Here is a 55915-nt window from a genome sequence, read left to right as displayed (position 1 = left end):
CCGAGGGCATCGGCGTCGTAGCGGCGGTACCAGACCCAGTTGTAGCGGCGCCGGCCCGCCTCGATGGAGCCGTCCGGCCCCGGAACGAGATAGCCGAGGATGTGCGACCCCGGCATTTCGTAGAAGGCGAAGCGCTCGAACAGCTGGCGCGCCGCCGCCTCGGGCACCGCTGTTTCGGGCACCAGCCCGCGCCAGGTGGCATAGCCCACATAGGCGGGCCGCGAGCCGGGGCCCGACACCGCCGCCCGGACCACCGAGCCGATGCCGTCGGCGCCCACCAGCAGGTCGGCCCGCGTCTCGTTGCCGTCGGCATGGCGCACGCGGGCGCCGTCCGCCGCGCCGATCGCCTCCACCACCCGTTGGCCCTTGTGGTAGCGCGCATCGGGCAGCATCTCGCGGAAGGTGCGGAACAGCACGTCCCAGGAGAGCTGCGTCTGCGGCGTGTGCTGGCGGTGGACGATGTCGCCGGCGCGGTCGAGATGGATCCGCTCGCGCGCCACCACGCCGAAGCGGGCGAGGTGCTCCACCCCCACCTCGCGCAGGATGGCGAACACTTCGCGCTGGGCGACGAGGCCCGCGCCCCGGCCCTCCAGCCCGTGGACCGAACGTTCGGTGACGGTGACATCGTAACCGGCGCGGTGCAGCAGCACGGCGGCGAACAGGCCGCCGATGGATCCGCCGACGATGAGGATGCGCGGGCTCATGGCTGTGGTTCTCCGTTCCCAGGGCGTCATCGGGGGAGAGGCCGGCCGGCGGGCCGGGAGCGGCCACGCGAACGGCGCCGGTCTCAGCAGCGGGGCAAGGCCGCTCGGCGCCCGTGAATGCGCTCATGAATAGGTGGTTGTTCCGCGTGCTTCTTCCGAAAAGGCACAGAATAGCGGCCGCAGCACCCGGCCTGTCCGATCACGGCGGGGCCGGCTGCGGATTCCGCCATGGGGTGCGCTTTGTGCGCGGGCGGATCATCGTCGTGCGCCGTGCCCGCGTGCGGCTTCCGAGACAGGGGGCGAAAGGCGTGCGGTGTCTCCGCCGCTGCCGTGGGCGGCCGGTGGGGACAGTCCCTGCCTGCCTGTTCAGAGGCCAGAGCCGTATCGGCATGGACGCTGCCCCCGCGCGGGGGCCTTTTCCCGGCGCTGCCATGGGCAGGTTCATACTTTGGTTTCTGCCGTGCGCAGGGATGTATATCTTCGGCAGATGGTTGGATGATGGAGGACGAAGGCACCCGCTTCTACATTGGAAACATCAGAAACGGAGTGACTGACATGTCCATCAAGACTTATCTTCTCGCCACCGGCGTCGTCCTCACCTTCGCCACCGCCGCCGGCACCGCTTACGCCGATCCCTATGTGGGCGAGCTGAACCGCGAGCAGGTGGCGGTCTCCGCCCAGGAAACCCTGGTGCCGAGCTCCCGCGCGGCGGCCCTGCGCGAAGAGCAGAAGATCGAGCGCCCGAGCGCGTTCGGCACCCCTGGCCCCTATTATGTGCCGTCCGCGCCCTTCCAGTCCGGCGATGCCCACTGGGGCCCCGCCCACGATGCCGACGACGAGTGAGACGCTCAACACGATGCTGCAAGAGGGGCCGCTCCGGCGGCCCCTTTTTCTTTGTCCGCCGGCGCGCGGGGGCCCCTCCCGCCGGGGCCGGCGGCCTCACCCCTCGCCCAGCTCCAGGGGCAGCGCCGCGTCCGCGGTCCATTCGGCGAGGGAGCCGTCATATTCCCGCGTCGGCTCGTATCCGATGACGGCGAGCGCCAGCGCGCCCACGGCCGAGGCGACGCCGCCGCCGCAATAGGTGACCACCAGCTCGCCCGCCAGCGGCGTGCGCGCCCGGAACAGGGCCAGCAAGGCCTCGGCCGGCTTCAGCGTGTTGTCCTCCTCGCGGACCAGCTCGGCGAAGGGCAGGTTCGCGCTGCCGGGAATGTGGCCAGGCCGGGCGCGGCCGGAGACGCGGCCCGAGAAATCGTCCTTCTGCAGGAAGCAGATGAGCCGCCCCTCGCGCCTGTGGCTGGTGATGTCGAGCACTTCGGCCGTGGTCGCCACCGTGTCGCGCGGGGGCGGCAGGGGATAGCTGGTCTTCGCATAGGGCGTGAGGCCGCGCTCCACCGGCCGGCCCTCGGCGCGATGCTTGCGCAGGCCGCCATCCAGCACGCTCACCCGCTCGTGCCCGTAGGAGCGCAGCACCCACCACAGGCGCGCGGCCCATTGGTTGGCGAGGTTGTCGTAGACCACCACGTGGGAGCTGCGGGCGATGCCGAGCCGGCCCGCCGCCGCGGCGAGCTGGAGGGCGCTCGGGCGGGTGAAGGGGAATGGGGCGAGCGGATCGGAGAACTGGGTGAACAGGTCGGCGAAGCGCGCGGAGGGGATGTGCCCCTCATGCTCATAGGCATCCAGCCCGCTGCGGAATTCCGCCCGCGTGCGGTCGGGCGCGGCTTCGAGATAGACGCTGGCGTCGAGGACGATCAGGTCGTCGTCGTGGAGATGATCGGCCAGCCATGCCGTGGAGACGAGGGGCGGGGTCTTATGCATCCTGGGAATCCGGTCCGGAATGGAGCGGCGGCTTGCGTTGCCGGACGAGGCGGGCTAAATTCTAAATTAGATTTATCTTTAAACTGAAGATAACACGGGAATGCGCGGCGCACCAGTCAGGACGGACGCAGCGAACGATCGCAGCGATCCGGCGCTCGAGGAGGGCGCGCGCGCCTCCGCCCGCTACGCCCCCTCCGTGAAGGAGCTGGCGGTGGACGAGGTGGAGCGTCGGCGGATGCGGAACCCGCGCGACCGGACCATCTATCGCGAGGTTGCCCGCCAGTTCGGCGTCGGCGAGCAGTCCCTGCGCCTGTGGGTGAAGAAGAAGGATGCCGCGCGGCTGGAGGCGCCGGACCCGGCCGCCGGCGCCGGCGCGGCCATGTCGCCCGAGCAGATGCAGAGCGAGCTGCACGCTCTGCGCCGCCAGATCCAGAAGCTGCGCACCGAGAACGAGGTGCTGAAGCGTGCCTTCGTGGTCTTCTCGTCCGAATGGGGCGAGGGCGAGCCGCGCTCCGCGGTCCCGGCCGCCGGCGGCGCGGAGCCGGGCGCCGAAGCGGCAGGGCCCGCCGACGATCAGGCTTCGAGCGGTCTCGCGGGGTCCTTCGACCACTCGGAGAGCGAGCCGTCGTAGACGCGCACCCGCCCGTGGCCGAGGGCACGCAGCACGAAGCCGTCGACGGTGGCGGCGATGCCGCTGCCGCAATAGGCGATGATGTCCGTCTCGCCGCCGATGCCCGTTTCTCCACCAATGCCTTGGGTGGCGAGCGCGGCCTTGATCTCATCGAGGGGCTTCAGGCTGTTGTCGGCGGCCACCAGCGATCCCGCCGGCAGGCTGAGGCTGCCGGGGATGCGCCCGCGCCGGCCGTAGGGGCCAGGGGTGGCGCCGCTGAAATGCTGCGGGCTCAGGGCGTTCACCAGGGTCGTTCCGCCCTTCTCCACCGCCGCCGTCACCTCGGGAAGATCCGCGAACAGGCCCTGCGGCCGGGGCGAGAGGGCCTCCGCCGCAGGATAGGGCGCGGCGGGGCCGGCGGCGGTGGGGCGCCCTTCCGCCACCCATTTGGCGAGCCCCCCGTCCAGCACCGCCACGCGGGTGAAGCCGATGTCGTTGAGCAGCCACCAGGCGCGGGTCGCCCATCCGTAGGTGGAGGTGGAATAGAGCACCACCGCGCTGTCGGGCCCGATGCCGGCGCGCGCGAAGGCGGCGGCGGCGGCTTCCGGGGCGAGCCGGGTGAAATCGAGGCCGGAGGTCGTGTCCGAAAGGTCGTTCTTCAGGTCGAGGTAGCGGGCGCCGGGAATGTGCGCCGTCTCGAACACCGCCCGCGCGGGCGCGCTCTCCCCGGCCCCCGGCGCGGTGGCGGCGCCGGCGGTGGCATCGAACAGCCGCAGGCCGGGGTCGGAAAGCTGCCCGGCGAGCCACGGGGTGGACACGAGGAAGGGCGAGGGAAGGCTGGTCATCGGGGGATCTTTCCTTGGAAATGGCGCTGTCGGTCAGGCCGGGCCGGCCGGTGAGCGGGAGGGGGCGCGATGGCCGCTCAGCTCCTGCCCGGCACCGGGCTTGAGGCCCAGCGACACCGGCACCGCGGCGAGCACGGCGGCGGCGAGCACGAGGAATGCCACGGCATAGTCGCCGCCGTCCGGATGGGGGCGCTGCGCCGCCCAGGCCGAGAGATTCACCACCGTGACCGAGAAGGAGATGCCGATCATCACCGCGAGCTGCTGGAAGGTGGTGTTGAGCGAGGTGGCCGGCGCCACCGCGCGGCGCGGCAGGTCGGCATAGGCGATGGCCGCCAGGGCGTTGAGCTGGATGGCCCGGAAGAAGCCCCCGGCGGAGGCGACCAGGGCGATGAGGGCGAGGCTCCAGCCGGCCGCGAAGGCGGCGCAGGCGGCGAGCGCGAGCCCGCACAGCAGGCCGTTCCAGATGATCACGCTGCGAAAGCCGAAGCGGGCGAGGATGCGGGCGGTGAAGGTCTTGGTGACGAACGCCACGAGGCCGCTGGCGAGCAGCACTAGGCCGCTCTCGATGGCGGTGAAGCCGAGGCCGAGCTGGAGCTGCAGCGGCAGCAGGAACGGCAGCGCCCCATAGCCGACCCGCACCAGGCACCCGCCCCAGAACGACACGCGGAAGGTCGGCACCTTCAGCAGCGCGGTGTCCAGCAGCGGCGGGTGGGTGCCGGCGCCCAGGCGCCGCCCATAGGCGAGGCCCGCGAGCGCCAGCGCTGCGGCCAGGGCCCCGTACACCTCCAGGCCGATGCCGGGATGGCGCACCAGGGAGAGCATGGCCGCCCCGGCCGCCAGCATCACCGCGAGCCACCCCCATTGACGCAGGTCGATGGCCGGCGGCGCCTCGTCGGTCACCTGCGGCATCAGCCGGCCGGCGGCGATGTAGCCGGCGATGCCCAGCGGCAAGTTGATGAGGAAGATCCAGCGCCAGGAGGAATAGGTGGCGATGACGCCGCCCAGCAGCGGGCCCACCAGCGGCCCCAGCATGGCCGGCGTGATCATCCAGGCCAGCGCCATCACCAGGTCGGCCTTGCTGGTGGCGTGGATGATGGCCATGCGCCCCACCGGCATCATCAGCGCGGCGCTGGCGCCCTGGAGCACGCGGGCGGCGATCAGCATCGGCAGGTTCTCTGCGAGGCCGCACAGGGCCGAGCTGAGCGCGAACAGCACCAGCGAGCCCTTGAAGACCACGCGCGTGCCGAGGCGCGCCGCCAGCAGCCCGCTCAGCGGAATGACCGCCACGTTGGCCAGCAAATAGACGGTCATCGTCAGGTCGAGGCTCAGCGGGCTGACGCCGAAGGCGGCGGCGATCTGCGGCAGCGCGGGCGCGATGATGGTCGAGTCGAGCTGGTCCATGAAATAGGCCAGCCCCACCAGGACGGAGAGGGGCCGGTAGCCGGCGGTCTGGGCGGTCATGGGGTGTTCGAGGTTGGGAGAGGTTATATCCATATAGTCCATCAATTTTATAAAATAAATGTTGAAATTAGAATTTTAGCCCGCTAGCGTCGGGATGTTCCGGCCACGCCTCTCAGGGCATCGCCGGCACCGCTCCGGCGCGACAGGAGCCCGAAGGCCCTGCTTCCCGCCCGCCGCGAGGGCGCGCCGCGCCCCCAGCCCCGCCGGAGCGCGAACAAGATTTCGAACGCCGTTGGAGCGAAACATGAGTGCCCTGCCGCAAGCTTCCGAAGGAGCCGCCCCGCAGGCCGCGCGGGTCCTGCACATCCCCGTCGAGCGGCTCGACGCCGTCCAGGCCAAGGTCCTGTCCATCGCCGATTATCGCGGCGAGCGCGAAGCCTTCCGCGATGTGGTGGTGGAGCCCTACTCGCATGTGGTGGGCGCGCGGGTGCACGGGCTCGATCTCTCGGCCGCCGGCGCGCAGGACGCGGCGCTGGCCCAGTTCCTCCACGACCGGCTGGTGCGCTACGGCTTCTTGTTCTTCGAGCCCGGCGTGGTGCGGGTGGAGGAGTTCGGGCGCCTCGTCGGCCTGTTCGGCAGCGCCCGTTTCGCCGGCACGCCCTACACGCCGGCGGCGCGGGAGAACGCGGACATCAACACCATCGATTCCTCGGTCAAGAAGACGCGGATGAACCTGATCTGGCACGTGGACCAGGCGTTCGTGCCCGATCCGCCGCGCTTCACCGCTCTGTTCGGCAAGAATGCCCCGCCCGCCGGCGGCGACACCCTGTTCGCCAATGCCACCGCCGCCTACGACCTGCTCGATCCGCAGTTCGCGCGCTATCTGGAGACGCTGACTGCGGTCCACGACGTGGAGACCCAGGGCTTCCTGAGCCTCGCCTACCAGGACCCTCAGGCCCTCGCCGCGCAGCGCGCCAAGTATCCGCCGGTGGAGGCGCCGGTGATCCGCGTGCATCCCGACACCGGGCGCAAGCAGATCTTCGTCAGCGAGCTCTATACCCAGCGTATTCTCGGCGTGCCGCGCACCGTCAGCGACCACCTGCTGCAGATCCTCTTCGATTACGTCAAGTCGCCGGACGTGCAGACGCGGGTCGCCTGGCAGCAGGGCGCCGCGGTGATCTGGGACAACCGCGTGGTGCAGCATCGCGGCGTCGGCGACTACGGCGACGGCCTGCGCGTGCTCTATCGCGCCATCGTCCAGTAATCCCCCGTCCCCCTTCGCGTGCCCTCGACGGGCGGAGTTCGAAAGATGAACAGAAGAGACAGCCTCAAGCTCCTCGCGGGGGCGGCCGCCGCTGCGCTGCTGCCAGCGCGGGGCGCCCTCGCCGCCCCGGCGGCGCCGGTGCGCGTCACCCTGCCGTCGCCCGGTAGCGCGGGCTCCGTGTGGCGGCCCCTGGTGGCGCGGCTCGGCCTCGCCGAGGCGCTCGGGCTCGACATCGAATGGGTGGTCGCCGATCCCGGCAAGATGCAGACCCAGCTCACCGCCGGCGCCATCGACGTGGGCGTGTTCGGCCCGCTGGGCCTGAGCCAGATCGCCAGCAAGGGCGGCGACATCGTGCTGTTCGGCCCGGCGCTGGACAACAACACCCGCTGGGTGGTGCGCGGTGACAGCCCCTACAAGACGCCGAAGGACCTCGCCGGCAAGACCGTCGCCTCCACCGCCGAGACCAGCGAGACCTACCAGCAGGCGCGGATCGCCGCCTCCCTCGCCGGCCTCGATTTCTCCGACCTCAAGATCGTGTTCGGCTCGCCGCTCGCCAACCTCGCCATGTTCGAGCGCGGCGACGTGGAGGCGATCCTGACCCTGGAGCCCACTGCGACCCGCCTTGTCGCCCGCGGCGCGCGCGACCTCGCCCTGGTGGCGGAGGAATGGGAGAAGGGCACCGGCCTCAAGGGCGCGCCGCTGCTGGTCGGCCTCGCCGCCAACCGGGCCTGGCTCGATGCCAACAAGGATTCCGCCGCCAAGGTGGTGGAGCTGTTCAAGCGCGTCAATTCCGCCATCCGCGTCAATCCGCGGCTGCTGGTGGATGTCGCCGGGGAGATCGGCATCAAGCCCGACGAGACAAACGCCCTCGCGCTGCTGCCGGAACGCGCCCGCGCCTCCTATGCCACCGCATGGAACGAGGAGGTGTTCAAGGGCATCGACAAGCAGATCGAGGTGGCCGTGAGGCTCGGCCTGCTGAAGCAGGCGCCGGCGGGCAGGATCTACGTTCAGATCTGAAGCCGTTTCAAGCGAAGCGGATGCCGGTTCGCCTGGGGAAAATGCGCCGTGCGGGACTTCAGGCCCCGGCGATGCGAAAGGGGAAAGATGTCGCTCCTCGATAAGGTCGACGCGGTGAAGGCGGATGCGCCCGCGGGGCGCCTGCGGGCGGCGTGGGTGCCGGCGGTGGCGCGCGTGGCGGGCGCGGCGCTGCCGTTTCTCGCCTCGTTCGTGTTCATGGCCACGGCGTGGGAGCTGATGGCCCTGTGGCTGCGCTCGCCGCTGGTGCCGGATGTCTCGGCCATCGCCCGGGAGTTCGTCGTGATCTCCTTGAGCGGCAAGGCGTTCCACGAGATCTGGGTCACCTTCTACCGCATGGGCCTCGGCTTCCTGCTGGCGGTGGTGGTGTCGTTTCCCATCGGCATCGCCGCCGCCGTGTCCCGCACCGCCGAGCGTTTCCTGGAGCCCGGCGTCATCCTGGGCCTCACGGTGCCCGGCCTCGTGTGGGCGCTCCTGTGCGTGATCTGGTTCGGGGTGAGCCTCGCCTCGCCGGTGATCGCGGTGGCGCTGGGGGTGCTGCCGTCCATGGTCATCACGGTGCAGCAGGGCGTGCGCTCGCTGTCGTCGGACATCGTCGAGATGACGCGGGTGTTCCGGCTGAAGCGCACCACGGTGCTGCGGCGCATCTGGTGCCCGCTGCTCTATGCCACCACGGTTTCCGGCGCACGGGTCGGCTTTTCCATCGCCTGGAAGGTGATCGTGCTGGTGGAGATCTTCGGCATGTCCAACGGGGTGGGCTACCAGCTCAATTCCCAGTTCAGCCTGCAGAGCGTGGAAGGCGTCATCGCGTGGACGCTGGCCTTCTGGCTGGCGATGATGGCGGTGGAATACCTGGTGTTCCGGCCCATCGAGAACAGCACCAGCCACTGGAAGAAGCGGGCCTATGAGTAGCGATATCCTCGTCACGGGGCTGGGCAAGGCCTATGCCGCGCGCGGCGGGCGGCGCCCCTCCATCATCTTCGAGGGGCTCGACATGCGCATCGCGGCCGGCGAGCTGGTGGCGCTGGTGGGGCCCTCCGGCTGCGGCAAGTCCACCCTGCTCAACCTCATCGCCGGGCTCGATGCGCCGGACGCGGGCGCCATCCGCTTCGAGGGGCGCGGTGGGCCAGGCAACCTCGCCATGGTGTTCCAGCAGCCGCGCCTCGTGGACTGGCTGACGGTGGAGGAGAACATCGCCCTCGTCTTTGAGCGCGAGGGCGACCGCCCGCCGGGCGACCCGCGCGAGGTGACGCGGGCGCTGCTGCGCAAGGTGGGCCTCGCCGAACATGCCGGCGCCTATCCGCAGTTCCTCTCGGGCGGGCAGCGCCAGCGGGTCGCCATCGCGCGGGCGTTCGCGGCGGCGCCCGACATCCTGCTCCTCGACGAGCCCTTCAGCGCGCTCGATGAGCTGACCGCCCGCCGCCTGCGCCTCCTGCTCCAGAGCCTGTGGGCCGAGGCGGAGGGCCGCCGCCCCACCGGCGTGCTGGTGACGCACAACATGCTGGAGGCGGCGCTGCTGGCCGACCGCATCTTCGTGCTCAATGGCCATCCGGGCCGGTTCGCGCAGGTGATGGACATCGACATCCCCCACCCGCGCGACCCCGAGGACCCCGCCCTGTTCGCCATCCACCGCCAGGTGCTGCACGCCCTCGGCGAGGCCTGAGGGCGAAGCCCGCGCGCCTTGCTCGCGGCCGGTTCGCATGAGCTTCCGCCGCCCGCTTTCCGCGCCGTGGCCGAGCGCGTGACCCTGCCGGATCGTCCGCGCCGGCTGGCACCCCGCCGCGTGGTGGCGACGGGTGCGCGTGCTCAGTCGTCGCGCCGGACGGCACCGGCCGCGCCGAGCACAGCCTTGAGGGAGGCCGCGGCCACGTCCGCGTCGATGCCGACCCCGAACACGCGGCGGCCCTCGGCGCTCACGCATTCTGCATAGGCCACCGCCTGCGCATCCGCGCCCCGGCGCAGGGCGTGCTGCTGGAAGTCCGCCACCTCCAGCGCGATGCCGAAGTGCGCGGCCATGGCGGCCACCGCCGCCGAGACGAGGCCGTTGCCGCGCCCGGCCACCGGCACCTCGCGGCCGCCGTGGCGGATGCGCCCGGCGAACAGGCGCTCGCCACCCGCCGGCCCGCGCGCGCCGTCCTCATAGGCAAGGAGGGTGAAGGCAGGGTCCTCCAGCCCGTAGGCGCGGCGGAATTCGGCCCAGATGTCGGCGCCCGAGAGCTCGCGGGAGGTCTCGTCCGCCAGCGCCTGCACGCGGCGGCTGAAGTCCACCTGCAGGGCGCGCGGCAGCTTCAGCCCGTGCTCCTGCTCCAGCACGAAGGCGACCCCGCCCTTGCCCGACTGGCTGTTGACCCGGATCATTGCCTCATAGGTCTCGCCGATGTCGGCGGGATCGATGGGCAGGTAGGGCATTTCCCACAAGCCGTCGTTGCGCGCGGCATGGGCGGCGAAGCCCTTGCGGATGGCATCCTGGTGGGAGCCGGAGAAGGCGGTGTGCACCAGCTCGCCCGCATAGGGGTGGCGCGGGTGCACGGGCAGGCCGGTGAGGCGCGTGACGTCCTGCGCCACCTGCCGCAGGGCGGGGAAGGAGAGGCCGGGGTCGATGCCCTGGGTGTAGAGGTTGAGCGCCAGGGTCACGAGGTCCACGTTGCCGGTGCGCTCGCCATTGCCGAACAGGCAGCCCTCGACGCGGTCGGCCCCCGCCATCACCGCCAGCTCGGCGGCGGCCACGGCGGTGCCCCGGTCGTTGTGGGGGTGCACCGAGACAACCACGCTGTCGCGGCGGGAGAGATGGCGGCAGAACCACTCGATCTGGTCCGCATAGACGTTGGGGGTGGTCACCTCCACGGTGGCGGGCAGGTTCAGGATGGCCTTGCGCTCCGGGGTGGGCCGCCACACGTCCAGCACCCGCTCGCAGATCTCCAGCGCGAATTCCGGCTCGGTGAAGCAGAAGGTCTCGGGCGAGTATTGGAAGGTGAAATCGGTGCCCGGCCGCTTCAGGCTCTCCTCCAGCATGGCGGTGACGCCGGAGACCGCCAGCGCGACGATTTCGTGCCGCTCCATGGAGAACACCACCCGGCGGAACAGGGGCGCGGTGGCGTTGTAGAGGTGGACGATGGCGCGCGGCGCCCCCTCCAGCGCCGCGAAGGTGCGGGCGATGAGGTCGGCGCGGGACTGGGTGAGCACCTGGATGGTCACCTCGTCCGGAATGCGCCCCTCCTCGATCAGGGTGCGCACGAAGTCGAACTCGGTCTGGGAGGCCGAGGGGAAGGCCACCTCGATCTCCCTGAAGCCGGCGCCGACCAGCATCTCCCAGAAGGCGAGCTTGCGGGTCACGTCCATGGGGTCGGCCAGCGCCTGGTTGCCGTCGCGCAGGTCGGTGGAAAGCCAGCGGGGCGCCGCCGTGATGCGCCGGGCGGGCCAGGCGCGGTCGGGCAGGTCAACGGGCGGGGCGAAGGGGCGGTACTTGGTTCCCGGCTGCTTCAGCATGGGGAAGTCCGTCGCGAACGAGGGGGGATCGATGAGGTCGCGACGCGGTACGGCCGCCGGCGTGTCGCTGCTTCCGGCGGCCGCCGGTAAGTCGCAGGCCCGCATGGCGCACGGGGAGCGCGCGGGCGGTCTGCGAGGCGGCGGCGATGGGGAGCGACACGGGGCTTTCCTTCCTAATACCCCTTGCATAGGCCTGCCGCGTGCGAAATTCTTGCGCGGAAGTGCCATTCATCATCGTGATCGGATCAGAGATGAAAACCCAGCGGGCCACGCCCGGCATCGCGGTCATCCGCCGCGACGAGCCGCGCTTCGAGAGCCCGTGGCACGCCCACGAGGCGGCGCAGCTCATCTTCGCGGTGGCGGGGGTGGTCTCGGTGACCACCGGCCGCGGCACCTGGGTGGTGCCGCCGAGCCGGGCGGTGTGGGTGCCGGCGGGCATCGTGCACCGCACCGCGAGCCGGGGGCTGGTGCAGTTTCGCGCCCTGCTGGTGGAGGCGGGGCCCGCGCGCGGCCTGCCGGCGGGCTGCGCGGTGGTGGCGGTGACTCCGCTGCTGCGGGAGCTGATCCTGAGGATGGCCGATGAGGGGTGCCCGGCGGACGTGGCGGCGCTGGCGGCGCGCCTTGCGCTGAAGGAGCTGGCGGTGCTGCCGGTGGAGCCGCTCAGCCTGCCCATGCCCGCCCACGCGGGGCTCGCCGCTTTGTGCGCGCGCCTCGTGTCGGCGCCGGCGGGGGAGGTGGCGCTCGATGCGGCGGCGGCGGAAACCGGCCTCAGCCGCTCGGGCTTCATCCGCCTGTTCCGGCGGGAGACGGGGCAGAGCTTCGGCCGCTGGCGCCAGCAGGCGCGCCTGCTCCACGCCCTTTCCCTGCTGGCGCAGGGGCAATCGGTGCTGACGGTGGCGCTCGACTGCGGTTATGAGAGCCCGAGCGCCTTCACCGCCATGTTCCGCCGTACGCTGGGCCGCGCGCCGAGCGACTATTTCGCCGCCGCGCGGGGGTGAGGCGCGCCCGGCCGGGCCGGACGCGCGGACGATTCACGCGCGGTCCTTGCTCACGGGCGCCGGCTCTCGTTACGCGGGTTCTCCAGCGCCTCGCGCAGCAAGGTGCGCAGGGCGAACTTCTGGATCTTGCCCGAGGCGGTGGAGGGGAGCTGGTCGCGCACCTCCAGCCGCTCGGGATAGTATTGCTTGGCCAGATGCTGGGTATCGAGGAAGCGCACCATCTCCTCGAAGGAGAAGCTCTTGCCCTCCTTGGGCACCACGAAGGCGCAGGCGCGCTCGCCCAGGCGCGCGTCGGGATAGGCGACGATGGCCACCTGCTGCACCGCCGGGTGGCGGTAGAGCACCGCCTCGATCTCCACCACCGGCAGGTTCTCGGCGCCGCGGATGATGACATCCTTGGTGCGCCCGCAGATGCGGATGTAGCCGGCCTCGTCCATGCGGGCGATGTCGCCGGTGTCGAACCAGCCCTCGGCGTCGGTGGCGTTCCACTGGGGCCGCTTCAGGTAGCCCACGAAATTGGAGCAGCCGCGCACGTAGAGCGCGCCCTCGCGGCCGGCGGGCAGCACGGTGTCGTCGGCGGCGCGGATCTGCAGCTCCATGCCGGGCAGCGCCAGGCCGTCCGTCTCGACCGAGCGCACGTCGGGGTCGGACGGCGGCACGACGGTGACGGCGCCGTTCTCGGTCATGCCCCAGGCCGAGACGATCTTCGTGCCGAGCACCCGATGCGCCCGCTCCACCAGGGCGCCGGGAATGGCGGTGCCCGCGCACAGGAAGATGCGCAGGGTGGGAGTGCCTGCGCCCTGCGCCTCCACCGTGTCGGCGAGGTCCATCAGGAACGGGGTGGAAGCCATGGTGAAGGTGACGCCCTCCTGCGCGATCAGGCGCGCGGCCAGGGCCTTGTCCCAGCTGTCCATCAGCACCATGGGCGCCTTCAGCATCACCGGCAGCAGGAAGCCGTACATGAAGCCGGTCTGGTGGGCCATGGGCGAGGCCATCAGCACCACGTCGGCGGCGCCGAGCCCGAGCCGCGCCGCATAGGCGACGAGGTTGGAGTACATGGTGTTGGCGGTGTGCATCACGCCCTTGGGCTCGCCGGTGGTGCCCGAGGTGTAGATGAGCTGGCACACGTCGTTGGCGTCGCCCCGGTCGCGGACGCTGGCGGCGCGCGCGGCCTCGATCTCGGCGTCGAGGGCGCCGTCGAGCAGCAGCGTCTCGAAGCCGGAGGGGCCGCTGTCGCCGGCGACGATGACGTGGCGCAGGTCCGGCAGCTCGGCCTTGAGCGCCCCGGCCATGGCGGCATGGTCGAAGCCGCGGAACACCTTCGGCACCACGAAGACGCGCGCCTCCCCATGGCGCAGCATGAAGCGCAGCTCGTGCTCGCGGAAGATGGGCATCACCGGGTTGAACACCACCCCCAGCCGGCGGCAGGCGATGTAGAGGACGATGAACTCCCACCCGTTGGGTAACTGGCTCGACAGCACGTCGTTCCGGCCGAGGCCGAGGCGGCGCAGCCCCGCGGCGGCGCGCCAGGCGAGGCGGTCGATCTCGGCATAGGTGAGCGCGCGGCGCGCGCCGGTGGCGGCCACCACGCTCACCAGCGCGAGGGCGTCCGGCTTTTCGGCGAGACAGGCTTCGAAATAGTCGAGGAGCGTCCTGCCCGGCCAGAAGCCCTCGGCCTCCATGCGGGCGCGGCGCGGCTCCAGGAGCACGGCGTCGAATTCCATGGGTGTCCTCCTGTTGTTCCGGCTCAGCCGACGGCCGCCCGGCCCGCCCGTTCGCGGGCGATGATGTTCTTCATGATGTGCGCGGTGCCGTCGCCGATCTGCAGGCCCAGCACGTCGCGCAGGCGCTGCTCGAAGGGCAGCTCGCTGGAATAGGCGGCGTGACCGTGCACCAGCAGGCAGGCGTGGATCGCCTCGTAGGCGAGGAGCGGCGGCCACCACTTGGCCATGGCCGCCTCCGCCACGTGGGGGCGCCCGTTATCCTTGAGCCAGAGCGCGTTGTAGGCCAGCAGCCGCGCGCCCTCGACGCGGGTGTCGAAATCCGCGAGCTGGTGGGTGATGCCCTGGAAGGCCGCCAGCGGCTTGCCGAAGGCGCGGCGCTCGCCGATGTAGGCCCAGGTCTCGGTGAGGGACTGGCGCGCCGTGCCGAGGCATTGCAGGCCGATGAGGGAGCGCGAGAAGTCGAACCCCTGCATCACCTGCACGAAGCCCTTGTTCTCCTCGCCCAGGATGTGATCGACCGGCACCCGCACGTTGTCGAAGAAGATGGAGCCGCGGCCGATGGCGTGCTGGCCGAGATCGGTGAAGCGGGTGGTGGAGATGCCGGGGGTATCCATGGGCACGAACACGGCGGAGATGCCGCGCGCCTTGTCCTCCGGCCTGCCGGTGCGGGCGAACACCACCGCCGCCGCGGCCTGGTCCGCCGCCGAGATGGAGGTCTTCTCGCCGTTGATGACGTAGTGGCCGCCGTCCCGCTCCATCCTCAGGCCGAGGTTGGCCGCGTCGGAGCCGCCGCGCGGCTCGGTGAGGGCGATGGCGAGCATGATCTCGCCGGCGGTGAGCTTCGGCAGCCAGTGGGCCTTGATCTCGCGATTGGCGAAGCTGGCGAGGATCTGGCCGTTGAGCGAGGCCAGGATGTTGACGTAGCCGAAGTTGAAGTCGCCGCGCGCGATCTCCTCGATGATGACGCCGGAATAGATGCTGCCGGCGCCGAGGCCGCCGAATTCCTCCGGCAGCTCGGGGGCGATGAGGCCGAGGCTGCCCATCTCCCGCACCAGCCCGGTGCCGAAGCTGCCGGTGCGCTCGCGCTCGCGGTAGCCGGGGGCGAGGCGCTCGGCGGCGAACTTGCGGGCGAGGTCGCGCAGGGCGTTCAGGTCGTCGGTGTCGAAAACCGTGGGATACATGTGTGGGATCCTGCCTTGGGGTTTCCTGCCGGGTCAGTCCACGCGCCGCCTCGGGGCGGTCTTGCGGGGTGGTCTCGTCGGGGGCGCCGGAGTGGCACAGCTTCCGCCCGCCGCGGCGGCGCGGCGGGGGAGCGCCCGCGCGGCGCGGGCCTGAGGGCGGCGGGCGCCGCGCGCTGGGCCGGGACGGCCGCCTATTTCCCGAACCGGCGGAAATCCGGCTTGCGCTTCTCGCGGAAGGCGACGCCGCCCTCCTTGCTCTCGTCGGTGTCGTAATAGAGGCTCAGCGCCCGCATCCCGAGGGCGGAGATGCCCCGGATGTTCTCGCTGTCGGCGTTGAAGGAGACCTTGGCGAGGGCGAGGGCGGTGGGCGAGCGCTCCATCAGCTCGGCCACCCAGCGCTCCACCTCGGCGTCGAGCTCGGCATGGGGCACGACGGCATTGGCGAGGCCCATGGCGAGCGCCTCGGCGGCGGTGTAGCGCTTGTTGAGATACCAGATCTCGCGGGCCTTCTTCTCGCCCACCACGCGGGCGAGATAGGCGGTGCCGAAGCCGGGGTCCACCGAGCCCACCTTGGGCCCCACCTGGCCGAACTGCGCCTTGTCGGAGGCGATGGTGAGGTCGCAGATGGTGGCGAGCACGTTGCCGCCGCCGATGGCGAAGCCGTTGACGCGGGCGATGACCGGCTTCGGCACATCGCGGATAAGGCTCTGCAGCTCGTCGATGGGCAGGCCGATGACGCCGCGCCCGTCATACTGCCCGTCGTGGGCCGACTGGTCGCCGCCGGTGCAGAAGGCCTTGTCGCCGGCGCCGGTGAGCACGATCACGCCCACCTTGCGGTCCCAGCCCGCCGTCTGGAAGGCGTGGATCAGCTCGTCCACGGTGTGGCCGCGGAAGGCGTTGTACTTGTCGGGCCGGTTGATGGTGATCCAGGCGGCGCCGTTGCGGATGTCGTAGAGGATGTCGGTGTAGCTCATGGTTTCCTCCCTCAGCCGTGCATGGTCAGGCCGCCCGACACCGAGATCACCTGGCCGGTGATGAAGGCGGCGTCGTCGCTGGCGAGGAACACGATGGCGCCGGGCAGGTCCTCCGGCTTGCCGAGGCGGCCGAGCGGCACGGCGCGGATGAAGGCGGTGCGCAGCTTCTCCTTGTCGCCGGCGGCTTCCATGAAGCTCTCCAGCATCGCGGTCTCGGTCACGCCGGGGCAGACGGCGTTGAAGGTGATGCCGTGGCGGGCGTGCTCGCGCGCCAGGGTCTTCATGAAGGCGATGACGCCGGCCTTGCACGCGGCATAGACCGCCTCGCCCGAGGAGCCGACGCGCCCGGCGTCCGAGCCGATGGACACCACGCGCCCGGCCACCTTGCGCGCCACCATGGAGGCGAGCACCGGCTTGGTGACGTTGAGCACCGCGCGCAGGTTGATGTCGATGATCTTGGTCCAGAAGTCGGGCTCCGACTTCAGGAAGGGGACGAACAGGTCCCAGCCGGCGTTGTTCACGAGGATGTCGACGGGGCCGAAGCCGGCCTCCACCTGCGCGACGGCCGCGGCGGTGGCGGCGTGGTCGGTCAGGTCCACCACCATGGCGGTCGCGTCGCCGCCGGCGGCGGTGATCTCCGCCACCACCTTCTCCGCCTGGGTCGCGCCGATGTCCGCGACCACGACCCGCGCGCCTTCCTCGGCGAACCGCCGGCAGGTGGCGGAACCGATGCCGCCGCCGCCACCAGTTACAACAACTACTTTACCTTTAAGTCCACGCACGATGGGGTTCCTCCCGCGTCTCAGGATGGTGGCGAATGGGCCGCTATGGCGCATTTTATGCCATTCTGTGGGCCGCTGCGGCGCATGGCCTGCCCGGCCTTCGTGAGGAAGAGCTATAATGGCCGCGCGAAAATAGGTCAATATATTTCCTTAAAATGCGGCGCGAGCCGCCCTTGACCTTGCCGCGCGGCGCGGCCAGAGTGCCGGGCATGACGAAGGATGGCGACGGATCGCGGGGCATATCGCCGGGGCTGAGCAACAGGCTCTTCTTCCGGCTCTACCAATGCGCCAACATGCTGCATAAGACCGGCACGCGGGCGCTGGACGACTATGAGATCACCACCCAGCAATGGGCGGTGCTCGGCGCGCTCACGCGCCCCGCCTTCGCGGAGGGGGTGGCGGTGGGCGACCTCGCCGCCTTCCTGCTGGTGAGCCGCCAGAATCTCGCCGGCGTGCTCCAGCGCCTGGAGGCCGTGGACTATGTGGAGCGCGCGGTCGACGCCAACGACAACCGCTCGCGCCTCATCCGCCTGACGCCGAAGGGGCGCAGCCTGTGGGACGCCAACATGCGTCCCGTCATCGCCGATTATTACGACGCGGCGCTCGCCGGTTTCTCCACCGAGGACAAGATCCACCTGATCCATTACCTCGACAAGATGCTGAGCAACTTCAAGGCGATAGACCCGGAGGCCAGTGCCGCGCGCAAGGCGGGGGAAGGTGCGCCCGCCGCGCCGAAGGGCTCCGCGCCCCGCAGGTGAGGGGGGCCGCCGTGGCGGCTCGCCCCTCCGGGGAGCGCCGCGCGGGTTCGAAAACTGCAATGCTATTTCATGTTTGTCCCGATGCGGTGCGCATTCAAGAACATGAATTACGTGGAGCAGGGCGCTTCCGGTCGGCTTTGGCCTAAAAATATATGACAATATATTGAATTATTGAGCGCGTCGCCGCATGGTTCCGCGACCGGCGGCGGCGATGCCGTTCTCCGCTGTCCAGACCCGCCGCCGGGCCATCGCGCGGCGAAATCCTCACCCGCGCCGGGCGCCTTGGGCCGCGCCCAGACAAGAACAAAGCCATGAGCCACGCCATGACCTACGAGACCATCCTCGTCACCGCCGACGGACCGGTCGGCATCATCACGCTCAACCGGCCGCAGGCGCTGAACGCGCTCGACAGCCGGATCACGGCCGAGGTGTCCGCCGCCGCGGCGGCTCTCGATGCGGACGACACGGTCGGCGCCATCGTCGTCACCGGCTCGGAAAAAGCCTTCGCGGCGGGCGCGGATATCAAGGAGATCAAGGACAAGACCTTCGCGGAGGTCTACGAGGAGCAGTTCGTCACCGCCACCTGGGAGGGGCTCTCGCGGGTGCGCAAGCCGACCCTCGCGGCGGTGTCCGGCCACGCCATCGGCGGCGGCTGCGAGCTGGCGCTGATGTGCGACATCATCATCGCCTCCGAGACCGCGCGCTTCGCTTTGCCGGAAACCACCATCGGCATCATCCCCGGCGCCGGCGGCACCCAGCGCCTCACCCGCATCGTCGGCAAGGCGGTGGCCATGGACATGATCCTCACCGGCCGGGCCTTGCCGGCGGCGGAGGCGCTGGCCATGGGGCTGGTGAGCCGGGTGGTGCCGGCGGGCACCCACCTTCAGGAGGCCGTGGCCCTGGCGCAGCGCATCTGCGCCTCCTCCCGGCCGGTGGTGCGCCTCGCCAAGGAGGCGGTGAACAAGGCCTATGAAACCCACCTGCAGGAGGGCCTCTATGTGGAGCGGCGCCTGCTCTACGCCACCTTCGCCCTGGACGACCGGCGCGAGGGGATGAACGCCTTCGCGGAGAAGCGCAAGCCTGTCTTCCGCAACCGCTGAGCGCGCGCCCGCGCCTCGGGCCGATCGCCATTCGGGCGGCGATGGACGGACACTCCATGTCCCCTCCCCCCCCCGGGGGGAGGGCTGGGGCTGGCGCCGATGGGCGCGATCATGGACGGCTTGAGGCAATGGCGGCACGTCTGCCGTGGGGGCGCAACCCCGCATGGCTCGGATCCAGGCGCGCTCTTCCCCTCCCCCGCAAGCCGGAGAAGGGCAGTACGCCCGGATGCGACGAGGACTCTCGAACGTCGAGCCAGCGTGGAGCATCGAGCCCAGGCGCTGTCTTCACGCGAACCGGCGTCCGCCTTGCCTGAAAGGTTCTACACGGCGGCGAGGATGCGCTCCTGCAGTGCGCTTGCACCGGCAGCCCCCCGGCGCGGGCGCGGCAGGTCCACGGGCACGTCGAGCGCCACTTCGCCGTGCTTCAGCACGATCACGCGGTCGGCGAGGGCGACCGCCTCGGCCACGTCGTGGGTGATGAGGATCACGGTGAAGCCCCGCTCCCGCCAGATGCGCTCGGTAAGGGCGTGCATCTCGGTGCGGGTCAGCGCGTCGAGGGCGCCGAAGGGCTCGTCCAGCAGCAGCACCGCCGGGTGGCTCACCAGCGCGCGGGCGAGGGCGACACGCTGCTTCTGTCCGCCGGAGAGCACGAATGGCCACTCCCGGCCGCGATCGGCGAGCCCCACGTCGCGCAGCGCGCCGGCTGCCGTCTCGCGCCAGCCGGGGCCGCGGGCGATGCCCACATTCTGCAGGATGCGCTGCCAGGGCACGAGCCGCGCATCCTGGAACAGCAGGCGCACCTGGGGCGCGAGGCCGGTGACCGGCTGCCCGCCCACGCGCACGGTGCCGGAAGTGGCGCCGTCGAGCCCGGCGATGAGCCGCATCAGCGTGCTCTTGCCGCCGCCGGAGCGGCCCACCACCGCCAGGAACTGGCCGGCGGGAATGTCGAGGTCGAGCCGGCGCAGCACGGTGCGGGCGCCGAACGCCTTCACCACGCCTTCGAGGCGCACCGCCTCGCCGTGCCAGGGGCGTGCGCCGGCGGCGGGCGCCTCCGCCTGCGCGGGGAAGGCGGCGGCTTCTGGTGCGAACACTTCCATCATGCCGGCTCCGTCCCGGCGCGATAGGCCGGGTGCCAGGCGAGGGCCCGCTGCTCGATGGCGCGGGTGAGGCTGTCCGCGAGCTTCCCGAGCAGCGCGTATGCGATGACGCCCAGCACCACCACGTCGGTCTGGAGGAACTCGCGGGCGTTCATGGTCATGTAGCCGATGCCGGAGGTGGAGGAGATGGTCTCGGCCACGATCAGCGTCAGCCACATGATGCCGAGCGCGTAGCGCAGGCCCACCAGGATGGAGGGCAGCGCCCCCGGCAGGATGATGCGGAAGAACAGCGCCGCCGGCGACAGGCCGTAGACGCGCGCCATCTCGATCAGCCCGCGGTCCACCGTGCGGATGCCGTGGAAGGTGTTGAGATAGATGGGGAAGGCGACGCCGATGGCGACCAGGAAGATCTTCGCTTCCTCGTCGATGCCGAACCACAGGATCACCAGCGGGATGATGGCGAGGTGCGGCACGTTGCGCAGCATCTGCAGGGTGGAGTCGAACGCGGTTTCCGCCGGCCGCCACATGGCGTTGGCAACCCCGAGGACGAAGCCGATGCCGCCGCCGATGGCGAGCCCGATAAGCGCCCGCTGCGTGCTGACGACGATGTTGGAGACAAGGCTGCCGTCGTTGAAGGTGCGCCAGAAGGCGAGCGCCACGTCGCTCGGCGCCGGCAGCACCCGCGAGGAGAGAAAGCCGAGGCTCGCCGCCGCCTGCCAGAGCACGATGACGCCGAGCGGCAGCGCCCAGGGCGCCAGCGCCGGGCCGAGCCGGCGCAGCGCCCGCCGGAGGCTCGGCAAGGGCGAGGCGCGCTCGCGCAGGGGCAGGGCGGCTTCGGAAGGCACGAAGGATTCGGCCATGGCTTCTCTCCTCGGGGACAGCCGCGTCAGGACTTCGGCGCGCGCAGCGCGTCGGAGATCTTGATGGGAGCGGGGATCAGGCCGAGCTTGTGGAAGGTGTCGGCCACCTGCTGCTGCTGGGCGGCGACCTCGGGCGTCAGCGGCTTCACGTCATACTGCTGGCGGGCGAGGGCCACCTCCAGGATGGGCGCGGGAATGCCGATCAGCGGCGAGAACTGCGCGGCGGCGGCCTGCGGGTTGGCCTTCGTCCAGGCGCCGATCTCGGAGACGGCGGCAAGCAGCGTGTCCACCACCTGCGGCGCCTTCTCCGCGAAGCTCTTGGTGGTGAAGTAGAACTGGTAGTTCGAGACGATGCCGGTGCCGTTGGCCAGGGGCCGGGCCTCGATGGTCTTCTCAGCGGCGGCCTGGTAGGGGTCCCAGATGGCCCAGGCGTCCACCGAGCCGCGCTCGAAGGCGGCCCGCGCGTCGGCGGGGGTGAGGTAGGCGGTCTTCACCTCGGAATAGGGCACGCCCGCCTTCTCCAGCGCCTTCACCAGCAGGTAGTGCACGTTGGAGCCCTTGTTGAGGGCGATGGTCTTGCCCTTCAGGTCGGCCACGCTCTTGAGCGGGCTGTCCTTGGGCACCAGGATCGCCTCGCCGGTGGGGGCGGCGGGCTCGTAGCCCACGTAGACCAGCGGCGCGCCGGCGGCCTGGGCGAAGATGGGCGGCGCCTCGCCGGTGTTGCCGAAGTCCACCGCGCCGGCGTTGAGCGCCTCCAGGAGCTGCGGGCCGGCGGGGAATTCCGCCCATTTCACCGTGTAGCCGAGCGGCTTCAGCTTCTCTTCCAGAAGCCCCTTGTTCTTCAGGAGGATGAGGGTGCCGTATTTCTGGTAGCCGATGCGGACCACCTTGTCCTCGGCGGCCGCCGGGGTCTGGAGCGCGGCGCCGAGGCCGAGCGCCAGAAGGCCGGCGCCGGCTGCACGCGCGAGGGCGCGGCGGGAAAGGGAGAAGGGCATGACGATCCTCCGGGGGATGCGGGCGCGCGGGTCAGGCGCCGAGGTTGCGGTAGGCGCCGGCCCAGTAGAGCAGGGGCTCGGCGGTCTCGGTGATGCGGCTCGCGACCACGCGGCCGATGATGATGAAGTGGGAGTGCCGCTCGATGGCCTCCTCCAGCTCGCAGTCGAAGGCGGCGAGCGCGTCTGCGAGCACCGGCGCGCCGGTGCCGAGGCGGGTCCATTCGGCGCCCTTGTAGCGCTCGGGTCCCTTCAGGCCACCCTTTCCGGCGAACTGGTCGGCGAGCGGCTGGTGCTCGGCGCGCAGCACGTTGATGGCGAAGCTGCGGTGGGCTCGGAGCGCGTCGAGGGAGGAGGACGCGCGATTGACACAGATGAGCAGCGTCGGAGGATCGATGGAGAGGGACGAAACGGAGGTGGCGGTGAGGCCGGTGCGGCTCTCGCCGGCGCCCACGGTCAGCACGCTCACCGCCCCGGCCAGCTTGCGCATGGCGGCGCGATAAGCGAGCACCTCCGGGGAAAGCTCGGGCACGGGGGCGGCCGGCAGGGCGGTGGCCTGCGCGGCGGTGGAATGGGCATTCATGCGGCAACCTCCGGGGGGCAGGGGCCGGGAAGACCGGCGCACGGGATGGTCCCATCACAAAAATAGTTTGTAGATAAAAATAATAGACATTAGATTTATGGCAGTCAACAAAGTTCATGCGTTTACTTTAGTATCGTATGAGGATGCGCGACGGCGCACGCCGGGCGCGCCGTGTCTGGCGGTGGCATCGACAGCCGCGCGCGGCATGGCGATCGTGTCCGGCAAGGCCCCGCGCCGTGCGGCCGCAGAAAGGGAGACGAGGCATGCTGAACGCCTGGCGCGACGGCCGGACCATCCTGGTGGTGGGCGGCGGCTTCACCGGAACGCTGCTGGCCCTGGCGGTGGCGGCCCGGCCCGGCCTCAGCGCCGTGCTGATCGAGCGGGAGCCCCGCGCCGGGCGCGGCCTCGCCTATGGCGCGTGCGCGGATCTGCATGTGCTCAATGTCCCCGTCTCGCGCATGGAGGTGGGGCTGGAGCCCGGCTTCGGCCAATGGCTGGCGCAGCGGCCGCAGGTGCTGGCCGAGGCGCTCGACGAGGCGGGGGGCGATCTCTCCCGCGCGTTCGTCGCGCGCCGGCTGTTCGGGGATTACCTCGCCGCGCGGCTGGAGGCGGCGCTGGCCCTGCCGCAATCGCCGCTCACGCGCGTGCGCGGCGAGGCGGTGCGGGTGGAGGACCGGCCGCGGCCCGCCGTCATCCTCGCCGACGGCCGGCGCCTGGAAGGCGAGGCGGTGGTGCTCGCCACCGGCAACCTGCCGCCCAGGCCCCCGCGCTGTCGCGACGCCGCCTTCTACGACACGCCGGCCTTCATTCCCGACCCCTGGGCGCGCGAGGAACTCGCCGCCGTGCGGGAGGATGCCCCGGTTCTCCTCATCGGCACCGGCCTCACCATGGTGGACGTGGCGCTGAAGCTCGCCGCCGGCGGGCACCGGGGGCCGCTGGTGGCGGTCTCGCGCCACGGGCTGCTGCCGCACGCCCATCTGCGCCCCGCCGCGCCGGAGGCGGCCGGCGCCGCCCCGGCCCTGGCCGATCTCGCCGGGGCGGGGCCCGTGGACGTGCTGCGCCGGCTGCGGGCGGCCGTGCGCACAGCCGGCGTGCCCTGGCAGCGGGTGATGGACGCCGCGCGCCCGCAGCTGCCGGGCATCTGGAGCCGCTGGACCCTGGTGGAGAAGGCCCGCTTCCTGCGCCACGGCCGCACCCTGTGGGACGTGCACCGCCACCGCATGGCGCCGCGCATCGCCGCCGGCCTGGACGGCCTGCTGGCGCAGGGGCGGCTGCGGGTGGTGGCGGGGCGCATCGCCGGCTTTCGCCCGGCCCAGGGTGCGGAAGGGGCGGACGGGGCCGTCAGCGCCCAGGTGCGCCCGCGCGGGGGCGGGGCAAGCATCGCGTTCGAGGCTGCCCATGTGGTGAACTGCACCGGCCCGCGTTCCGATCTCGCGGAGATCGGCGTGCCGCTGTTCGCGGACCTGCGCCGGGCCGGGCGCATCGCGCCCGATGCCCTGGGCCTCGGCCTCGAAACGCGGGACTGCGCGGTGGTGGACCGGTTCGGCGCCGCCAGTTCCTGGCTGTTCGCGCTCGGCCCCCTCACGCGCCCGGCGTGGTGGGAGATCACGGCGGTGCCCGAGGTGGCGGTGCAGGTCCACCGGCTGGCGGCGCATCTGGCGCGGCCGCGGGAGGCGGAGCAGGCGGGCACCCTGCTCGAAGACTTCATCCACCTGGGTGAAGGCATCTGACGCCAAGGGCCCCATTTTCGGGCGGTGCCCGCGTCCTGGCGAAACGGAATCCAGCTCGCCTGAAGCCCGTGCATCCCCAGGCAGGCGCTCATGAGCGCCTGCCTGGGGCCTGTGAGAATGCCGCCGGAAAGGGCCGCGGCGGGTTCGCCTGAGCGTGGCGTTGCGCGCAGCCCGTTCGGCGCTGGTCGGAGACAGGAGAGCCGACGCCCGGCGCGGCGGTCCCGCCGCCCCGTCAGCGCAGGCCGAAGCCGAGCGCCTGGAGCGCCGCGCGCATGCGGTCGCGCCCGCTCAGGGCCTCCGGCCCGCGCACGCGGTTGAGTGCCGTGCCGGCCCAGCCGACCTCAGGCATATGCTGGTCCTGCTGGAACGAGGTCAGAGCCGCCTCATAGGCGTCGAGGGCATCCTGGGGCAGGCTCGGGTCGTAGCGCTCGCGGTGCACCACGAGGCGCTGGGAGAGGCGCGGCTTCACCTGGGCCGGCCGCTCGGGATCAGGCCAGCCCACGCACAGGCCGAACACGGCGAGCACGTTCGGCGGCAGGCCCAGGAGCTGCGCCACCTCCTCAGGCCGGTTGCGCAGGGCGCCGATGTAGACCCCGCCGAGGCCGAGGGATTCCAGCGCCACCAGCGCGTTCTGCGCTGCCAGCGCGGCATCGATGATGCCCACGAACAGGGTTTCGAGGAAGCCGAGGGCATCGGTGGGCGCGCCCGCCCGCCGGCCGATCTCCTCCAGCCGCGCGAGGTCCGCGAGCCACACCAGCACCAGCGGCGCTTCCGTCACGTGCTTCTGGCCGCCGGCGATCTCCGCGAGGCGGGCCTTGGTCTCGGGCTTCTCCACCGCCACCAGGGAGAAGGTCTGGAGATTGGAGGAGGAGGGCGCCGACTGGGCCGCCGCCGCCAGGGTCTCCACCAGCCCCGCTGGCAGCGGGCGGGCGGAGAAGGCGCGCACGGTGCGGTGGCCGAGCAGGGCGGCAATGGTGTCGTTGACGTGCACCCCGGCCGGGCTCTCGGCGGCGCCGTAGCGGGCGTCGAGCAGGTCGCGCAGGTCGTTCGCGGGCGTGGGGCGGGGCTGGGTCTGGCTGGCGGACATAAGCATCCTCGCGGAACAGGGGGGCGGGGTTGTGCCGCCCCGCTTCCGGCGCGGACGATAGCATCTTCGGAAACCGTATCATCGGCCCCGGCCTACGACCGGCGGGTCTTGCTCAAGCGCGGCGCCGGCCTGACCGGAGGCCCGTGAGTCGAGCTCACGGGCCTTTCGCCTCAGCTTGCTGCGGTTTGGCGGACGGCTCGGATGTCGAAGGCGCCGCCGGTCTGTGTGCCCTGCTTGGTGACGGCGGCCTTGCCGAGGCGGGGGAACACCAGCTCGGCGAAGCGGATGGATTCCTCGAGGTGCGGGTAGCCCGACAGCACGAAGGTGTCGACGCCCAGCGCCTGGTACTCGCGCAGCCGCGCGGCGATCTGCTCGGGGTCGCCCACCAGCGCGGTGCCGGCCCCGCCGCGCACGAGGCCCACGCCCGCCCACAGGTTCGGCGCCACCACCAGCCGGTCGCGGCGGCCGCCGTGCAGGGCCGCCATGCGCTTCTGGCCCTCGGAATCCATCTTGGAGAAATTGGCCTGGGCGGCGGCGATGTCGGCGTCGCTGAGGCGGGAGATCAGCCGGTCGGCCTCGGCCCAGGCCTCGGCCTCGGTCTCGCGGGCGATGACGTGGAGGCGCACGCCGAAGCGCACGGTGCGGCCGTGGCGGGCGGCGCGGGCGCGCACCTCGGCGATCTTTTCGGCCACGGCGGCGGGCGGCTCGCCCCAGGTCAGGTAGGCGTCCACATGCTTGGCGGCCAGCTCGTGGGCGGCGGGGGAGGAGCCGCCGAAATAGAGCGGCGGATAGGGCCGCTGGACGGGGGGATAATAATTGCGGGCGTTCTCCACCTTGAGGTGGCGGCCGCTGAAGCTGAAGGCCTCGCCGGTGGCGAGGATCTGCCGCCACACGGTGAGGAACTCGTCGGCGGCCTCGTAGCGGGCATCGTGGTCGAGGAAGATGCCGTCGGCGGCGAGCTCGGCGGCGTCGCCGCCCGGCACCACGTTGAGCAGCAGGCGCCCGTCCAGGGCCTGGTCGAGGGTGGCGGCCTGGCGGGCGCAGGCGGTGGGCCCCATGATGGAGGTGCGCAGCGCCACCAGCAGCTTGATGCGGCTGGTGAGGGGGATGAGGCTGGAGGCGGTCACCCAGGGGTCCTGGCAGCTCGATCCGGTGGGGATGAGGAGGCCGTCGTAGCCGAGGCGCTCGGCGGTGACGGCGATCTCGCGCAGATAGGCGTTGGTGGGCTCGCGCCCGAAATCGGATGTGCCGAGATAGCGGGTATCGCCGGATGTGGGGAGGAACCAGAAGACTTCCGGGGAGGGAAGGTTCGCCATCGCATCGATCCTGTCAGAGCGGCCGGGCCTGCGGCGCCCGTTTCCGGACGCGCATCGTCACCTCCTGTGATAGGCGGCCCCCGCACCCGCGGCCATTCCAAAGACAGGCCGGCATGGAGAATGATCTTCTTCAGAACCGTCTAGAGTAGAAAAATATTCCATATCGCGCGAGAGCGCCCATTTCGGAAGACTTGAAGATACGGCATCCAGCTGGCGGTGGCTGCAGTTCCCCGTTCTTATGCACGCCTGAAGCAGAAAAAATCTTCTCTTTTTGCTCTCATGTTTAGAATGGAGCGCCGTCGGCGTGTCCCTTTACATTCCCAGGCCTGATGACACTGGCGCCGCAGCGCCGGGCGTCGCGCGCGGGGCGTGTTCCCGGCGGGGCGCGGGCCCGGCCGAGGCCAAGGGGAAGGCACATGAGCACACCGAAGAAGCGTATCATTCTCAATGCCTTCGACATGACCTGCGTGGGCCACCAGGCGGCGGGCACCTGGCGCCATCCTTCGAGCCAGGCCTCGCGCTACAACGACATTGAATACTGGACGAATCTTGCCATCGAGCTGGAGCGGGGCGCGTTCGACGCTCTCTTCATTGCCGACGTGGTGGGTGTCTACGACGTCTATCGCGGCTCCGCCGAGGCGGCCCTCCAGGATGCGGCCCAGGTGCCGGTGAACGACCCCTTCGGCGCCATCTCCGCCATGGCGGCGGTGACGAAGAACGTGGGCTTCGGCGTGACCGCGGCGGTGACCTTCGAGCACCCCTATCTGCTCGCGCGCCGCCTCTCGACCCTCGACCACCTCACCAAGGGCCGGGTGGCCTGGAACGTGGTGTCCTCCTATCTCGACTCCGCCGCCCGCAACATCGGCATGGATCGCCAGATCGAACATGACGCGCGTTATGATCTCGCGGAAGAATACATGGAGGTCGTCTACAAGCTGTGGGAAGGCTCCTGGGAGGAGGGGGCCGTTCTGCGCGACAAGGAGAAAGGCATCTTCACCGATGCCTCCAAGGTCCATCCCATCCAGCACGACGGCGAATACTTCAAGGTGCCGGGCTTCCACCTATGCGAGCCCTCGCCGCAGCGCACGCCGCTGATCTTCCAGGCCGGCGCCTCCTCGCGTGGCCGGCGCTTCGCCGCCCGCCACGCGGAGGCGATGTTCGTGCTCGCCACCTCGCCCGAGACCGCCCGCAAGCTGACCGACCAGATCCGCGCCGAGGTGGCCGCCGCCGGCCGCGAGCCCGACGCGCTGAAGATCTTCACGCTGCTGACCGTCATCACCGGCCCCACCGACGAGGCGGCTCAGCGCAAATATGAGGAATATCTCTCCTATGCCAGCGCGGAGGGCGCGCTCGCCCTCTACGGCGGCTGGACCGGGCTCGATTTCTCCTCGCTCGACCCGGACCTGCCGCTCACTGCCGTTGAGAACGACGCTTTGCGCACTACGCTGGAATCCCTCGCCGCCGACGGCGAGGCCTGGACCGTGCGCGAGGTGATCCGCCGCCGGTCCATCGGCGGGCTCGGGCCGGTGCTGGTCGGCGGGCCGCAGAAGGTGGCCGACGAGCTGGAGCGCTGGGTGGACGAGGGCGGCGTGGATGGCTTCAACCTCGCCTATGCGATCACGCCGGCGTCCACCACGGACTTCATCGATTTCGTGGTGCCGGAGCTGCGCAGGCGCGGGCGGGTGCAGAGCGATTATGCCTCCGGCACGCTGCGCGAGAAGCTGCTGGGCGATGCCGGCGGGCTGGCGCGCGCCAGCCATCCGGCGGCGCAGTGGCGCAGCCATTACCACGGCCGGGAGAGCGTGGCCGATGCGAGCCGCGGGCGCCCCTTCGACGCGCCGTCGGAAGGGCGCCTCGACGCGGCGGAATGAGCCGGGCGGGCGAGGGGCGTGGGCAAGGGGCGGCCGCCCCTTCGCTCCGGCCTTGCTCCGGCAGTTCAAGACAGCGGGCCCATCCGTGCCGAGGCGCGGGCGGGCCCGTTTTCGTGTCCGTACATGCCCGGCCGCTGTCCGCCGTCCGGCGTGCGTGCCCTCCCTTGGGGGGCGCGCCTCGCCGCGGCTAGCGCCGTGCGGCGGTGCGGGTCTCGATGGGATAGGCGGTCGTGAACTTCATCCGCTCCATGGCGAAGTGGGATGTCACGTTGCGCAGCGGCACCGCGTCCGTCAGGCGCCGGTAGAAGTGGTCGAAGGCCGCCATGTCCGGCATCGCCACCCGCAGCAGGTAGTCCATTTCCCCGGCCATGCGGTAGACTTCCAGCACCTCGGGCATGCCGTCCACCAAGTGGATGAAGCTCTCACGCCATTCCTTCGTATGGTCGGGCGCCTCGATGCCGATGAACACCGCGAGGCCGAGGCCGAGCTTCGCCGGATCGGCGATGGCGACGCGATGCATCAGCACGCCCGATGCCTCCAGCTTCTGGATGCGCTTCCAGCACGGGGTCTGCGACAGGCCGACCTTGTCCGCGACCTGGGCCACGGTCTGGGTCGCGTCGCGCATCAGCTCGGCGACGATCTTGCGGTCGATCTGGTCGAGGCCGCTCATCCATGTTGCTCCCGTGGCTTGGCCCGCATGCGGAAAATGTATCTAATCGATCGTATTTATAGAGAATAAAATGCGGCACAAGTCAATCGCGCGCAAGGGCGCGATGGCTCAGCCGAAGGTAGCAGTGTCGGGACCTCCGGGGCGGGGATATCGGGCCGCGCGGGGGGCGCTGGCATCCCATAGGCTCGCCCCGTCGCGGCGTCCGGGCCCGCGGCGGGCCGCTCAGGAGGGCTTGCCGGCGCGGGTGTCTGCCGCGAGGTGGCGGTGCAGGGTGGAGCGGTGGATGCCGAGCCGCCGCGCCGCCATGGAAATATTGCCGCCGCAGGCGGCGAGCGTGGCCTGGATGGTGGCGCGGGTGACGGCCTCCAGCTCTTCACCGGTCGGCGGCTGCGGCGCCGTGGCGGAGGGGGCGGCCTGTTCCCGCACATCGGCGGGCAGCGCGTCCGTGTCCACCAGCCCGTCGGGCTCGGCCAGAGCATGCAGCACCTTCAGCGTGCCCACGAACTCGCGGAAATTGCCGGGCCAGGCGTGGCGCGCCAGGGCCGCCACGCAGTCCGCCGAAAGGGCGGGGCCGCCGGGCCCGTCCACAAGCTCGCTCCAGAAGCGGTGCACCAGCGCTTCACGGTCCTGGAGCTGGCGCAGGGGCGGCAGGGCCACCCGGTATTGCGCTATGCGGAAGTAGAGGTCGGCGCGGAAGCTGCCGCTTTCCACCTGCTGCTTCAGGTCGCGGTGGGTGGCGCAGACGAGGCGAAAGTCCACCGGCACCGGGCGGCCGCCGCCCAGGGGCGTCACTTGCCGCTCCTGCAGCACGCGCAGCAGGCGGGTCTGCAGCGAGAGCGGCATGTCGCCGATCTCGTCCAGGAACAGCACGCCTCCGTCCGCCTCGCGCAGCAGGCCCTTGAAGCCGGCGCGGCGGGCGCCTGTGAAGGCGCCTTCCTCGTAGCCGAACAGCTCGGATTCGATCAGCCCTTCCGGCAGTGCCGCACAATTCACCGCCGCGAACGGCCGTCCGGCGCGGCTGGAGGAAAGGTGCAGCTGCCGGCTGAACACCTCCTTGCCGGTGCCGGTCTCGCCCTGCACCAGTACGGGCACGCCCGCTTCCAGCAGGCGCACCGCACGCGCGAGCGCCTGGGCGGTGGCCGGATCGAAGGCGGGGGCTGGTCCGCTCTCTGCCGCCGGCGGAGCGGGAGCGGCGGGCGCGCCCTCACGGGCGGTGGCGGCGGTGGCCTGCCGCTCCAGGCGCAGGTGGAGCGTGTCGCCGGCGGTGCTGCGCACGCGGCGCTCCTCTCCGGCGCGCCCCAGCGGGCCTTCGAACAGGTCGCCATAGCGGCGGTTGCGCAGCGCGTCCCAGCCGAGCCCGAGCTGGGCGAGGCCGCTGCGGTTGGCGGCCACCAGCCGGTAGTCCTCGAAGACCAGGATGCCCTCGCGGCTGGTGCCGAGAAAGCTCGGGTCGGAATGGAAGCGCACCACGGCGTGGTCGGGGAAGGCGCCCTCGAACAGGCGATGCTCTACCTGCGTCACGGCGAGCTCCAGCAGCCCCATGGCGTGGAGCTGCGCCACCGTCGCGGGGCCGGAGAGGTCGATGAGGCCCACCACCTCGCCATAGGGATCGAGGACGGGCGCTGCTGTGCAGCTCAGGATGCCGTGGGCCTCGGCATAATGCTCGGCGCCGCGCACCTCCAGCGCCCGGCGCTCCACCAGGGCGGTGCCGATGGCGTTGGTGCCGAGCGCGGTCTCGCTCCAGCTCACGCCCGGCAGCAGCGCGACCTTGGCGGCGCGGTCGGCGAAATCGGCCGAGCCCACGGTGTCCAGCACGAGGCCGGAGGGATCGGTGAGGATGACGATGGAGCCGGTGGCGGCGGCGTCGGCGCGCAGGGCCTCCAGCTCGGGCCGGCAGCGGCGGCGCAGGGCCTCGGCGCGCTCGCGGTGCTGGCGCAGCTCCCCGGCGGTGAGGGGCTCGGCCCTGGGGCGCCCGCCGGCGGTGAGGCCCTGGGCGGCACAGCGGGTCCATGAGCGCAGGATGGGCGCCGCGACCCCGCGCGGCTCCGTCTCCCCCGCGAAGAAGCGCTGGCGGGCTTCCGCGAGGGCCTCATGCGAGAACAGGCGGGCGTCGCAGGACGGAATGGTCTGCAGCATCGGCACCTCGGGGCGGTTTCGTTCCCGTGCGCGGAGGTGTCGCAAGATGCGACACCTGTCGCGACTGCTTGTTCTTATGGGCGACAGTTTCGCACGAGGATTTGCATCGCGTCCAGCGCCACCGAAATGGAGCGTTTCAAGTCTATGCCAGGAGCGCGCTCGCACAATAACTTACCGCAGTGCAAGAACAAAAGTTCGGAAAGGTGCCGCCAACTGGCACGGCGGGTGCGATAGGATGCGCCGGCCCAGAAACGGGAGGAAACCATGAACAAGCCAGAATTCCTGAACAAGGACAAAACATCGCCCTTCAAGGCCCGCTACGGCAACTTTATCGGCGGCGCCTTCGTGGAGCCGGTGAACGGGCGGTATTTCGAGAACATCTCGCCCATCAACGGCAAGGTGATCTGCGAGGTGGCGCGCTCCGACGAGCACGATATCGAGAAGGCGCTGGACGCCGCCCACGCCGCCCGCGAGGCCTGGGGCCGCACGCCCGCCGCCGAGCGCGCGCTGGTCCTCACCCGCATCGCCGACCGCATGGAGGCCAACCTCGACCTGCTGGCGCTGGCCGAGACCTGGGACAACGGCAAGCCCATCCGCGAGACCACGGCTGCCGACATCCCGCTCGCCATCGACCACTTCCGCTACTTCGCGGCCTGCGTGCGCTCGCAGGAAGGCGCGCTCTCCGAGATCGACCACGACACCATCGCCTACCATTTCCACGAGCCGCTCGGCGTGGTCGGCCAGATCATTCCCTGGAACTTCCCCATCCTCATGGGCGCCTGGAAGCTGGCGCCCGCCATCGCCGCCGGCAACTGCGTGGTGCTGAAGCCGGCCGAGCAGACCCCGGCCTCCATGCTGCTGCTGGCGGAGCTGATCGCCGATCTCCTGCCGCCCGGCGTGCTCAACGTGGTGAACGGGTTCGGCCTGGAGGCCGGCAAGCCGCTCGCCTCCTCCAAGCGCATCGCCAAGATCGCCTTCACCGGCGAGACCGGCACCGGCCGCCTCATCATGGGCTATGCCAGCCAGAACCTCATTCCGGTGACGCTGGAATTGGGCGGCAAGTCGCCCAACATCTTCTTCTCGGACGTGGCGGCCGAGGATGACGACTTCTTCGACAAGGCCATCGAGGGCTTCGTGATGTTCGCCCTCAACCAGGGCGAGGTGTGCACCTGCCCCAGCCGCGCCCTGGTGCAGGAGAGCATCTACGACCGCTTCATGGAGAAGGCGCTGAAGCGGGTGGCCGACATCAAGCAGGGCTCGCCGCTCGATCCCTCCACCATGATCGGGGCCCAGGCCTCCAGCGAACAGCTCCACAAGATCCTCAGCTACATCGAGATCGGCAAGGCGGAGGGCGCCAAGGTGCTCGCCGGCGGCGAGCGCAACACGCTCGACGGAGATCTCGCGGAAGGCTTCTACGTGAAGCCCACTGTGTTCCTCGGCAACAATTCCATGCGCATCTTCCAGGAGGAGATCTTCGGCCCGGTGGTGTCGGTCACCACCTTCAAGGACGAGGCGGAAGCGCTCCATATCGCCAACGACACGCTGTTCGGCCTCGGCGCCGGCGTGTGGACGCGGGACGGCTCGCGGGCCTACCGCTTCGGCCGCGCCATCGAGGCGGGCCGCGTGTGGACCAATTGCTACCACGCCTACCCGGCCCACGCGGCTTTCGGCGGCTACAAGCAGTCCGGCATCGGGCGCGAGACCCACAAGATGATGCTCGACCACTACCAGCAGACCAAGAACCTCCTGGTCAGCTACAGCCCGAAGAAGCTCGGCTTCTTCTGATCGCGCCGCCCCCTCCCGCGGGAGGGGGCGGGCCCGGAATGTTGCCGGCGGCGGGGCGGGGATGCCCGGCATCCTCAACACTTCCGTCCCGCCGCCGGGGAACCTGAGGTGTGCGGCGGCGTTCCTGCGGCAGCGGACTCCATCCTGCCGCCGGCGGCGTCCCGCAAGACGTACGCTCAAACGCGCTCAAGGGAGGACTTGACGGCCATGACCGAGGCCGGAAGCCAGTTTCCCCCTGGTTTCCGGCGGCCGTCGCGCCCGGTGCGTGAAGCTGAAACGGCGCGCCTTCCTGCCCCGGGCGCGCCCTGCCGCGAGTGCCGGCCCCGCCTTCCCTCCCGCTTTTCCGCTTGGCGCCATCATCGCGGGTGCGCGCGGATGGTGCCCGGAGAGCGCGCGGCCGGCCGGCAGATGCGACCTTCCGTCGGCGCCCGATGCGGCGCACCGGAGGACCGGCGGCGCGGGCGTTCCGCCACGCACGCCGCCGTACACAGGGACCGAAAGGGAAAAGCATGACGAAGACCATGAAGGCCGCTGTCGTCCACGCGTTCGGAAAGCCCCTGTCCATCGAGGAGGTTCCCGTGCCGACGCCGGGGCCGGGGCAGATCCTGGTCAAGATCGCGGCCAGCGGGGTGTGCCACACCGACCTTCACGCCGCCGAGGGCGACTGGCCGGTGAAGCCAAAGCCGCCCTTCATTCCCGGCCACGAGGGCGTGGGCACGGTGGTGGGCGTCGGCGCGGGCGTGAGGCACGTGAAGGAGGGCGACCGGGTGGGCGTGCCGTGGCTCTACACCGCCTGCGGCCACTGCAAGCACTGCCTCGGCGGCTGGGAAACCCTGTGCGAGGAGCAGCAGAACACCGGCTATTCCGTCAACGGCGGCTTCGCCGAATATGTGGTGGCGGACCCGAACTTCGTCGGCCACCTGCCGAAGAACGTCTCCTTCACCGAGATCGCGCCCATCCTGTGCGCCGGCGTCACCGTCTACAAGGGCCTGAAGGTGACGGACACCAAGCCCGACGACTGGGTGGTGATCTCCGGCATCGGCGGCCTCGGCCATCTCGCCGTGCAATATGCCAAGGCCATGGGCCTCAACGTGATCGCGGTGGACATCGACGACACCAAGCTGGAGCTCGCCCGCTCGCTCGGCGCCGCGCTCACGGTCAATGCCCGCACCGCCGATCCGGTGGCGTTCGTGAAGAAGGAAGTGGGCGGGGCCCAGGGCGTGCTGGTCACGGCGGTCTCGCCCAAGGCGTTCGAGCAGGCGCTGGGCATGGTCGGGCGCGGCGGTACCGTCTCGCTCAACGGCCTGCCGCCGGGAGACTTCCCGCTCTCCATCTTCGACACGGTGCTGAACGGCATCACCGTGCGCGGCTCCATCGTCGGCACCCGGCTGGACCTGCAGGAGGCGCTGAACTTCGCCGACGAGGGCAAGGTGAAGGCCACCATCCACACCGACAGCCTGGACAACATCAACGACATCTTCGCGCGCATGCATAAGGGCGACATCCAGGGCCGCATCGTGCTCGACTTCGCACGCTGAGGCACCGGGGCGTCCCGCGCGGGGGCGCGCATCGCCGCGAGATGCCGGAGCGGTCCGCCCGCGGGCGGCCGCTCCGGCCCTTGCCCGGCGCTCGGGTGTTGCTCAATTCTTCAGCACCAGTGCGCAAGGGGCGAGATCCGCCCGAAAAGTGGCCTTTTCCTTGCTCGTCTCCATCCAGGCTTTGGTCCATGGAGAGTTTCGAATGTCAGACGAGGTTCTGCACCCGGTCGTCGTGGCCAGGAAGACCGTCGAGGCCGACAACATGGTCTCGCTGGAGCTGGTGGATCCCGCCGGCTCCGAATTGCCGGCCTTCTCGCCGGGATCGCACATCGACGTCACCCTGCCCGGCGGGATGGTGCGCCAGTATTCGCTGTTCAACAGCGCCGCCGAACGCAACCATTACCTCATCGGGGTGTGGAAGGACGCGAACAGCCGCGGCGGCTCGCTCGCGCTCTATAATGACGTGAAGGTGGGCGACACGCTCACCGTGAGCGCCCCGCGCAACCGCTTCCAGGTGCCGAAGGGCACCGCCCGCGCCGTGCTCATGGCGCGCGGCATCGGCGTCACGCCCATCCTGAGCATCGCCGACCACCTGAAATCCAAGGGCACGCCGTTCGAGCTGCATTATCTGTTCGCGGGCGGCTCGCCGGGCTCCTTCAAGGGCACCATCGAGGCCTCCAGCTTCGCTGGAGACACCACCTTCTACCTCGAAGGCGCGCAGCCGCCCTTCAACCCCGCCGCCATCCTGGCGGACCGCCCCGATGACACCGAGCTGTTCATCTGCGGCGTGGACTGGTGGATGGACCCCATCGCCAAGACCGCCCAGCAGAAGGGTTTCGGCGTCAACCGCATCCACATGGAGCGGTTCGGCGGCAAGGCGCCCGCGCCCCTGCTCGATAAGGTGTTCTCGGTGAAGATCGCCTCCACCGGCCAGACCTACGAGATCCCCGGCGACAAGTCGGTCTCGGCGGCGCTGGAGGAGAAGGGGGTGAAGGTGGACACCGCCTGCGAGCAGGGCGCCTGCGGCACCTGCAAGGTGAAGGTGCTGGAGGGCGAGGTGGACCATCGCGACAAGCGCCTCACCGCCGCCCAGCGCGAGGAAGGCTGGATGCTCACCTGCGTCTCGCGTGGCAAAGGCGACCTGCTGGTGTTGGACTTGTGACACCCACGACTGGAGGGGCGCCCGCCCGCACGGCGCGGGCGCTTCCTTCGATACCGTCCGGCGCGGCGAGGCCCTGGTGAATTTGCGCGCGCCGGCCGGAGAAATTTTGAGCACCGGCGCCAGGGCGTGCCGATGCCCCCGCCCATCTCGACCGGACGTCTCCACCCTGGCCCTGGGAGGGCGCGGACATGGTGAACGAGCAGGACCTGTGGCGCACCGCCTGGATCATCGCCGAACAGTACGGCGCCGAGGGCGCGGATTTCGCCGCCACCATGGCGCAGAGCTTCGAGATCGGCGGCAAGCAGGAGGAGCAGGAGGTGTGGCTCGCCATCAAGCACCGCGTGGAGGAGATCACCCGCGCCGCGCCCGGCCGGCAATAGCCGGCGGGCCGGGCTCCTCATGCCGGCTGCCGTTCGGCCGGCGCCGGCCCGCATGCCACGTTTCGTTCAAGCACCGCGCACACCGCGCGCACTGGGCCAAGGGCCCGCAAGCAGGCGCATGCGCCCCGTGGCGTCAGCGCCCGGAAGGGGCGTCGGCGCGCTCCATGAGGGCGAGGAGGCCCTTTAGCAGGGCGGCTGGGGTGGGCGGGCAGCCGGGAATGCGCAGGTCCACCGGCACCACCGCCTCCACCGCGCCCACCACCGCGTAGCTGCCGGCGAACACGCCACCGTTGATGGCGCAGTCCCCCGCCGCCACCACCCATCTGGGCGCCGGAGTGGCATCGAAGGTGCGGCGCAGCGCCTCCGCCATGTTCCGCGTCACCGGCCCGGTCACGAGCAGCACGTCCGCATGGCGCGGCGAGGCCACCAGCTTCAGGCCGAAGCGTTCCAGGTCGTAGAAGGGGTTGGAGAGGGCGTGGATCTCCAGCTCGCAGGCGTTGCAGGAGCCGGCGTCCACCTGGCGGATGGCGAGGGAGCGCCCGAGCCGGCGGGTCGCGGCGTCGCCCAGCGTGCGCGCGAGGGCGGCGATCTCGTCCGGGGCGGGGGCGGCCTCGGTCAGCGGGCCGGCGAGGAGGTTCTTCAGGAGCAGGTGGCGCATGGGGGTCCCCCTACAGGTCGCAGCCGGCGTAGGAGCAGTTGAAGGACTTGTTGCACAAGGGGAAGTCCGCCACGATGTTGCCCTCGATGGCGGCTTCCAGCAATGGCCACTGGAACCAGGAGGGGTCGCGCAGGTGGGCGCGCGCCACCCGCCCGTCGCCTTGGAGCCGGACGAAGGCGAAGATGTCGCCGCGGAAGCCCTCCACCAGCGCCACCCCCTCGCCGGGGCCGGCTTCCGCCGGCGCGCGGATCTCGCCCTGGGGCAGGGTGTCGAGAAGGCGCGTGACGAGGGAGAGGCTCTCCTCGATCTCCGCAATGCGCACCTTGATGCGGGCGTCCACGTCCCCCGCATCGCGGACGGGCACGGCGAAGGGCAGGCGATTGTAGGGCGGGTAGGGCAGGGCGCGGCGGGCGTCGAAGGCGCGCCCGCTGGCGCGGCCGACGAAGCCGCCGGCGCCGAACCGGCGGGCCAGCGCCGGCTTCACGATGCCGGTGCCCACCGTGCGGTCCTGGATGGAGGTGGTGTCCTCATAGAGCCGCGCCAGCTCCGGGAAGGCGGCGCGCGCGGTCTTCACCAGCGCCCGCACGGCGGCGGCGCCGTCCTCCGCCAGGTCGCAGGCGAAGCCGCCGGGCACCACCTTGTCCATCATCAGGCGGTGGCCGAAGGCGGCCTCGGCGGCGCGTAGCACCCGCTCGCGCAGCACGCTGCAATGGGCCAGCATGAGGGCGAAGGCGGCATCGTTGCAGATGGCGCCGACATCGCCGAAGTGGTTGGCGAGCCGCTCCAGCTCGGCGGCCAGCGCCCTGAGCCAGATGGCGCGGGCGGGCACCGCGATGCCGCGCGCCGCTTCCACCGCGCGGGCGAACGCCAGGGCGAAGGCCACCGTGCTGTCGCCCGAGGCGCGGCCGGCGAGGCGCGAGGCCTCCGTCACCGAGGCCCCCGCCATCAGCCCCTCGATGCCCCGGTGCACGTAGCCGAGCCGTTCCTCAAGGCGCACCACGGTTTCGCCGTGGCAGGTGAAGCGGAAGTGGCCGGGCTCGATGACGCCCGCGTGCACGGGGCCCACCGGGATCTGGTGCAGCGCCGCGCCCTCCGCGGGCAGGAAGGGATAGAGCGCGGGCGCGGCGGCGGGGCCGGGCGTGCCGAGGGGGGTGGTAAGCGCCCAGCGGCCGTGATCGAGCCAGGGCCGCGCATCGCTCGCGCCCTCGGGCACGAGGCCGTAGAGGTCGTGCGCCGCCCGCTCCAGGCGCTGGGCCGGCGGATGCAGGCGGCCGACGGAGGGAAAGCGCCCCTCTGGGCAGGGGCAGGTGGCGATGCCCGCCTCGCCGCTGGCCTCGTCCATCAGCGCCATGTGGACCGCGTCGCGCTCGCCCCAGAGCGAGACCAGGGTGAAGTGGCCGGGGCCGTTTTCCCGGGCGAGGTGCGCGGCGAGGGCCGACCACGCGCCGGCATCGAGGACGAAGCGGCTCCAGGGGCGGCACGCATGGGTCGGCGTGCCGGCGGAAAGGAGGGCGGAAAGGCTCTGCATGCCCGGGCTCCTATCCCAAAAGCTGCGCCACGTGGCGCAGCCATGCCACCAGCGGCCCCGGCAGATAGAGGCCGGCGGCGAGCACCAGCGCGAGATGGACCAGCATGGGCGCGCAGGAGGCCCGGACCGGCGCGCTGCCCGGCGAGGGCGCGCCGAAGGCGACACCGGAAAGCTTCAGCATCAACGCCCCGAAGGCGACCAGGAGTCCCGCCACCAGCGGCACCGCCAGCAGCATCGCCGGGAACGGGCGGGCGAAGGTGGAGGTGACGAGCAGGAACTCGCTCATGAACACCCCGCCCGGCGGCAGCCCGGCGATGGCGAGGACCCCCACCACCAGCGACCAGCCCAGCAGGGGATGGGAGGAGGTGAGCCCGCGGATCTCGGAGAGCTTCTGCGTGCCCTTCACCTGGCACACGTGCCCCACCGCGAAGAAGATGGCCGACTTGGTGAGGGAGTGCATCACCATGTGCAGAAGCCCCGCGAAATTCGCGAGTGGCCCGCCGATGCCGAACGCGAAGGCGATGATCCCCATGTGCTCGATGGAGGAATAGGCGAACAGGCGCTTGATGTCCCGTCGGCGGTAGAGCATCACGCCCGCCACAAGCAGCGAGGCGAGGCCCATGGCCATCAGCAGCGGCCCCGGCGCCAGCGCGCCGGGGTTCAGCGCCAGCAGCATCTTGAAGCGCAGCACCGCATAGAGCGCCACGTTGAGCATGAGGCCGGAGAGCACGGCGGAGATGGGGGTGGGCCCCTCCGCATGGGCATCGGGTAGCCAGGCGTTGAGGGGGAACAGGCCCACCTTGGTGCCGTAGCCCAGCAGCAGGAACACGAAGGCGAGGTTGAGCAGCGCCGGATCGAACGCCGCGACGCGGGTGACGAGCACGCTCCAGACCATGCCCTCCTGCCCCTCGCCCACCACCGGCTGGGCGGCCATGTAGACCAGGATGGTGCCGAACAGGGCGAGCGCGATGCCCACCGAGCCGAGCATGAAGTATTTCCACGCCGCCTCGATGGCCTCCGCCGTGCGGTAGAGGCCCACCATGAGCACGGTGGAGAGGGTCGCGCCCTCGATGGCCACCCACATGACGCCGAGATTGTTGGACAGGAGCGCCAGGCTCATGCCGAACGCCAACACCTGGTACATGGCGTGGTAGATGCGCAGGTTGGCCGCGGAGAGCCGGCCGGTCTCCACCTCGTGGGCGACATAGGTGGCGCTGAACACGGCGGTGGTGAGGGCCACGAAGGTGTTCAGCACCACGAACACGATGTTGAGGTCGTCCACCAGGATGAAGGGCCCGCTTTCCGGCCGGTGGAGGACGAGCCCGAGCGCCCCGAGGAACGACAGCGCGCAGGCGGCCGCGTTGATCCAGGCGCCGGAGCGCCATGAGGGCCACGCCGCCAGCAGCGCGGCGGCGAGCGCCGGCGTGCCGAGGATAAGCGCCACGGAGGGGGAAAGGCCGGCGGCGAGGCTCATGCGCGCCCTCCCCGGAAGCGGTCGAGGGCGTCCACGTCCACCGTGTCGAACCGCTCGCGGATGCGGAACAGGAACACGCCGATGACGATGAAGGCGATGAGCACCGAGAAGGCCACTGAGATCTCCACCACCAGCGGCATGCCCCGCGCCCCCGCGGCGGCGAGGATGAGCCCGTTCTCCAGCGACATGAAGCCGATGATCTGGCTCGCCGCGTTGCGGCGCGTCACCATCATCAAGAGGCCCAGCAGCACCACCGAGAGGGCAAAGGCGAGGTCTTCCCGCGCCAGCGGGTCGGAGGTGGCGGTGACCGGCAGCATCACCACCAGGGAGAGGGCGACGAGGCCGATGCCGGCCAGCATGGCGGGGCCGGTGGCGAGGGCCGTCTCCACCTGGCGGTGAATGCCGAGCCGCGCCACCATGCGGTGCAGGGCGAACGGGATCGCCATCCCCTTGAACAGGAGGGCGACGAGGGCCGTGACGTAGAGGTGCGGCGCGTGCTGGGCGTGGGCCTGCCACGCCACCGATGCGGCGAGCGCCATCGCCTGCAGGGCGAATACGTTGATGAGCGCCGGCAGCCGGCCCTGGTAGAGCATCATCAGGCTGATGAGCACCATGGCGCCGGCCAGCAGGTGGGCGATGTCGAAGACGAGATGGGGGGAGAGGGCGAGCGGCATGGGTCAGAGCCCCCGCGACACGAACAGGAGCAGCGTGCCGAGCAGCCCCAGCATGAGGGCGGCGCCGAGGAAATCCGGCACCCGGAACACGCGCATCTTGGCCAGCGACACCTCGAACACAGCCAGCAGCCCCGCCCCCGCCGCGAGCTTGCCGAGATAGGCGAGGATGCCGAGGGGCATGTGCGTGAGCCCCGCGCCCGCCGGGGCGAGGCCCCAGGGCACGAACACGCAGGCGATGAGCGAGATGTAGAGCAGGAGCTTGAGCTGCGCCGAAAGCTCGATGAGCGCGAGGTGGCGGCCGGAATATTCGAGCACCATCGCCTCGTGCACCATGGTCAGCTCCAGGTGGGTGGAGGGATTGTCCACGGGGATGCGGGCGTTCTCCGCCACCGCCACGATCATGAGGCCGATGAGGGCCAAAGCGAGCGACACGCGCAGGCCCACGCCCTCGAGCATCACCCCCGCCACCGTGGAGAGCTGGGTGGAGCCGGCCACCAGCGCGAGGCAGAACACCAGCATGATCATGGCCGGCTCGGCCAGGGAGGAGATCATCATCTCGCGGCTGGAGCCGAGGCCGCCGAAGGGCGTGCCCACGTCCATGCCCGCCAGCGCCAGGAAGAAGCGCGCGCTGCCCAGGAGCGCGGTGATGGCGATGAGGTCCGCCGACCAGGAGAACAGGAGCCCGGTGGCGAAGGTGGGCACCAGCGCCGCCGCCACCCAGGTCATGGCGAAGATGAGATAGGGCGCGGCGCGGAACAGCCAGGAGGCCCCTTCCGCCACCACCGCCTCCTTGCGGAACAGGCGCGCGAGGTCGCGGTAGGGCTGGAACACGCCCGGCCCCTGCTTGCGCTGAAGGCGCGCCTTCAGCTTGCGCACCACGCCGGTGACGAGGGGCGCGAGCGCGAGCACCACGCCCATCTGCGTGCCCTGGATGAGGAGATCGCCGATCAGGGCCATATGGCCAGCACCAGCAGCAGGAGGACGAGCGCCGCGAACACGATGCCCAGGTATTGGCGGATGGTGAGGTGCGGCAGCACGTCGGCGCGCTCGGAGAGGGCGGCCACCGCCCGCGCCAGCGGGGTGTAGAGGCGCCGCCAGGCGGGGTCGTCCTCGCTCAGGCGGATGCGGGCGGGGGCCATGTCGCCGGGCGGGGGCATGGTCACCTCCTCGCGGGCGCGCAGCAGGCCGGAGGCGAACACGCGGCGGATGGGCTGGGCGAAGCTCGACGCGGTGTACTGGCTGGCGGGATCGTCGCCGGGGAAGCCGCAGTCCCAGGCCGGCGCCCGCCGCAGCGCGCGGGAGGCGAGCCGGTGGATGAGGAGCGCCGCCAGCCCCGCCGAAAGCGCGATGAAGAGGAACACCAGCAGGCCGTTGTAGCTGGAGCGGCTCTCGCCCACCGGGATGATGGAGAGCCAGGCGACCTCGCCCTGGGCCGGCATGCGCGCGCCCATGAGCGGCGACACCACCTGCTGCAGCGCGTCGATGACCGGCCCCGGCAGGATGCCCGCGAGCACGCACAGGAGGGCGAGGCCGATCATGGCCGCGCGCGACCAGCTGTCGACTTCATGCGCTTCCGCCGCCGCCCCGGAGCGCGGCCGGCCGAGGAAGGCGATGCCGTAGAGCCGCACGAAGCAGGCGGCGGCGAGCGCGGCGGCCAGCGCCAGCAGCGCGCCCACCGCCGGCACCAGCAGCTTGAGGCCCCAGGGGCCGAGCGCCGGGCTCAGCAATATGGCCTGGAAGGTGAGCCACTCGGAGGCGAAGCCGTTCAGCGGCGGCAGCGCGGAGATGGCGGCCGCGCCCACCAGCATCACCGCCCCCGTCACCGGCATGCGGTGGATGAGGCCGCCAAGCTGTTCCAGGTCCCGCGCGCCGGTGGCGCCGAGCACCGCGCCGGCGCCGAAGAAGAGAAGGGACTTGAACAGCGCGTGGTTCAGCGCGTGGAACAGGCCGGCGGTGAGCGCGAGGGCGCCGGCCGCCTCCAGGCCGTTGCCCTTGAAGGCGAGGGCGAGGCCCAGCCCTACGAACACGATGCCGATGTTCTCGATGGTGGAGAAGGCGAGCACACGCTTCATGTCCGCCTGCAGCATGGCCTGCAGCACCCCCATGACGGCGGTGACGCCGCCCGCCGCCAGCACCGGCATGCCCCACCACCAGGCGGGCGGGCCGGCGAGATCGAACACGATGCGGATGAAGCCGTAGACCGCCACCTTGGTCATCACCCCGCTCATGAGGGCGGAGACGTGGCTGGGCGCGGCCGGGTGGGCGAGCGGCAGCCATACATGCAGCGGCACCAGCCCGGCCTTGGAGCCGGCCCCGAGAAGCGCCAGCCCCAGCACCAGCGCGCCGTGGGGCGCGCCCGCCATGTCGGCGAAGGCATAGGCCCCGGAGGCGCCGGCGAGCAAAGCGAAGGCCAGCATCAGCATCAAGGTGCCGAAGGTGGCCATGACGATATAGACGAAGCCGGCCTTCAGGTTCTCCGCCGACCGGTCGTGGGAGATCACCATGGCCCAGGAGGCGAGCGACATCAGCTCCCAGCCGAGCAGGAAGGTGTAGGCGTCGCCCGCCACCAGCACGAGGTTCATGGCGCCGAGGAAGGCGGGGAAGAAGGGCAGCACCCGCTCGGGGGCAGGCTCGTGCCGGCCGTAGCCGATGGCGTAGAGGCTCGCCGCCGCCCCGCCCAGGTTCACCACCGCGAGGAAGAAGGCGGAGAGCGCATCGAGCCGGAAATGGGCGCCGATCCACGGCAGGCCGAGGGGCAGTGTCAGCGTCGCTGGGGCCGCGAACAGGCCGATGACGCCGCAGAGGAATCCGGCGACGGCGATGATGCCGCTGGCGCCGTAGACGAGGGGCCGCCCCGCGGGCCGGCGCGCGGTGGTGAGCGCGAGCACGGCGGCGGCCACGAAGGCGAGGATGACGAGGAGCGCGCCCGAAAGGGCGCCGCCCGTGCCGGGGCCGATCGCCGCCGCGGCGGCTGTCGCGCCTGCGGCCACGGCTCAGCCCTCCGTGCCCGCCGCGGGCGCGCGCGGGGCGGGGGCCCGAAGCCGCACGCCGCGTCCGCCGGCCTCGCTCACCCCATTGTCGCCGATGAGCTCGATGCCGGCTGCCTCCAGGGCGGCCACCAGCTTCATGAGGGAATCCACATTGCCGCGGATCACCCCCTCGCGCGCCTCCATCCGCTGGATGGTGGGCACGGACAGGGTGGAAATGGCCGCGAGGCCCTTCTGGTCGAGGCCGAGCAGGGCACGGGCGGCACGGAGCTGGGCGGCTGTAATCACGGGCGCACGACGAGGCTGTGAATCAATCTATTGTCAAATCTACACCCTGCTTTATCAGGCTTCAACATCAAATTCTGATGTTTAAAACATCATTATTGGGGCTCCGCCGCCCGGGCCGTGGGCGCGGGCGGCGTGCAGCCTCAGGCGATGAGCCGGTAGGCGGGCAGGGTGAGGAACTCCTCGAAGGTGTCGGCCAGCGACATGCCGGCGAACAGGGCGATGGCCTCGGGGAAGCGGCCGGCGTCGTAGGCGGCGGCGCCCAGCACGTCGCGCAGCTTGGCCATCTCGTCGTCCAAGAGGGCCTTGAACAGGTCCGCCGTCACGGTGCGTCCATCGTCCAGCGTCGCCTTCAGGTGGATCCACTGCCACACCTGGGCGCGGCTGATCTCGGCGGTGGCGGCGTCCTCCATCAAATTGTAGAGCGGCACCGCCCCGCGCCCCCGCAGCCACGCCTCGATATATTGCACGCCGACGCGGATGTTCTCGCGCAGGCCCGCCTCGGTGCGGGTGCCCTGGTGCATTTCCAGGAGGTCGTCGCGGGTGACGCCCGAGGGGGCGCGCACGGCGTCGCGCTGGTTGGCCTTGGGCATCAGGCGGTCGAACACCTCCAGCGCCACCGGCACGAGATCGGGGTGCGCCACCCAGGTGCCGTCGCAGCCCAGGCCCGCCTCGCGCTCCTTGTCGGCCTTCACCTTGGCGAAGGCGGCGGCGTTGGCGGCGGCGTCGCCCTTCACCGGGATCTGCGCGGCCATGCCGCCCATGGCGAAGGCATTGCGGCGGTGGCAGGTTTCCACCAGCAGCAGGCAATAGGCCTTCAGGAAGGCCTCGCTCATCACCATGCGCCCGCGATCCGGGGTGAGGAAGCGCGCATTCTTGCCCAGCCGCTTGATGAAGGAGAAGATGTAGTCCCACCGGCCGAGGTTGAGGCCCGCCGCGTGGTCCTTCAGCTCGAACAGGATCTCGTCCATCTCGAACACGGCCGGCAGGGTCTCGATGAGCACGGTGGCCTTGATGGTGCCGTGGGCCAGACCGAGTTGCTGCTCGGCGAAGGTGAAGACCTCGTTCCACAGCCGGGCTTCCAGGTGGCTCTCGGTCTTCGGCAGGTAGAAATAGGGGCCGGAGCCCTGGGCCAGCGCGGCCTTGGCATTGTGGAAGGCGTAGAGCCCGAAGTCGAACAGGGAGCCGGACATCTCCTCCCCGTCCACCAGCACGTGGGCCTCCGGCAGGTGCCAGCCGCGCGGGCGGATGATGAGCACCGCCGGGTTCGGGCCGAGCCGGTAGCTCTTGCCGCTGGTGGCGTCGGTGAAGTCGATGGCGCCGGCCCAGCGGTCCTTCAGGTTGAGCTGGCCCTCGATCATGTTGGTCCAGGTGGGGGCGGAGGCGTCCTCGAAGTCCGCCATGAACACCCGGGCGCCGGAGTTCAGCGCGTTGACGATCATCTTGCGGTCCACCGGGCCGGTGATCTCCACGCGCCGGTCGAGGAGGTCGGCGGGCAGCGGGGCGATAGTCCAGTCGCCGGCGCGGACGGCGGCGGTCTCGGGCAGGAAGTCCGGCAGGGCGCCGGCATCGAACTCGACCTGCCGCGCGGCGCGGCGGGCGAGCAGCTCCGTGCGCGTGGCATTGAACCGGCGCTGCAGGGCGGCGACGAAATCGAGCGCCTCGGGCGTCAATATCTCGTCGAAGCGGGGGCCGGGGGCGCCGGTCACGGCGATGCCGGCGGGCGCGGACAGGTGCTGGGCGGCGGACAGAGTCATGGCGTGCGGCCTCCTTGAGCCACGCGGAGCGGGGGCGGAAAGAAACAGGGGGCGCGGCGGGCCGCGCGGCGTTCAGCGCGCGGCCGATACGGCGGCGCGCAGGCGTTTGGCGGCGGCCTCGGGATCCTCAGCCGCGCAGATGGCGGAGATGACGGCGACCCCGTCCGCCCCGGCGCGGATCACGTCCGGCGCGATGGCGGCGTCCACCCCGCCGATGCCCACCAGGGGCAGGCGCGTCAGTACCCGCACGGCGGCGATGCCGGCGGCGCCGATGGCGGCGCCCGCGTCGGCCTTGGTGCCGGTGGCCTTCACCGGGCCGACGCCGAGATAATCCACGCCGGAAAGGTCCGAGCCCGCATATTCGGCCGGGCTGCCCACGGAGAGGCCGAGGATGCGGCCGGGCCCCAGCAGCGCGCGCGCGTCGGCGGGGGCCATGTCGTCCTGGCCCAGGTGCACGCCGTCGGCCTCCGCCGCTACCGCCACGTCCACCCGGTCGTTGACGATGAGGGGGATGCCGAGTGGCGCCAGCAGCGCCTTCAGCGCGCGGGCCTGCTCCACCAGGGCGCGGCCGTGGGCGTGGGGATCGCGCAGCTGCACCAGGGTGGCGCCGCCCTTCACCGCCGCCGCCACCGTCGCCGCGAGCCCGCGCGCCGCGGTGAGGCGCGGGTCGGTGACGAGGTAGAGCGAGAGGTCGAAGGCGGGAGCCATCGCGATGAGCCCGGATTGCGCGGGACGGCGGAAGGCCGCCCGTTCCCTCTCTGGTAGCGCCGCGCGCGCGTGCTGTCCAACGGCGCGCGGGCAATGCACCTTCGCCAAGGTGGCAACAGTGGGATCAGGAATGACGCCGACTATTGCCGCCTGGCGGTCACCCGTGGGCCTCAGGCGCCGTCTCCCTCCCGGCCCAGCGCGGTGGGGCGGGGGCCGCCGGTGGCCCAGTCGAGCAGCTCCACGGTGTGGACCGTCGGCAGGGCCGTGCCGCTCGCGATCTGGGTGAGGCAGCCGATGTTGCCGGCGGCGATCACGTCCGCCCCCAGCGCCTCCAGGCTCGCCACCTTGCGGGCCTTGAGCGCGTCGGCGATCTCGCCCTGGAGCAGGTTGTAGGTGCCGGCGGAGCCGCAGCACAGGTGCGCATCGGCCGGCTCCGCCATCGTGAAGCCCGCCCGGCGCAGCAGGTCGAGGGGCGGGGCCTTCACCTTCTGCCCGTGCTGGAGCGAGCAGGCCGAATGATAGGCGACCCTCAACCCCCGCGCCGGGCCCGCCGGCAGATCGAGGGTGGCGAGGAATTCGGTGATGTCGCGGGCGTGGGCGGCGACCCGCGCGGCCTTCTCCCCATAGGCGGGATCGTGGCGCAGGAGGTGGCCGTAGTCCTTCAGCGTGGTGCCGCAGCCGGAGGCGGTGACGAGGATGGCGTCCAGCCCCTCGCCCTCCATCTCGCGGATGAAGGTGTCCACGTTGGCGCGGGCGAAGGCGTGGGCCTCCCCGGCACGGCCCAGGTGGTGCACCAGGGCGCCGCAGCAGCCCTGGCCGGGCAGGCGCGCCACCTCCACCCCCAGCCGGTTCAGCAGGCGGATGGCGGCGGCGTCGATCTCCGGCCGCAGCACCTCCTGGGCGCAGCCCTGGAACAGCGCCACCCGCGCCCGGCGCGGCCCCCGCGCCGGGTGGACGCCGGGCCCCGCCTGCGCCGGCGCGACGCTGCGGGGCGCGAGGCGCAGCATGGCGGCGAGGGGTTTCAGCGGCCCGCGCGCGAGGAGGCCCGCAAACGGCCGGCCCAGGGCCGCCGCCCTCAGCGCGAGGCGCAGGCGGCCGGGATACGGCAGCACGCGGGCGAGGAGGGCGCGCACCAGCCGCTCCGCCTTGGCGCGCGTGTAGGTGGCCTCGATATGGGCGCGGGCATGGTCCACGAGGTGCATGTAGTGCACGCCGGAAGGGCAGGTGGTCATGCACGAGAGGCAGGAGAGGCAGCGGTCGATGGGCTCCGCCTCCTCCCGTGTCGCGGGGCGTCCGGCCTCCAGCATGTCCTTGATGAGGTAGATGCGCCCGCGCGGGCTGTCGCGCTCGTCGCTCAGGAGCACGTAGGTGGGGCAGGTGGCGGTGCAGAAGCCGCAGTGCACGCAGGCCCGCAGGATCGCGTCCGCCTCCGCGATGGCGGGATCGGCGAGCTGGGCGGGGGAGAAATGGGTCTGCATCAGCGGCCTCCCGGCGGCTGGGGGAGCGGATGGGGCCCACGCCGATCGGCGGCGCACGCAGGCCGCGCCGGCATGGCGCGCGCGGCAGTGCCGGGCGAAGGAGCGGGCTTCGCCCGGCTGAGGGTCGCCGGGCCAGGAACGGTCGCGCCAGAAACGGTGGCGCCAGGAGCCGTTGCACCGAGGGCAATCGCGCCGTGGATCGCGGCTCCGCAGGTCCTCGCGCGAAGACTTTTTGGGCCACGGGCCGTCGGCCCGGCGGCTGTCACGCCAGGAATTGCCGCGCCGTGGACCATTGCCCTGCGGGCCCTCGCGTGGAGGCTCTCGCGGCCACCGGCCGCCGGCGTGGGCACCGTCATGCCATGAGTTATGGCGTAGGGCGTCTCCGCGCCGAGGACGGTCGCCCTGTGGGGCCTTACGCGGAGGTTCTCGGGGCCACGGGCGGCTGGCTTGGGCGCCGTCGCGCAGGGACTTGCCGCGCGGAGCGCCTCCGCGTTGAGGGCCATCGCCCTGTGGGGCCTCGCGCGAAGGCTCTCAAGGCCAGGGGCGGCTGGCCTGGGCCCTTCCACGCCAGGAGTTGTCGCGTAGGGCGCCTCGGTACCGAGGACCGTCGCCCTGCGGGGCCCTGCGTGGAGGCTCTCAGGGCGACGGGCCGTTGGCCCGGGCACTGCAATGCCATGAGCTGTCGCGCGGGGCGCTTCCGCGCCAAGGACCGCCGTCCTGCGGGTTCTCGCGCGAAGGCTCTCGGGGCCATGGGCGGCCGGCTTGGGCACTGCCATGCCATGAGCTGTCGCGTCGGGCGTCTCCGTACCGCAGGCCATCGCCCTGCGGGCCCTCGCGTGCACGCTGTCCAGGGCGCGGGCCGCCGGCCCGGCGGCTGTTACGCCAGGACTTGTCGCACCAAGGGCCTCCGCACCGAGGGAGCGTCGTGCCGGAGGGGTGCTGTGCGGCGCCATCACCAGTCCTCGTGCATGCGGTGGGGGTTGAGCACCCCGGCCGGATCGAAGCTGGCCTTCACCCGCGCCGCGAGCGCGGCCAGGGCGCCCTCCGGGGGCTGGAACACGGCCGCGCGCGCCCGCTCGGCGGCGGTGGCGCGCAGCAGGGTGGCGTGGCCGCCGTGGGGCGCCAGGGCGGCGCGCACCTGCGCCGCCGCGCTGTCCGGGCCGGGAAGCTCCAGCCACACGAGGCCGCCGGCCCAGTCGCAGAAGGCTACGCCGCCCAGCGCGTCCGTGAGCCGCGCCGCGAGCGGCGGCCCGGCCATGGGAGCGGTGGAGATGCGCCACAGCGGCCGCGCGCCGCCGCCCGCGAAGGGGAGGGCGTCGCGCACGGCGCGCCACAAAACGGCGGAGGGCCCGCTGTCCAGCATCTCGGCAGGGCCGAAGGGGGCGAGGGCGCGCGCCAGCGTGTCCCGCCGGGCGCGCACCGAGGGCTCCACCCCTTCCAGCCGCAGCGCCACCGCGCCGTTTCCCTGAAGGCCCGGCAGCCGCGCCGCGATGGGCGCCGGCAGGTGGGCCGCGCCCGAGACCTCGCACGGCGCGCCCATGGTGGCGCTCATGGCCTGCGCCGCGCGGGCGGGCGCAAGGCCGGCCACCAGCAGGGTGCATTCCGTCTCCGGCCGGGGCAGCACCTTCAGGGTGATCTCGGTGGCGATGCCGAGGGTGCCGAAGGCACCGGCCATGAGGCGCGGCAGGTCATAGCCGGTGACGTTCTTCACCACCCGCCCGCCGGCCTTGAACACCTCGCCCCGCCCGGACACCGCCCGCACCCCCAGCGCATGGTCGCGCAGGGCGCCTGCGGAAAGGCGGCGCGGCCCGGAGAAATTCACCGCGAACGCGCCGCCGAGCGTGCCCGCCCGCTCCGGCCCGCCCAGCACCGGGCCGGGGTCCATGGGCTCGAAGGCCAGCATCTGCCCGCGCGCGGCCAGCATGTCCTCGATGTCGGCGAGCGGCGTGCCGCAGCGGGCGGAGAGCACCAGCTCCTCCGGCTCGTAGAGGGTGACGCCGGTGAGGGCCGAGAGGTCGAGCGCCGCGTCCGCCGCCACCGGGCGGCCGAGGGCGTGCTTGGAGCCGGCGCCGGTGACGGCCAGGGTGCGGCCGCCGGCCGCCGCGGCGGCCACCATCTGCGCCACCTCCTGCTCGTCGCGGGGGCGCAGGCCTTGTGTCGGGGCGTCCGCCATGGCTCAGAACCGCGGCAGGTCGGGGAAGGGCAGGACGCCGCCGCTCACATGCATCGCGCCCAGCTCGGCGCAGCGGTGGAGGGTGGGGAACACCTTGCCGGGATTGAGCAGGCCCTCGGCGTCGAACGCGCACTTGAGGCGCTGCTGCTGGGCGAGGTCGACGGCGTTGAACATCACCGGCATCAGGTCGCGCTTCTCGATGCCCACGCCGTGCTCGCCGGTGAGCACGCCGCCCACCTCCACGCACAGGCGCAGGATGTCGGCGCCGAACGCCTCCGCCGCTTCCGGCTCGCCGGGGGCGTTGGCGTCGTAGAGGATGAGTGGGTGCAGGTTGCCGTCCCCGGCGTGGAATACGTTGGCGACGCGCAGCCCGTGGCGGCGCGACAGCTCGCGCATGCGCGCTAGCACGAACGGGAGCTGGCGGCGGGGAATGGTGCCGTCCATGCACAGATAGTCGGGCGAGATGCGCCCGACCGCGGGGAATGCCGCCTTGCGCCCGGCCCAGAAGCCGAGCCGCTCCTCCTCGCTCCGCGAGACGCGCAGGGTGGTGGCGCCGCAGTCGCGCGCCAGCGCCTCCACCGCGCCCAGCAGGTGCGCGCACTCGGCCTCCGGCCCATCCAGCTCGACGATGAGCAGCGCTTCCACGTCCAGCGGATAGCCCACCTGCACGAAGGCCTCGGCGGCGGCGATGGCGTCCTTGTCCATCATCTCGATGCCGGCGGGGATGATGCCGGCGGCGATGATGCGGGCCACGCACTCCCCCGCGCTCTCGGAGGAGGGAAAGCCCACCAGCACGGCGCGGGCGGTCTCGGGCCGGGGCAGCAGCCGCACCGTGACCTCGGTGACCACCCCCAGCAGACCCTCCGAGCCCACCACCACCGCGAGCAGGTCGAGCCCGCCGGCGTCGAGGTGGCGGCCGCCGAGGCGCACGATCTCGCCGGTCATCAGCACCAGCTCGGCGCCGAGCACGTTGTGGGTGGTGAGGCCGTACTTCAGGCAATGCACGCCGCCGGAATTCTCCGCCACGTTGCCGCCGATGGTGCAGGCGATCTGCGAGGAGGGGTCGGGCGCGTAATAGAAGCCCAGGTGCTCCACCGCCTTGGTGATGCCGAGGTTGGTCACCCCCGGCTCCACCACCGCGCAGCGATTGGGGATGTCGATCTCGCGGATGCGTGTGAACCGCGCCATGCCCAGCAGCACGGCATCCTCGAGCGGCAGCGCGCCGCCGGAGAGCGAGGTGCCGGCCCCGCGTGGCACCACGCGGATGCGGTGCTCGTGGCAATAAGCCAGCACCGCCGCCACCTCCTGCGTGGTGGCGGGCAGCACCACCACGAGGGGAAGCTGCCGGTGGGCGGTGAGGGCATCGGATTCGTAGGGGCGCATGGCCCGCTCATGGTCGATCACCGCCCCATCCCCCACCAGCCGGCGCAGGTCGGCGGCGATGTCCGCGCGGCGGGCGAGCACCCGCGCGTCCGGCTCGGGCATGGCGAGGCGTGAGGATTGGCGTGAGGATTGGGCCGCGGCACCCATGAGGCGTTTCCCCGTTTGGTCTTGTTTGGACGAATTATAATGGGTTCGGCGGGAAAAGCGGTCGCCGATTGTTGCCGCCGTGGATAAAGTCTTCCGAGAAGCGGCAATAATCTGCGCCGGAGGCGGGATGATCGACAATCTGGCGGACCTGGAGATCTTCGCCCGCATCGTCACCGCCGGCAGCCTTTCGGCGGCGGGGCGGGAGCTGGGCCTGACTCCGCCGGTGGTGTCGAAGCGGGTGCAGCGGCTGGAGGAGCGGCTCGGCGCGCGGCTGTTCCAGCGCACCACGCGCAAGGTGACCCTGACCGAGGCGGGCGAGGGCTTCTACGAGCGGGTGGTGGGCATCCTGGCGGCGGTGGAGGAGGCGGAGAACCAGCTCGCCCACGGCACCGCCGAGGCGCGCGGGTTGCTCAGGGTCTCGGCGCCCACCTCCTTCGGGCGCATGCACATCGCGCCCCACATCGGCCCGCTGCTGGCCGCCAATCCGGGCCTCGCCATCGACATCGAGCTGACCGACGCCTTCGTGGACATCGTGGGGGAGGGGTTCGACCTCGCCATCCGTATCGCGGACCTGGACGATTCCAGCCTGGTGGCGCGGCGCCTCGCGCCCGTGCACAGGGTGCTGTGCGCCACGCCGCAATACCTTGCCCGCGCCGGCACGCCGTCCACCATCGCGGATCTTTCCGCCCATGTGCTGCTCGCCACCCACAGCCAGGACCCCTGGCGCCTGGAGGGGCCGCAGGGGCCGGTGACGCTGCGCATATCCGCCCCCCTGCGCACCAATTCCAACGAGGTGGTGCGCGCCGCCGTGCTCGCCTCGGTGGGCATCGCCCTGCGCTCCACCTGGGACGTGGGGCCGGAGCTGCGCTCCGGCGCGCTCCAGGTGGTGCTGCCGCAATGGCGGGCCTCCCACCGGGTGGGGGTGTTCGCGGTCTATCCCTCGCGCCGCTTCCTGCCCCGCAAGGTGCGTCTCCTCATCGACCACCTCGCCGCCCTCTACGGCCCGGTACCCTCCTGGGACGAGGGGCTGGAGGATCTGTTCGGCACCGCAGCAACGAAAGCCGGCGCCGGCGAGTGAAATCGGGTTGGCCGGGGCGGGGTACCGGGCCTAAGGAGGAGACTTCCTTTCGATTCCATTGCGCGCCCCGCCCCCCGCATGCTCCGCTCCGATCATCCCCCCACCACGCTCACCCTCGCGGGCTTTATCGAGGGCGCGCGCACCATCTTTCCCCTCATGCCGGGCCTCGTGGTGTTCGCCATGGCGTTCGGCGCGGCAGCGGCCCAGAAGGGGCTCAGCCTCACGGAGGCGGGGCTGTTCAGCGGCCTCGTCTTCGCCGGCCTCGCGCAGATGGTGGCGCTGGAAGGCTGGTCCACCCACTGGACCGCCGCTTCCCTGCTCGCGCTCGGCTTCCTCACCATGACCGTGAACATGCGCCATGTGCTGATGGCGGCGGCGCTGCGGCCCTGGTTCGCGCCGCTGCCGGCGTGGCAGTCCTATTCCTCCCTGGTGCTGCTGGCCGACAACAACTGGGCGCTCGCCATGCGCTATTACGGCCAGGGCGGGCGGGATGCCGGCTACTTCCTCGGCGCCGGGGCCGTCACCTGGCTGCTGTGGGTGGCGGGCACGCTGGCCGGGCACGTGGTGGGCGGCGGCATCCCCGATCCCAAGGCGGTGGGGGTGGACCTGGTGGTGCCGGCCTTCTTCATCGCCATGCTGCTGCCCAACTGGCGCGGCCGGCGCGAGGCGGTGGGCTGGGGCGTGGCGGCGCTGGTGGCCGTCGGTGTCTCGTTCCTGCTGCCGGGCTGGTGGTTCATCGTCATCGGCGCGCTCGCCGGGGCCTTCGCCGGAGGCTTCACCGATGAGCGTTGACGCCGGCACCCTCGCCGCCATCTGCATCATGGCGCTCGCCACCGTGTTCAACCGCACCGCTGGCTTCTTCCTGATGCGCCTCATCCCGGTGACGCCGCGGGTGCGCAAGATCCTGGACTGCCTGCCGGGCTCAGTGCTGGTGGCGCTGCTGGCGCCCGGCGCCGTGCACGGCGACAAGGGCATGATCGCCGGCCTCGTAGCGGCGCTGGTGACGGCCAAGCTGGTGCGCAACGACATCATGCCGGTGGCGGCGGCCATGGCGGCGGCCGCCGCCGTCCGCGCCTTCCTGCCTTGAGGCCCAGCCCCGCGGGGCGCTACGGGCCGGCCCTCAAGCCAAAGGCCCCTGGGCCTGCTCACGGACCTTCGGCCAAGCCCGGCGGTGTTTGAGCAATGCCCGCCCGGCGCCGGTCGAAGGCTGGTGCTGATGGTCCGAACCCGTGCCGCGTCCGAGCGAAACCGGGCCGGCCCCGGTCTGGAATGATTTCCGCTCGCATCGGCGCGCAGAAATCATTCCAGGTTATTGAGCTTACTCATTTTTCAAGCGAACCGGGACCGCTTCGCTTGAAAATGCCCCAGGGGACCGGGGGCGATGGCATCAGTGGTCGTCGTCGCGGTCGCGGCCGAAGGAGAGGATCTCGCGCTTGCCGGCATGGTTGGCCGGCCCCACGATGCCCTCGTTCTCCATCCGCTCCATGAGGCTGGCGGCCTTGTTGTAGCCCACCTGCAGGCGGCGCTGGATGTAGGAGGTGGAGGCCTTGCGGTCGCGCAGCACGATGGCCACCGCCTGGTCGTAGAGATCGCCGCCGCTCTCGCCCATCTCGCTCTTGTCGAACACGGCGTCGTCATTGCCGGAGGGGCCGTCGGCCTCCTCGTCCTGCACCACGTCCTCCAGATACTCGGGCCCGCCCTGCGCCTTCAGGAAGGCCACCACGTGCTCCACCTCCTGGTCGGAGACGAAGGGGCCGTGGACGCGGGTGATGCGCCCGCCGCCGGCCATGAACAGCATGTCGCCCTGGCCCAGCAGTGTCTCCGCGCCCATCTCGCCGAGGATGGTGCGGCTGTCGATCTTGCTCGTCACCTGGAACGAGATGCGGGTGGGGAAATTGGCCTTGATGGTGCCGGTGATGACATCCACCGAGGGGCGCTGGGTGGCCATCACCAGATGGATGCCGGCGGCGCGGGCCATCTGGGCGAGCCGCTGGATGGCGCCCTCGATCTCCTTGCCGGCCACCATCATCAGGTCCGCCATCTCGTCCACGATGATGACGATGTAGGGCAGCGGGGAGAGGTCCATCTGCTGCTCTTCGTAGAGCGCCTCGCCGCTTTCCTTGTCGAAGCCCACCTGGACCTGGCGGGTGATGACCTCGCCCTTGTCGCGGGCCTCCGACATGCGGGCGTTGTAGCCGTCGATGTTGCGCACCGCGAGGCGCGCCATCTTGCGGTAGCGGTCCTCCATCTCCTTCACCGCCCACTTGAGGGCGATGATGGCCTTCTTGGGGTCCGTCACCACGGGGGTCAGAAGGTGCGGGATGCCCTCGTAGACGGAGAGTTCCAGCATTTTGGGGTCGATCATGATGAGCCGGCAGGCCTCCGGCGTGTGCCGGTAGAGCAGGCTCAGGATCATGGTGTTGATGGCCACCGACTTGCCCGAGCCGGTGGTGCCGGCCACCAGAAGATGGGGCATGCGGGCGAGATCGGTGATGACCGGCGCACCGCCGATGGTCTTGCCCAGGCAGATGCCGAGCTTGGTGCGCGCCTCCTCGAACTCGTGGGAAGCGAGCAGTTCGCGCAGCCACACCGTGTCGCGCCGCCGGTTGGGCAGCTCGATGCCGATCACGTTGCGCCCTTCCACCACCGCCACGCGGGCCGAGACCGCGCTCATGGAGCGGGCAATGTCGGCGGCGAGCGCGATCACGCGGGAGGACTTCACGCCCGGCGCCGGTTCGAACTCATAGAGGGTGACCACGGGGCCGGGATTGGCGTCGATCACCTCGCCGCGGATGCCGAAGTCGCGCAGGATCTGCTGCAGCATGGCCGAGCTCTGGTCGAGAAACTCCTCGGAAAGCTCATAGTCCGGCTCCACCTGCGGCGGCTCGCGCAGCAGGTCGTGGGCGGGCAGGTGATAGGCGAAGGGGTCGTGGCCCGGCTCCAGCGCCTCCACCACGGCGGGAAGGTTCACGGTCTCCGCAGCAAGGGCGGGCAGGGACGGGGCGGGCGCCTCGGGCGCCATCTCCGCGACGTCCGCCGTCTCCACCGCCGCCGCGGCCTGCGGCTCGGGCGCGGCGGCGCGGGGCTCGCCGCCGATGTTCAGGCGATAGGGCTGCCAGGCGAAATGGGCGCTGATCTGGCTTGCCGCTCGCGCCGCCGCTTCCGCCTCGGGGGCGGGCTCGGCGGGCGGAACGGGCGCGAGGTCCTGGCCGTCCACCTCCGGCAGGGCCAGCCGCCCCACCACGATCATGCTTGTGAGCGCGCGCAAGTGCGCCGGGGCCGGCTCTTCCTCCACGGGCTCGGCGAGGGCTCCCGCGAGCGGCATGCCGCCGTCGAGCAGGGCGGTCGCACCCTCCAGGGCCGCTGCCGCGAGCTGGGCCAGGGCGCCGTCCAGCACGGGCGCGTCGAGGGCCTCGCCGGAGAGCGCGGCCGTCGCGGTATCGGCGGTGAGGCCGGCGGCCGTCGCGCAGGCATCGTCCGCCGCGGTCTCCGTGGGCATCTCCAAGATGGCGTCCTCAGTCGCGATGGCGGAGCAGCCGGCTCCGGTGGCCGGCTCAATGGCTTCGGCCTCCGCCGTCGGGGCCTCCGCCGCCTCGGCTTCGGCCGTGAGGCCGGTGGTCATGGGCTCGGTCACGGGTGCACCGCCCTCGACGGGCACCTGGGCGAAAGAAGCCTCGGCGATGACGTCAGCCGCCGCGAAT

The 55915-nt window shown here is 71.3% G+C and carries 48 protein-coding genes (1 of these 48 cut by a window edge); 18 read left to right on the top strand and 30 right to left on the bottom strand.

Annotated elements, in window-relative coordinates; all coding sequences use genetic code 11:
• A protein-coding gene (locus V5F61_RS14320; RefSeq protein ID WP_393988747.1) for an FAD binding domain-containing protein crosses the window boundary here: on the bottom strand, window positions 1-704 show its 5' portion. The gene continues 412 nt to the left of window position 1, outside the view; only the first 704 of its 1116 coding nucleotides appear in the window; the start codon lies at window positions 702-704; its stop codon lies off the left edge, out of view.
• 555 nt (window positions 705-1259) lie between these two features.
• On the opposite strand from V5F61_RS14320, the gene V5F61_RS14315 reads away from it, so the two are divergent.
• Entirely contained in the window at window positions 1260-1547 is a 288-nt protein-coding gene (locus tag V5F61_RS14315) for a hypothetical protein (protein ID WP_393988748.1), read from the top strand.
• A gap of 96 nt (window positions 1548-1643) precedes the next feature.
• Here V5F61_RS14315 and V5F61_RS14310 read toward each other — a convergent pair whose 3' ends face one another.
• Window positions 1644-2519: a sulfurtransferase gene (locus V5F61_RS14310; protein WP_393988749.1), complete on the bottom strand. Its 876-nt coding sequence runs from the start codon at window positions 2517-2519 to the stop codon at window positions 1644-1646.
• 100 nt (window positions 2520-2619) lie between these two features.
• On the opposite strand from V5F61_RS14310, the gene V5F61_RS14305 reads away from it, so the two are divergent.
• Window positions 2620-3150: a transposase gene (locus V5F61_RS14305; RefSeq protein WP_393988750.1), complete on the top strand. Its 531-nt coding sequence runs from the start codon at window positions 2620-2622 to the stop codon at window positions 3148-3150.
• Here the strand turns inward: V5F61_RS14305 and V5F61_RS14300 are convergent.
• Window positions 3093-3974 carry a sulfurtransferase gene (locus V5F61_RS14300; protein WP_393988751.1) on the bottom strand — a complete coding sequence of 294 codons (882 nt, stop codon included), beginning with the start codon at window positions 3972-3974 and terminating at the stop codon, window positions 3093-3095. The genes V5F61_RS14305 and V5F61_RS14300 overlap by 58 nt on opposite strands.
• Before the next feature lie 33 nt (window positions 3975-4007).
• Window positions 4008-5435 (bottom strand): MFS transporter, encoded by a 1428-nt coding sequence (locus tag V5F61_RS14295; protein WP_393988752.1) that lies wholly within the window; start codon window positions 5433-5435, stop codon window positions 4008-4010.
• A gap of 244 nt (window positions 5436-5679) precedes the next feature.
• Between V5F61_RS14295 and V5F61_RS14290 the strand changes: the two genes are divergently transcribed.
• The 4 genes from V5F61_RS14290 (at window position 5680) to V5F61_RS14275 (ending at window position 9337) form a co-directional block, all read left to right on the top strand.
• Complete coding sequence (locus V5F61_RS14290; protein ID WP_393988753.1) at window positions 5680-6639, top strand: TauD/TfdA dioxygenase family protein; 960 nt, start codon at window positions 5680-5682, stop codon at window positions 6637-6639.
• Between the two features lie 45 nt (window positions 6640-6684).
• The gene (locus V5F61_RS14285; RefSeq protein ID WP_393988754.1) at window positions 6685-7656 is read left to right on the top strand and encodes an ABC transporter substrate-binding protein; all 972 of its coding nucleotides are present in this window, start codon (window positions 6685-6687) and stop codon (window positions 7654-7656) included.
• A gap of 87 nt (window positions 7657-7743) precedes the next feature.
• Window positions 7744-8586, top strand: coding sequence for an ABC transporter permease (locus V5F61_RS14280; RefSeq protein WP_393988755.1), 843 nt, complete (start codon window positions 7744-7746; stop codon window positions 8584-8586).
• Window positions 8579-9337 (top strand): ABC transporter ATP-binding protein, encoded by a 759-nt coding sequence (locus V5F61_RS14275; protein ID WP_393988756.1) that lies wholly within the window; start codon window positions 8579-8581, stop codon window positions 9335-9337. The genes V5F61_RS14280 and V5F61_RS14275 overlap by 8 nt, the downstream gene beginning before the upstream one ends.
• Window positions 9338-9480: 143 nt before the next feature.
• Here the strand turns inward: V5F61_RS14275 and leuA are convergent, their stop codons facing one another.
• A complete protein-coding gene (leuA, locus tag V5F61_RS14270) occupies window positions 9481-11160 on the bottom strand; it encodes a 2-isopropylmalate synthase (protein ID WP_393988757.1) in 1680 nt (559 codons plus the stop codon).
• Between the two features lie 251 nt (window positions 11161-11411).
• On the opposite strand from leuA, the gene V5F61_RS14265 reads away from it, so the two are divergent.
• Complete coding sequence (locus tag V5F61_RS14265; RefSeq protein ID WP_393988758.1) at window positions 11412-12158, top strand: AraC family transcriptional regulator; 747 nt, start codon at window positions 11412-11414, stop codon at window positions 12156-12158.
• 50 nt (window positions 12159-12208) lie between these two features.
• Here the strand turns inward: V5F61_RS14265 and aliA are convergent, their stop codons facing one another.
• The 4 genes from aliA to V5F61_RS14245 form a co-directional block, all read right to left on the bottom strand.
• Window positions 12209-13882, bottom strand: coding sequence for a cyclohexanecarboxylate-CoA ligase (gene aliA, locus V5F61_RS14260; RefSeq protein ID WP_393988759.1), 1674 nt, complete (start codon window positions 13880-13882; stop codon window positions 12209-12211).
• Window positions 13883-13905: 23 nt separating this feature from the next.
• Window positions 13906-15063, bottom strand: a complete 1158-nt coding sequence (gene aliB, locus V5F61_RS14255; RefSeq protein ID WP_393988760.1) for a cyclohexanecarboxyl-CoA dehydrogenase — start codon at window positions 15061-15063, stop codon at window positions 13906-13908.
• 191 nt (window positions 15064-15254) lie between these two features.
• Window positions 15255-16037 (bottom strand): 2-ketocyclohexanecarboxyl-CoA hydrolase, encoded by a 783-nt coding sequence (badI, locus tag V5F61_RS14250; protein ID WP_393988761.1) that lies wholly within the window; start codon window positions 16035-16037, stop codon window positions 15255-15257.
• Window positions 16038-16048: 11 nt separating this feature from the next.
• Complete coding sequence (locus V5F61_RS14245; protein WP_393988762.1) at window positions 16049-16819, bottom strand: SDR family NAD(P)-dependent oxidoreductase; 771 nt, start codon at window positions 16817-16819, stop codon at window positions 16049-16051.
• A 209-nt stretch (window positions 16820-17028) separates the two neighbouring features.
• Here V5F61_RS14245 and V5F61_RS14240 point away from each other — a divergent pair, with 209 nt between their 5' ends.
• Together V5F61_RS14240 and V5F61_RS14235 are read left to right on the top strand one after the other, a co-directional pair.
• Window positions 17029-17577, top strand: a complete 549-nt coding sequence (locus V5F61_RS14240) for a MarR family winged helix-turn-helix transcriptional regulator (protein WP_393988763.1) — start codon at window positions 17029-17031, stop codon at window positions 17575-17577.
• Between the two features lie 323 nt (window positions 17578-17900).
• Window positions 17901-18677 carry an enoyl-CoA hydratase-related protein gene (locus V5F61_RS14235; protein WP_393988802.1) on the top strand — a complete coding sequence of 259 codons (777 nt, stop codon included), beginning with the start codon at window positions 17901-17903 and terminating at the stop codon, window positions 18675-18677.
• A gap of 320 nt (window positions 18678-18997) precedes the next feature.
• Here the strand turns inward: V5F61_RS14235 and V5F61_RS14230 are convergent, their stop codons facing one another.
• The 4 genes from V5F61_RS14230 to V5F61_RS14215 are packed head-to-tail and all read right to left on the bottom strand — an operon-like array spanning window position 18998 to window position 22209.
• Window positions 18998-19777, bottom strand: coding sequence for an ATP-binding cassette domain-containing protein (locus V5F61_RS14230; RefSeq protein ID WP_393988764.1), 780 nt, complete (start codon window positions 19775-19777; stop codon window positions 18998-19000).
• The gene (ssuC, locus tag V5F61_RS14225; RefSeq protein WP_393988765.1) at window positions 19774-20634 is read right to left on the bottom strand and encodes an aliphatic sulfonate ABC transporter permease SsuC; all 861 of its coding nucleotides are present in this window, start codon (window positions 20632-20634) and stop codon (window positions 19774-19776) included. The genes V5F61_RS14230 and ssuC overlap by 4 nt, the downstream gene beginning before the upstream one ends.
• A gap of 26 nt (window positions 20635-20660) precedes the next feature.
• The gene (locus V5F61_RS14220; RefSeq protein ID WP_393988766.1) at window positions 20661-21629 is read right to left on the bottom strand and encodes a sulfonate ABC transporter substrate-binding protein; all 969 of its coding nucleotides are present in this window, start codon (window positions 21627-21629) and stop codon (window positions 20661-20663) included.
• Between the two features lie 31 nt (window positions 21630-21660).
• On the bottom strand, window positions 21661-22209 hold the full coding sequence (locus V5F61_RS14215) for a flavin reductase family protein (RefSeq protein ID WP_393988767.1): 549 nt from the start codon (window positions 22207-22209) through the stop codon (window positions 21661-21663).
• A gap of 263 nt (window positions 22210-22472) precedes the next feature.
• Between V5F61_RS14215 and V5F61_RS14210 the strand changes: the two genes are divergently transcribed.
• Window positions 22473-23939 (top strand): FAD/NAD(P)-binding protein, encoded by a 1467-nt coding sequence (locus tag V5F61_RS14210; RefSeq protein ID WP_393988768.1) that lies wholly within the window; start codon window positions 22473-22475, stop codon window positions 23937-23939.
• A 232-nt stretch (window positions 23940-24171) separates the two neighbouring features.
• On the opposite strand, the gene V5F61_RS14205 is transcribed toward V5F61_RS14210, so the two are convergent.
• Both V5F61_RS14205 and ssuD read right to left on the bottom strand, forming a co-directional pair.
• Window positions 24172-25026 carry an NADPH-dependent oxidoreductase gene (locus V5F61_RS14205; RefSeq protein WP_393988769.1) on the bottom strand — a complete coding sequence of 285 codons (855 nt, stop codon included), beginning with the start codon at window positions 25024-25026 and terminating at the stop codon, window positions 24172-24174.
• A gap of 170 nt (window positions 25027-25196) precedes the next feature.
• Window positions 25197-26342, bottom strand: coding sequence for an FMNH2-dependent alkanesulfonate monooxygenase (gene ssuD / locus V5F61_RS14200; protein ID WP_393988770.1), 1146 nt, complete (start codon window positions 26340-26342; stop codon window positions 25197-25199).
• Window positions 26343-26758: 416 nt separating this feature from the next.
• On the opposite strand from ssuD, the gene V5F61_RS14195 reads away from it, so the two are divergent.
• Window positions 26759-28213 carry an LLM class flavin-dependent oxidoreductase gene (locus V5F61_RS14195; protein WP_393988771.1) on the top strand — a complete coding sequence of 485 codons (1455 nt, stop codon included), beginning with the start codon at window positions 26759-26761 and terminating at the stop codon, window positions 28211-28213.
• A 187-nt stretch (window positions 28214-28400) separates the two neighbouring features.
• Here V5F61_RS14195 and V5F61_RS14190 read toward each other — a convergent pair whose 3' ends face one another.
• Window positions 28401-28883: an Lrp/AsnC family transcriptional regulator gene (locus tag V5F61_RS14190; RefSeq protein ID WP_393988772.1), complete on the bottom strand. Its 483-nt coding sequence runs from the start codon at window positions 28881-28883 to the stop codon at window positions 28401-28403.
• Between the two features lie 222 nt (window positions 28884-29105).
• On the bottom strand, window positions 29106-31019 hold the full coding sequence (locus V5F61_RS14185) for a sigma-54-dependent Fis family transcriptional regulator (RefSeq protein WP_393988773.1): 1914 nt from the start codon (window positions 31017-31019) through the stop codon (window positions 29106-29108).
• A 264-nt stretch (window positions 31020-31283) separates the two neighbouring features.
• On the opposite strand from V5F61_RS14185, the gene adh reads away from it, so the two are divergent.
• From adh to V5F61_RS14165, 4 genes are all read left to right on the top strand, one after another.
• Window positions 31284-32804, top strand: coding sequence for an aldehyde dehydrogenase (gene adh / locus V5F61_RS14180; RefSeq protein WP_393988774.1), 1521 nt, complete (start codon window positions 31284-31286; stop codon window positions 32802-32804).
• Between the two features lie 509 nt (window positions 32805-33313).
• Window positions 33314-34342: an alcohol dehydrogenase AdhP gene (gene adhP, locus V5F61_RS14175; protein WP_393988775.1), complete on the top strand. Its 1029-nt coding sequence runs from the start codon at window positions 33314-33316 to the stop codon at window positions 34340-34342.
• A 202-nt stretch (window positions 34343-34544) separates the two neighbouring features.
• Complete coding sequence (locus V5F61_RS14170; RefSeq protein WP_393988776.1) at window positions 34545-35504, top strand: PDR/VanB family oxidoreductase; 960 nt, start codon at window positions 34545-34547, stop codon at window positions 35502-35504.
• Window positions 35505-35692: 188 nt separating this feature from the next.
• Complete coding sequence (locus V5F61_RS14165) at window positions 35693-35884, top strand: hypothetical protein (protein WP_393988777.1); 192 nt, start codon at window positions 35693-35695, stop codon at window positions 35882-35884.
• A 133-nt stretch (window positions 35885-36017) separates the two neighbouring features.
• Here the strand turns inward: V5F61_RS14165 and V5F61_RS14160 are convergent, their stop codons facing one another.
• The 12 genes from V5F61_RS14160 to V5F61_RS14105 all read right to left on the bottom strand — a co-directional run bounded on the left by V5F61_RS14160 (window position 36018) and on the right by V5F61_RS14105 (window position 51136).
• Window positions 36018-36542: an NADH-quinone oxidoreductase subunit B family protein gene (locus V5F61_RS14160; protein ID WP_393988778.1), complete on the bottom strand. Its 525-nt coding sequence runs from the start codon at window positions 36540-36542 to the stop codon at window positions 36018-36020.
• A 10-nt stretch (window positions 36543-36552) separates the two neighbouring features.
• Window positions 36553-38070 (bottom strand): hydrogenase large subunit, encoded by a 1518-nt coding sequence (locus V5F61_RS14155; RefSeq protein ID WP_393988779.1) that lies wholly within the window; start codon window positions 38068-38070, stop codon window positions 36553-36555.
• Window positions 38071-38080: 10 nt separating this feature from the next.
• A complete protein-coding gene (locus V5F61_RS14150) occupies window positions 38081-39544 on the bottom strand; it encodes a hydrogenase 4 subunit F (protein ID WP_393988780.1) in 1464 nt (487 codons plus the stop codon).
• Window positions 39541-40218, bottom strand: a complete 678-nt coding sequence (locus V5F61_RS14145; protein WP_393988781.1) for a hydrogenase-4 component E — start codon at window positions 40216-40218, stop codon at window positions 39541-39543. The genes V5F61_RS14150 and V5F61_RS14145 overlap by 4 nt, the downstream gene beginning before the upstream one ends.
• Before the next feature lie 3 nt (window positions 40219-40221).
• On the bottom strand, window positions 40222-41175 hold the full coding sequence (locus V5F61_RS14140) for a respiratory chain complex I subunit 1 family protein (RefSeq protein WP_393988782.1): 954 nt from the start codon (window positions 41173-41175) through the stop codon (window positions 40222-40224).
• The gene (gene hyfB, locus V5F61_RS14135) at window positions 41166-43208 is read right to left on the bottom strand and encodes a hydrogenase 4 subunit B (RefSeq protein WP_393988783.1); all 2043 of its coding nucleotides are present in this window, start codon (window positions 43206-43208) and stop codon (window positions 41166-41168) included. The genes V5F61_RS14140 and hyfB overlap by 10 nt, the downstream gene beginning before the upstream one ends.
• Before the next feature lie 3 nt (window positions 43209-43211).
• Complete coding sequence (locus tag V5F61_RS14130; protein ID WP_393988784.1) at window positions 43212-43493, bottom strand: transcriptional regulator; 282 nt, start codon at window positions 43491-43493, stop codon at window positions 43212-43214.
• Window positions 43494-43633: 140 nt separating this feature from the next.
• A complete protein-coding gene (gene aceB, locus V5F61_RS14125) occupies window positions 43634-45247 on the bottom strand; it encodes a malate synthase A (protein ID WP_393988785.1) in 1614 nt (537 codons plus the stop codon).
• Between the two features lie 72 nt (window positions 45248-45319).
• Entirely contained in the window at window positions 45320-45955 is a 636-nt protein-coding gene (gene thiE, locus V5F61_RS14120; RefSeq protein ID WP_393988786.1) for a thiamine phosphate synthase, read from the bottom strand.
• A gap of 170 nt (window positions 45956-46125) precedes the next feature.
• Complete coding sequence (gene glcF / locus V5F61_RS14115; RefSeq protein ID WP_393988787.1) at window positions 46126-47433, bottom strand: glycolate oxidase subunit GlcF; 1308 nt, start codon at window positions 47431-47433, stop codon at window positions 46126-46128.
• Between the two features lie 952 nt (window positions 47434-48385).
• Window positions 48386-49606 (bottom strand): glycolate oxidase subunit GlcE, encoded by a 1221-nt coding sequence (gene glcE, locus V5F61_RS14110; RefSeq protein ID WP_393988788.1) that lies wholly within the window; start codon window positions 49604-49606, stop codon window positions 48386-48388.
• A gap of 3 nt (window positions 49607-49609) precedes the next feature.
• Window positions 49610-51136, bottom strand: coding sequence for an FAD-linked oxidase C-terminal domain-containing protein (locus V5F61_RS14105; RefSeq protein ID WP_393988789.1), 1527 nt, complete (start codon window positions 51134-51136; stop codon window positions 49610-49612).
• A gap of 127 nt (window positions 51137-51263) precedes the next feature.
• On the opposite strand from V5F61_RS14105, the gene V5F61_RS14100 reads away from it, so the two are divergent.
• The 3 genes from V5F61_RS14100 to V5F61_RS14090 all read left to right on the top strand — a co-directional run bounded on the left by V5F61_RS14100 (window position 51264) and on the right by V5F61_RS14090 (window position 53301).
• Window positions 51264-52214 (top strand): LysR family transcriptional regulator, encoded by a 951-nt coding sequence (locus V5F61_RS14100; RefSeq protein WP_393988790.1) that lies wholly within the window; start codon window positions 51264-51266, stop codon window positions 52212-52214.
• A 78-nt stretch (window positions 52215-52292) separates the two neighbouring features.
• Window positions 52293-53006 (top strand): AzlC family ABC transporter permease, encoded by a 714-nt coding sequence (locus V5F61_RS14095; protein ID WP_393988791.1) that lies wholly within the window; start codon window positions 52293-52295, stop codon window positions 53004-53006.
• Window positions 52996-53301 carry an AzlD family protein gene (locus V5F61_RS14090; RefSeq protein ID WP_393988792.1) on the top strand — a complete coding sequence of 102 codons (306 nt, stop codon included), beginning with the start codon at window positions 52996-52998 and terminating at the stop codon, window positions 53299-53301. Before V5F61_RS14095 ends, V5F61_RS14090 begins: the two co-directional genes overlap by 11 nt.
• 300 nt (window positions 53302-53601) lie before the next feature.
• On the opposite strand, the gene V5F61_RS14085 is transcribed toward V5F61_RS14090, so the two are convergent.
• Window positions 53602-55915 (bottom strand): DNA translocase FtsK (locus V5F61_RS14085; RefSeq protein ID WP_393988793.1); only part of this gene is annotated, 2314 nt, incomplete at its 5' end.

This window comes from Xanthobacter sediminis (assembly GCF_043195015.1).
Classification (GTDB): domain Bacteria; phylum Pseudomonadota; class Alphaproteobacteria; order Rhizobiales; family Xanthobacteraceae; genus Xanthobacter.
This window is presented reverse-complemented; position numbering and strand designations above follow the sequence as displayed.

What these genes read in the sequence shown, in the direction of transcription:
- V5F61_RS14315 (WP_393988748.1), top strand. Translation starts at nt 1,260, where the DNA reads ATGTCCATCAAGACTTATCTTCTCGCCACCGGCGTCGTCCTCACCTTC.
- V5F61_RS14310 (WP_393988749.1), bottom strand. Translation starts at nt 2,519, where the DNA reads ATGCATAAGACCCCGCCCCTCGTCTCCACGGCATGGCTGGCCGATCAT.
- V5F61_RS14305 (WP_393988750.1), top strand. Translation starts at nt 2,620, where the DNA reads ATGCGCGGCGCACCAGTCAGGACGGACGCAGCGAACGATCGCAGCGAT.
- V5F61_RS14300 (WP_393988751.1), bottom strand. Translation starts at nt 3,974, where the DNA reads ATGACCAGCCTTCCCTCGCCCTTCCTCGTGTCCACCCCGTGGCTCGCC.
- V5F61_RS14295 (WP_393988752.1), bottom strand. Translation starts at nt 5,435, where the DNA reads ATGACCGCCCAGACCGCCGGCTACCGGCCCCTCTCCGTCCTGGTGGGG.
- V5F61_RS14290 (WP_393988753.1), top strand. Translation starts at nt 5,680, where the DNA reads ATGAGTGCCCTGCCGCAAGCTTCCGAAGGAGCCGCCCCGCAGGCCGCG.
- V5F61_RS14285 (WP_393988754.1), top strand. Translation starts at nt 6,685, where the DNA reads ATGAACAGAAGAGACAGCCTCAAGCTCCTCGCGGGGGCGGCCGCCGCT.
- V5F61_RS14280 (WP_393988755.1), top strand. Translation starts at nt 7,744, where the DNA reads ATGTCGCTCCTCGATAAGGTCGACGCGGTGAAGGCGGATGCGCCCGCG.
- V5F61_RS14275 (WP_393988756.1), top strand. Translation starts at nt 8,579, where the DNA reads ATGAGTAGCGATATCCTCGTCACGGGGCTGGGCAAGGCCTATGCCGCG.
- leuA (WP_393988757.1), bottom strand. Translation starts at nt 11,160, where the DNA reads ATGCTGAAGCAGCCGGGAACCAAGTACCGCCCCTTCGCCCCGCCCGTT.
- V5F61_RS14265 (WP_393988758.1), top strand. Translation starts at nt 11,412, where the DNA reads ATGAAAACCCAGCGGGCCACGCCCGGCATCGCGGTCATCCGCCGCGAC.
- aliA (WP_393988759.1), bottom strand. Translation starts at nt 13,882, where the DNA reads ATGGAATTCGACGCCGTGCTCCTGGAGCCGCGCCGCGCCCGCATGGAG.
- aliB (WP_393988760.1), bottom strand. Translation starts at nt 15,063, where the DNA reads ATGTATCCCACGGTTTTCGACACCGACGACCTGAACGCCCTGCGCGAC.
- badI (WP_393988761.1), bottom strand. Translation starts at nt 16,037, where the DNA reads ATGAGCTACACCGACATCCTCTACGACATCCGCAACGGCGCCGCCTGG.
- V5F61_RS14240 (WP_393988763.1), top strand. Translation starts at nt 17,029, where the DNA reads ATGACGAAGGATGGCGACGGATCGCGGGGCATATCGCCGGGGCTGAGC.
- V5F61_RS14235 (WP_393988802.1), top strand. Translation starts at nt 17,901, where the DNA reads ATGACCTACGAGACCATCCTCGTCACCGCCGACGGACCGGTCGGCATC.
- V5F61_RS14230 (WP_393988764.1), bottom strand. Translation starts at nt 19,777, where the DNA reads ATGATGGAAGTGTTCGCACCAGAAGCCGCCGCCTTCCCCGCGCAGGCG.
- ssuC (WP_393988765.1), bottom strand. Translation starts at nt 20,634, where the DNA reads ATGGCCGAATCCTTCGTGCCTTCCGAAGCCGCCCTGCCCCTGCGCGAG.
- V5F61_RS14220 (WP_393988766.1), bottom strand. Translation starts at nt 21,629, where the DNA reads ATGCCCTTCTCCCTTTCCCGCCGCGCCCTCGCGCGTGCAGCCGGCGCC.
- V5F61_RS14215 (WP_393988767.1), bottom strand. Translation starts at nt 22,209, where the DNA reads ATGAATGCCCATTCCACCGCCGCGCAGGCCACCGCCCTGCCGGCCGCC.
- V5F61_RS14210 (WP_393988768.1), top strand. Translation starts at nt 22,473, where the DNA reads ATGCTGAACGCCTGGCGCGACGGCCGGACCATCCTGGTGGTGGGCGGC.
- V5F61_RS14205 (WP_393988769.1), bottom strand. Translation starts at nt 25,026, where the DNA reads ATGTCCGCCAGCCAGACCCAGCCCCGCCCCACGCCCGCGAACGACCTG.
- ssuD (WP_393988770.1), bottom strand. Translation starts at nt 26,342, where the DNA reads ATGGCGAACCTTCCCTCCCCGGAAGTCTTCTGGTTCCTCCCCACATCC.
- V5F61_RS14195 (WP_393988771.1), top strand. Translation starts at nt 26,759, where the DNA reads ATGAGCACACCGAAGAAGCGTATCATTCTCAATGCCTTCGACATGACC.
- V5F61_RS14190 (WP_393988772.1), bottom strand. Translation starts at nt 28,883, where the DNA reads ATGAGCGGCCTCGACCAGATCGACCGCAAGATCGTCGCCGAGCTGATG.
- V5F61_RS14185 (WP_393988773.1), bottom strand. Translation starts at nt 31,019, where the DNA reads ATGCTGCAGACCATTCCGTCCTGCGACGCCCGCCTGTTCTCGCATGAG.
- adh (WP_393988774.1), top strand. Translation starts at nt 31,284, where the DNA reads ATGAACAAGCCAGAATTCCTGAACAAGGACAAAACATCGCCCTTCAAG.
- adhP (WP_393988775.1), top strand. Translation starts at nt 33,314, where the DNA reads ATGACGAAGACCATGAAGGCCGCTGTCGTCCACGCGTTCGGAAAGCCC.
- V5F61_RS14170 (WP_393988776.1), top strand. Translation starts at nt 34,545, where the DNA reads ATGTCAGACGAGGTTCTGCACCCGGTCGTCGTGGCCAGGAAGACCGTC.
- V5F61_RS14165 (WP_393988777.1), top strand. Translation starts at nt 35,693, where the DNA reads ATGGTGAACGAGCAGGACCTGTGGCGCACCGCCTGGATCATCGCCGAA.
- V5F61_RS14160 (WP_393988778.1), bottom strand. Translation starts at nt 36,542, where the DNA reads ATGCGCCACCTGCTCCTGAAGAACCTCCTCGCCGGCCCGCTGACCGAG.
- V5F61_RS14155 (WP_393988779.1), bottom strand. Translation starts at nt 38,070, where the DNA reads ATGCAGAGCCTTTCCGCCCTCCTTTCCGCCGGCACGCCGACCCATGCG.
- V5F61_RS14150 (WP_393988780.1), bottom strand. Translation starts at nt 39,544, where the DNA reads ATGAGCCTCGCCGCCGGCCTTTCCCCCTCCGTGGCGCTTATCCTCGGC.
- V5F61_RS14145 (WP_393988781.1), bottom strand. Translation starts at nt 40,218, where the DNA reads ATGCCGCTCGCCCTCTCCCCCCATCTCGTCTTCGACATCGCCCACCTG.
- V5F61_RS14140 (WP_393988782.1), bottom strand. Translation starts at nt 41,175, where the DNA reads ATGGCCCTGATCGGCGATCTCCTCATCCAGGGCACGCAGATGGGCGTG.
- aceB (WP_393988785.1), bottom strand. Translation starts at nt 45,247, where the DNA reads ATGACTCTGTCCGCCGCCCAGCACCTGTCCGCGCCCGCCGGCATCGCC.
- thiE (WP_393988786.1), bottom strand. Translation starts at nt 45,955, where the DNA reads ATGGCTCCCGCCTTCGACCTCTCGCTCTACCTCGTCACCGACCCGCGC.
- glcF (WP_393988787.1), bottom strand. Translation starts at nt 47,433, where the DNA reads ATGCAGACCCATTTCTCCCCCGCCCAGCTCGCCGATCCCGCCATCGCG.
- glcE (WP_393988788.1), bottom strand. Translation starts at nt 49,606, where the DNA reads ATGGCGGACGCCCCGACACAAGGCCTGCGCCCCCGCGACGAGCAGGAG.
- V5F61_RS14105 (WP_393988789.1), bottom strand. Translation starts at nt 51,136, where the DNA reads ATGGGTGCCGCGGCCCAATCCTCACGCCAATCCTCACGCCTCGCCATG.
- V5F61_RS14100 (WP_393988790.1), top strand. Translation starts at nt 51,264, where the DNA reads ATGATCGACAATCTGGCGGACCTGGAGATCTTCGCCCGCATCGTCACC.
- V5F61_RS14095 (WP_393988791.1), top strand. Translation starts at nt 52,293, where the DNA reads ATGCTCCGCTCCGATCATCCCCCCACCACGCTCACCCTCGCGGGCTTT.
- V5F61_RS14090 (WP_393988792.1), top strand. Translation starts at nt 52,996, where the DNA reads ATGAGCGTTGACGCCGGCACCCTCGCCGCCATCTGCATCATGGCGCTC.